At 45.4% G+C, this 57,671-nt stretch carries 31 protein-coding genes (2 of these 31 only partly in view); 30 read left to right on the top strand and 1 reads right to left on the bottom strand.

What is annotated here, in order from left to right; genetic code table 11:
* The 9 genes from SNE26_RS15685 to SNE26_RS15645 all read left to right on the top strand — a co-directional run.
* On the top strand, window positions 1-1,125 hold the 3' portion of the coding sequence (locus tag SNE26_RS15685; RefSeq protein ID WP_321554883.1) for a glycosyl hydrolase family 65 protein. Its footprint begins 423 nt before the window's first position; the window shows 1,125 of its 1,548 coding nt (coding positions 424-1,548); the start codon falls outside the window, past its left edge; its stop codon occupies window positions 1,123-1,125.
* Between the two features lie 220 nt (window positions 1,126-1,345).
* A complete protein-coding gene (locus tag SNE26_RS15680) occupies window positions 1,346-4,108 on the top strand; it encodes a hypothetical protein (RefSeq protein WP_321554882.1) in 2,763 nt (920 codons plus the stop codon).
* A gap of 5 nt (window positions 4,109-4,113) precedes the next feature.
* Window positions 4,114-6,924 (top strand): glycoside hydrolase N-terminal domain-containing protein, encoded by a 2,811-nt coding sequence (locus SNE26_RS15675; RefSeq protein ID WP_321554881.1) that lies wholly within the window; start codon window positions 4,114-4,116, stop codon window positions 6,922-6,924.
* Between the two features lie 387 nt (window positions 6,925-7,311).
* Window positions 7,312-10,848: a malectin domain-containing carbohydrate-binding protein gene (locus tag SNE26_RS15670; RefSeq protein WP_321554880.1), complete on the top strand. Its 3,537-nt coding sequence runs from the start codon at window positions 7,312-7,314 to the stop codon at window positions 10,846-10,848.
* 9 nt (window positions 10,849-10,857) lie between these two features.
* Window positions 10,858-13,620: a family 78 glycoside hydrolase catalytic domain gene (locus SNE26_RS15665; protein WP_321554879.1), complete on the top strand. Its 2,763-nt coding sequence runs from the start codon at window positions 10,858-10,860 to the stop codon at window positions 13,618-13,620.
* 315 nt (window positions 13,621-13,935) lie between these two features.
* On the top strand, window positions 13,936-15,063 hold the full coding sequence (locus SNE26_RS15660; RefSeq protein WP_321554878.1) for a glycosylase: 1,128 nt from the start codon (window positions 13,936-13,938) through the stop codon (window positions 15,061-15,063).
* Window positions 15,060-17,456: a beta-galactosidase GalB gene (galB, locus tag SNE26_RS15655; protein WP_321554877.1), complete on the top strand. Its 2,397-nt coding sequence runs from the start codon at window positions 15,060-15,062 to the stop codon at window positions 17,454-17,456. The genes SNE26_RS15660 and galB overlap by 4 nt, the downstream gene beginning before the upstream one ends.
* A 383-nt stretch (window positions 17,457-17,839) precedes the next feature.
* Window positions 17,840-19,396 carry a sodium:solute symporter gene (locus tag SNE26_RS15650; protein WP_321554876.1) on the top strand — a complete coding sequence of 519 codons (1,557 nt, stop codon included), beginning with the start codon at window positions 17,840-17,842 and terminating at the stop codon, window positions 19,394-19,396.
* Between the two features lie 12 nt (window positions 19,397-19,408).
* Entirely contained in the window at window positions 19,409-20,341 is a 933-nt protein-coding gene (locus SNE26_RS15645; protein ID WP_321554875.1) for a dihydrodipicolinate synthase family protein, read from the top strand.
* Between the two features lie 255 nt (window positions 20,342-20,596).
* Here the strand turns inward: SNE26_RS15645 and SNE26_RS15640 are convergent, their stop codons facing one another.
* Window positions 20,597-21,490, bottom strand: a complete 894-nt coding sequence (locus SNE26_RS15640; RefSeq protein ID WP_321554874.1) for an AraC family transcriptional regulator — start codon at window positions 21,488-21,490, stop codon at window positions 20,597-20,599.
* A gap of 437 nt (window positions 21,491-21,927) precedes the next feature.
* On the opposite strand from SNE26_RS15640, the gene SNE26_RS15635 reads away from it, so the two are divergent.
* From SNE26_RS15635 to SNE26_RS15535, 21 genes are all read left to right on the top strand, one after another.
* Window positions 21,928-22,593 carry a DUF3826 domain-containing protein gene (locus SNE26_RS15635; protein WP_321554873.1) on the top strand — a complete coding sequence of 222 codons (666 nt, stop codon included), beginning with the start codon at window positions 21,928-21,930 and terminating at the stop codon, window positions 22,591-22,593.
* Between the two features lie 104 nt (window positions 22,594-22,697).
* Entirely contained in the window at window positions 22,698-25,895 is a 3,198-nt protein-coding gene (locus SNE26_RS15630; RefSeq protein WP_321554872.1) for a SusC/RagA family TonB-linked outer membrane protein, read from the top strand.
* A gap of 13 nt (window positions 25,896-25,908) precedes the next feature.
* Complete coding sequence (locus tag SNE26_RS15625) at window positions 25,909-27,738, top strand: RagB/SusD family nutrient uptake outer membrane protein (RefSeq protein WP_321554871.1); 1,830 nt, start codon at window positions 25,909-25,911, stop codon at window positions 27,736-27,738.
* A 51-nt stretch (window positions 27,739-27,789) separates the two neighbouring features.
* Window positions 27,790-29,451 carry a polysaccharide lyase gene (locus tag SNE26_RS15620; RefSeq protein WP_321554870.1) on the top strand — a complete coding sequence of 554 codons (1,662 nt, stop codon included), beginning with the start codon at window positions 27,790-27,792 and terminating at the stop codon, window positions 29,449-29,451.
* A 70-nt stretch (window positions 29,452-29,521) separates the two neighbouring features.
* The gene (locus SNE26_RS15615) at window positions 29,522-32,614 is read left to right on the top strand and encodes a DUF6298 domain-containing protein (protein ID WP_321554869.1); all 3,093 of its coding nucleotides are present in this window, start codon (window positions 29,522-29,524) and stop codon (window positions 32,612-32,614) included.
* 328 nt (window positions 32,615-32,942) lie between these two features.
* Window positions 32,943-34,328, top strand: a complete 1,386-nt coding sequence (locus SNE26_RS15610) for a glycoside hydrolase family 140 protein (RefSeq protein WP_321554868.1) — start codon at window positions 32,943-32,945, stop codon at window positions 34,326-34,328.
* Window position 34,329: 1 nt separating this feature from the next.
* Window positions 34,330-35,280, top strand: coding sequence for a glycoside hydrolase family 43 protein (locus SNE26_RS15605; RefSeq protein WP_321554867.1), 951 nt, complete (start codon window positions 34,330-34,332; stop codon window positions 35,278-35,280).
* The gene (locus SNE26_RS15600) at window positions 35,273-37,108 is read left to right on the top strand and encodes a six-hairpin glycosidase (RefSeq protein WP_321554866.1); all 1,836 of its coding nucleotides are present in this window, start codon (window positions 35,273-35,275) and stop codon (window positions 37,106-37,108) included. The genes SNE26_RS15605 and SNE26_RS15600 overlap by 8 nt, the downstream gene beginning before the upstream one ends.
* Window positions 37,108-38,565 (top strand): sialate O-acetylesterase, encoded by a 1,458-nt coding sequence (locus SNE26_RS15595; protein WP_321554865.1) that lies wholly within the window; start codon window positions 37,108-37,110, stop codon window positions 38,563-38,565. The genes SNE26_RS15600 and SNE26_RS15595 overlap by 1 nt, the downstream gene beginning before the upstream one ends.
* Window positions 38,566-38,573: 8 nt before the next feature.
* Window positions 38,574-41,360, top strand: a complete 2,787-nt coding sequence (locus SNE26_RS15590) for a glycoside hydrolase family 2 TIM barrel-domain containing protein (protein ID WP_321554864.1) — start codon at window positions 38,574-38,576, stop codon at window positions 41,358-41,360.
* 3 nt (window positions 41,361-41,363) lie between these two features.
* Window positions 41,364-44,120: a family 78 glycoside hydrolase catalytic domain gene (locus SNE26_RS15585; RefSeq protein ID WP_321554863.1), complete on the top strand. Its 2,757-nt coding sequence runs from the start codon at window positions 41,364-41,366 to the stop codon at window positions 44,118-44,120.
* A gap of 12 nt (window positions 44,121-44,132) precedes the next feature.
* Window positions 44,133-44,858: a DUF3826 domain-containing protein gene (locus tag SNE26_RS15580; RefSeq protein WP_321554862.1), complete on the top strand. Its 726-nt coding sequence runs from the start codon at window positions 44,133-44,135 to the stop codon at window positions 44,856-44,858.
* 6 nt (window positions 44,859-44,864) lie between these two features.
* On the top strand, window positions 44,865-45,995 hold the full coding sequence (locus SNE26_RS15575; protein WP_321554861.1) for a sialidase family protein: 1,131 nt from the start codon (window positions 44,865-44,867) through the stop codon (window positions 45,993-45,995).
* 121 nt (window positions 45,996-46,116) lie between these two features.
* Window positions 46,117-47,517, top strand: coding sequence for an acetylxylan esterase (locus SNE26_RS15570; RefSeq protein ID WP_321554860.1), 1,401 nt, complete (start codon window positions 46,117-46,119; stop codon window positions 47,515-47,517).
* 3 nt (window positions 47,518-47,520) lie between these two features.
* Window positions 47,521-48,405: a sugar phosphate isomerase/epimerase family protein gene (locus tag SNE26_RS15565; RefSeq protein ID WP_321554859.1), complete on the top strand. Its 885-nt coding sequence runs from the start codon at window positions 47,521-47,523 to the stop codon at window positions 48,403-48,405.
* Window positions 48,406-48,414: 9 nt separating this feature from the next.
* Window positions 48,415-50,337, top strand: coding sequence for a hypothetical protein (locus tag SNE26_RS15560; protein WP_321554858.1), 1,923 nt, complete (start codon window positions 48,415-48,417; stop codon window positions 50,335-50,337).
* A complete protein-coding gene (locus SNE26_RS15555; protein WP_321554857.1) occupies window positions 50,334-51,068 on the top strand; it encodes an L-rhamnose mutarotase in 735 nt (244 codons plus the stop codon). Before SNE26_RS15560 ends, SNE26_RS15555 begins: the two co-directional genes overlap by 4 nt.
* A gap of 12 nt (window positions 51,069-51,080) precedes the next feature.
* Window positions 51,081-52,160 (top strand): Gfo/Idh/MocA family oxidoreductase, encoded by a 1,080-nt coding sequence (locus SNE26_RS15550; protein ID WP_321554856.1) that lies wholly within the window; start codon window positions 51,081-51,083, stop codon window positions 52,158-52,160.
* On the top strand, window positions 52,157-53,758 hold the full coding sequence (locus SNE26_RS15545; RefSeq protein ID WP_321554855.1) for a sodium/solute symporter: 1,602 nt from the start codon (window positions 52,157-52,159) through the stop codon (window positions 53,756-53,758). The genes SNE26_RS15550 and SNE26_RS15545 overlap by 4 nt, the downstream gene beginning before the upstream one ends.
* Before the next feature lie 2 nt (window positions 53,759-53,760).
* Complete coding sequence (locus SNE26_RS15540) at window positions 53,761-55,959, top strand: alpha-L-rhamnosidase C-terminal domain-containing protein (protein WP_321554854.1); 2,199 nt, start codon at window positions 53,761-53,763, stop codon at window positions 55,957-55,959.
* On the top strand, window positions 55,956-57,671 hold the 5' portion of the coding sequence (locus tag SNE26_RS15535) for a glycoside hydrolase family 2 TIM barrel-domain containing protein (protein ID WP_321554853.1). Its footprint extends 1,593 nt past the window's final position; only the first 1,716 of its 3,309 coding nucleotides appear in the window; it begins with the start codon at window positions 55,956-55,958; the stop codon falls past the right edge of the window. The genes SNE26_RS15540 and SNE26_RS15535 overlap by 4 nt, the downstream gene beginning before the upstream one ends.

The raw sequence follows: 57,671 nt of genomic DNA, 5'->3' as shown, positions 1-57,671 counted from the left end.
TATGTGGATCCCAAACAAAAAAAGCCCCACTTGCATGCATTCAGCAGCTGGATAGACGACGCGGTTTACAATTACTATCTTGTAAACCTGGATAAAAAATTTGTTGAACAGGCATTGCCTTTGCTCAACACGGATTATCATGTATGGGAAACGGAAAAGCAGCTACCTTCCAAATTGTTCTGGCAGTTCGATGTGCGCGATGCGATGGAAGAGAGTATCAGCGGAGGGCGCAAGATCAAAAACATCCGGCCTACCATTAACAGCTATATGTACGGCAATGCTGTTGCATTATCAAAAATGGCAGCCTTAACCGGTAATGATTCGCTGAAAACAAAATACACGCAGAAAGTTATCGGCTTGAAAAAACTGGTGCAGGATAGTTTATGGAACGATAGCGCATCTTTTTTTGAAGTGCGCAAACCCGATGGCCATTTTGCCAATGCCCGCGAGGAATTGGGTTTTATCCCCTGGTATTTTAACCTGCCCGATGATAAACCGGCTTACGCCAGGCAATGGGACCAGCTAACGGATCCTAAGGGCTTCAACGCGCCCTGGGGCATTACCACCGCTGAGCGCAGACATCCATTGTTCCGCACCCATGGTACCGGGCATGGCTGCGAGTGGGATGGGGCGGTATGGCCTTTTGCGACTACGCAAACATTAAAGGGATTGGCTAACCTGCTTACCGGTTATCAAAATAAGGGCACAATGACCTCCGGTATTTTTTATGATGAACTGCATAAATATGCCCTTTCACACATCAAACGCGGACTGCCTTATTTAGGCGAATACCAGGACGAAAAAACCGGTTACTGGCTTAAAGGCGATAACCCAAGAAGCAGTTACTATAACCACTCCGGTTTTTGCGATCTGATCATCAGCGATCTCGTTGGCCTGAAACCTCGCGAAGATAATATCCTGGAGATCTTCCCGCTTATCCCCAAAAATCAATGGAAATGGTTTGCGCTGGATAATGTGCTTTATCATGGGCATACCATAAGTGTTGTATGGGATAAAACCGGCAGCAAATATCACATGGGTAAAGGCTTTATCATTTATGCCGATGGTAAGGTGATCTCCCGAAGTGCTCAGCTAAAACACATACTGGTGAAGCTTCCCAGCTAATCCTGACTCATTTTCTCTCTTTTATTGGATTGTTGCCTTTAATGATGATAATATCGTATAGTAGATAGAGAAAATATCAGATGAAATTACAGCGTCGTACTGATATTTTTGAATACTATACAACCAATTAAGTTCAAAACCAAAGGCATGGTTTCAGAAGCTAATTCGCTTCCGATATAGAAAACCGGCTTTGGGTACGCCTGTCTAAACAAGAATGAAAATGAAGATGTTTAACCGTTGCCTGTTGCTGTTGCTTATATTAATCTCTTGTTTTCATTCAAACTTAAAGGCACAGGGAAAGTCAAAAAAAGTCACCATCGTTACCCTGCCAAATCACCATGCAAGAATAAGCTATGGTGTACAAACACTAACCCGTGCTTTACAACGCGCGGGTTATTCGGTTGTTGAACAAACTTATAAAAACACCTATCCGGCTGGGAATACGATAGTTATAGGGCTGCTTACCGATGCTCCGGTTAAAAAGCTGTTTGGCCCCGCGACTCCAACTAATCCGCCGGGAAAAGAGGGTTATATCTTAAGCGACCGGGATCTTAAAAACAAGTTGTTAATAGCCGGCGCCGATAATTCAGGCGCGCTTTACGGCTGTCTCGAACTGGCAGATCGGATAGCGCTAAGTAAAAAACTCCCTGCAAACATTAACCTGCATGATCAGCCCGAAATGGTTTTGCGGGGTGCCTGTGTTGGCGTACAGAAGCCGGCATTGCTTCCCGGCAGGGGCACTTACGAATATCCTTATACACCTCAAAACTTCCCCTGGTTTTATGATAAAGCTTTATGGATCCGTTACCTGGATTCATTGGCGAATAACCGCATGAATTCATTGTATTTGTGGAATGGACATCCGTTTGCATCCCTCGTGAAAGTAAAAGAATATCCTTACGCCGTGGAAGTTGACGATGCTACCTTTAAAAAAAATGAAGAGATCTACAGCTTTTTGGCCGATGAAGCAGACAAGCGCGGGATCTGGCTCATCCAGGGTTTTTATAATATCATTGTATCCAAACCCTTCGCCGAAAAAAATAACCTGAAAACACAGGACAGGAACCGGCATATTGTACCCATCATTGCCGATTATACCCGCAAATCCATAGCTGCATTTGTGCAAAAATACCCGCATGTTGGTTTACTGGTTACCCTCGGCGAAGCCATGGAAGGCGTTGGTCAGGATGATATCGACTGGTTTACACAAACTATTATCCCGGGGGTAAAGGATGGCTTGAAGGCTTTGGGGCGAAAGGATGAACCGCCCATAGTACTTCGGGCGCATGACAGCGACGCCCCGGCGGTAATGAAATACGCAAAGCCCTTGTATTCCAATTTGTATACTATGGCTAAATATAACGGTGAAGCACTTACCACGTATGAACCGCATGGCCCCTGGGCCGATCTGCACCGCAGATTAAGTAATATTGGAACTGTGCAGATAGAAAACGTGCACATTCTTGCTAACCTGGAACCTTTCCGCTATGGCTCTCCCGATTTTATACAAAAATGTGTGCAGGCTATGCACTCCGTTTATGGTGCAAACGCCCTGCACTTATATCCGCAGGCATCCTATTGGGACTGGCCATATACAGCCGATAATACCGGGGGCAAACGCCTGTTGCAGTTAGACAGGGACTGGATCTGGTACAAGACATGGGCACGGTATGCCTGGGATAGCAAGCGGGACAGGGCCGGCGAAATAAGCTACTGGGCAAAGCAACTGGCCGATAAATATGGATGTGATCAAACTCAGGGCGGGTCAATCTTAAAGGCTTACGAACAATCAGGCAATATCTCGCCCGAGCTATTGCGCCGTTTTGGGATCACCGATGGTAACCGCCAAACCATGACTTTAGGGATGCTGATGAGCCAGCTGGTTAATCCCGAAAAATACGGTTTGTTTTCGCTGTTGTACAATTCAGAAGGCCCGGTTGGTGAAATGATGAGCGAATACGCCGAAAGAGAGTGGAAGCACCAGCCGCACACCGGAGAAACGCCGGTTAAGGTCATCGACAGTGTAATAGTGCAGGGGAAAAAGGCGGTTGAGGCTATTGATGAAGCATCCGCGAAAATTAGTAAGGATAAAGCTGAGTTTGACCGCTTAAAAAATGATATGTATTGCTATAACGCAATGGCCAATAACTATGCTTACAAAGCAAAAGCAGCTTTATGGGTGTTACGTTATAAATATTCGGATAATGTTGCCGATCTGGAAAAAGCTTTACCTGAGCTGCAAACCAGCTTGGATTATTATAAGCAACTGGTGAAACTAACTGAAAATACCTACCTGTATGCCAACAGCATGCAGACCAAGCAGCGCAAAATTCCCGTTGGTGGTAATGATGCTAAAATGAAAACCTGGGCCGAGCTTTTGCCGGTTTATCAAAAAGAACTGGACAATTTTAAACGGAATATCGATTCGCTGAAATCGCCTCAAACGCAACAAAAGCAAAAAGAGGTTGTGGTTCTGAAAGACGCGCCCGTGAAAATTGAAAATAGTGGCGGTAGTAGTTATCAGGTCAAGGCCGGTGAAGTGGTATTTTCTGATACAGCAGCAGCTGTCAAAAATATCGCAAAAGAATTGACAGGTTTAAAAGGTGTGAAATTATCTAAAGCAGATCAGCAAAAGAACGGCACAACCATCAGCTTTAAAAATGATAAGCCGGTTAAAGTACTGGTTGGCTTTTTCAACAGTAAGTTGCCTCAATACCTGCCCGAGCCGCAACTGGAAACAGATGCCAGCGCGAACGATTACGGTCAGGCAGATATCAAGATTGCCAATGCTATTCAAATTGATGGCTTGCCTCCTGTACATATCCACACATATACCTTTAAAGCCGGTTCAAATACCCTTACCTTAGGTAAAGGTGCTGTATTGGTTTTAGGCATTGTTGATGCGGATGCCAATGTGCCGGTGTATGATGCAGGCCTAAGCAACGAAGGGAATATCAAGGATTTACGCTGGCTTTTTAACTGAAATTTATGAAAGGCAGAAAAAGTTTATGTATTGCGATATTCATGCTTGGGGTTGCACAGGCCTTTGCCCAGTCGCAGCCCTTGAAGCTTTGGTACAAACAGCCCGCCCAAAAATGGACGGATGCCTTACCCATAGGCAACGGCCGGATAGGGGGCATGATTTACGGCGGTGTTACCGATGACCATATCCAATATAACGAACAAAGCCTATGGACAGGCGGCCCGCGCGACTATAACCGTAAAGGTGCGGTGAAATATCTGGAGCCTATCCGTAAGCTCCTTGCCGAAGGTAAACAGGCCGAAGCTGAGGCCATGGCACAGCAGCATTTCATGGGCATGAAGAGTAATGAAGCTACTTATGCGGTTGATTCGGCAAAGTGGTTTTCTATGATGAGCTCGTATCATTTACCACAGGATGAACTATTTCATGATGATGCTCTCAAAACCATTAATTTACCTACAGAACAAGGCTGGGAAACCACACCTCAATTTGAAGGTTTGGATGGTGTAGTTTGGTTCATTAAGCGTTTTAACGTTCCGGCCGGTTGGAAAGGAAAAAATATAGTGATAAGTTTAGGCAGGGTACGCGATATAGACCGGACCTGGTTAAACGGAGATTTCATAGGCACAACGTCAGGTAATGGTTACAGGAAATATATTATTCCAGCAAATAAAATTCATATAGGCGAGAACAGGCTCGCAGTACAGGTGATCAACTTTTATGACAAAGGCGGGTTAACAAGTAATGCTAAAACTTTATCGGTTTACCCTGAAGGAAGCGAAAGTGACGCGATCAGTCTTGCAGGGAAATGGAAATATTGGGTGCAGGATGATAACCCACCGGCATATCCCCGCTATAATGCCGATTACCAGCCCTTTGCCGATCTGTACCTGCAATTTCCTAAACAGGAAGTAACGGACTATAAACGCGATCTTGATATAACAAATGCCACCGCTCACGTGAGTTATAAAGCTGATGGCGTTACCTACTCCCGCGAATATTTCAGCAGTGCACCCGACCAGGTGATGGCGGTTCATTTAACTGCCGATAAGTCCGGTAAAATTACGCTGAAGGCTTTATTGAGCAGTTTGCATAAAAAATATGTCACCCGTAAAATTGATGACCGAACACTCGCGCTTTCATTAAAAGTAAAAGATGGAGTTTTGCGTGGCCTAAGCTATCTGCATGTAGAGGCTACGGGCGGCGAGGTCCTGGTCGATTCAAAAAATATATCGGTTACGGGTGCTAACGAAGCTACATTTTATCTTACTGCAGCAACTAATTTTAAAAATTATCATGATGTTTCGGGTAATCCTGAGGCTATCTGTAAGGCTCAAATTGCCGCTATAACGCAGAAAAGTTATGCCGCTATTAAAGCTGCTCATATTAAAGATTATCAAAAATATTTCAATACGTTTTCTGTTGATCTGGGTCGGAGCGAAAATGCCGATCTGCCTACAGATGAGCGGATCCTGAAATTTGGCCAGTCAGCCGATCCTTCTTTTATCAGTTTGTACGTGCAGTATGGCCGTTATTTGCTGATCTCCTCATCCCGGCCGGGCAATGGTCCGGCTAATTTGCAGGGTTTGTGGAATAACCTGTTAACACCTCCATGGGGCAGTAAGTTTACCACTAATATCAACCTCGAAATGAATTACTGGCCTGCCGAGGTACTTAATTTATCGGCCTGCAGCCAGCCGTTTTTTAGCATTGTTGATGACCTTGCCAAAACCGGTCGTGAAACCGCGGTTGAGCACTATGGTGCTCCCGGCTGGGTATTGCATCATAATACGGATCTGTGGCGTGGGGCAGCACCTGTCAACGCTTCCAATCATGGCATTTGGATGAGTGGAGCAGCCTGGATATGTCATCAGTTATGGGAACATTATTTGTACACCGGCGACAAGGATTTTCTGCAAAAACGAGCTTACCCCGAAATGAAGGGAGCGGCCGGGTTCTTTGTGCACTTTTTGGTGAAAGACCCTAAAACAGGCTACCTAATCAGCACACCATCCAACTCGCCTGAGCATGGCGGCTTGGTTGCCGGGCCAACCATGGATCATCAGATCATCCGCGATCTGTTTAAAAACTGTATTGAAGCAGCCAAAGTGCTCAATATTGATAAAAGTTTTGCCGATACGCTTAAGTTGAAATACAGTCAGATAGCGCCGAATAAAATCGGCAAATCCGGCCAGCTGCAGGAATGGCTGGAAGATAAGGACGATACTACAGATACCCACAGGCATGTTTCGCACATGTGGGGCGTTTATCCCGGAACGGATATCACTTTCAAAACTCCGGAACTGTTGAACGCCGCCGAAAAATCCATGAAATATCGTGGCGATGAAGGTACCGGCTGGAGCATTGCCTGGAAGGTAAATATCTGGGCGCGAATGCGCCAGGGTGATCATGCTTATTTGATGTTGACCAAACTGCTGTCACCTGCTGATGTTACTTCCGGCAAAGAGAAAGGGGGCGTTTACCATAATTTATTTGATGCGCACCCGCCGTTCCAGATAGATGGGAATTTTGGCGGTGCGGCCGGTTTGGCCGAAATGCTGTTGCAAAGCCAGGGTGATGATATTGAGCTGTTACCTGCTTTACCATCGGCCCTGCCGCAGGGAAGTGTAAAAGGTATTTGCGCCAGAGGCGGTTTTGTATTGGATATGGATTGGCAAAACGGCAAGCTGAAAAATGTGCAGATTATTTCAAAACTTGGAAAAACATGCCGTTTAAACTATGCCGGTAAAACAATAAACATCGAAACGCAAAAAGGTAAAAGCTACCGCTTTGATGCTGATCTGAAACAATTGTAAAAAATGGGCGAAACGCAAAAATATCGCAGCGAGATCGCAGGAAAAGAACAATGCGTTTTGGGACTATGCGATTCTCCTTTTGAGCGTTACTGTGTACGCACATCTTTAGGCGTTTTGATAATCAATAAAATAAATTGTCATTTCGACGAAACTGCAGGCGGAGTTGCGCGATATGGGTTGAGGAGAAATCCTATACGAGCAGTTTTAAGCAGGGCGAATAATGCATGTCGTATAAGATTTCTCACCCTTGCCTCCTCTATATCCCTCCACAAAGGGTTCGAAATGACATTTGGTTTTCATTTTAAAAGATGTTTACAATCAGTAGATCCGGGGAAGAGGAGAGAGGTGTGTTTCCCTTTTTTTAAGCCGATCGCCTCTCTACTGCTGTTGCTCTTTTTTTCCAATAGTTACCTTTTTGCACAGCGTAATGATATTTTATTAAGTAACAACTGGAAAAGCATTGCTAATGATAACAATCCAAAAGCTAATGCTGGTTTTGAACAAGCTGGTTTTAACGATGCTAAATGGCAAACGGTAAACATACCTCACAATTGGGATACCTATGAAGGCTATCGCCGCCTTAAACATGGCAACAGGCACGGCACAGCCTGGTATCGCAAAACATTCAGGCTTGAAAACAAACAAAGTGATAAACGGTATTTCCTGTGGTTCGAAGGCGTTGGCTCTTATGCCACGGTTTGGCTTAACAATAAACAGGTTGGCTATCATGCAGGGGGCCGCACATCTTTTACAATTGATGTAACAGATGCTATTAAAGCAGGCAAACAAAACCTGTTATGTATTAAGGCAGATCATCCTTCGTTTATTAAAGATCTGCCCTGGGTTTGCGGTGCCTGCTCGGATGATCCGGGTTTTTCGGAAGGCTCACAGCCTATGGGGATTTTCAGGCCGGTTCATTTGGTGGTTACTAACGCCGTTAGGATTGAGCCTTTTGGTGTGCACATCTGGAATGATACCACTGTTCGCGAAAAATCAGCCACACTTAATCTCGAAACAGAAATTAAAAACTACAGCAGCAAGCCATCTGCAATAACCATAACAAGCAGCCTGGTTGATGCAGGCGGCAAAATTATCGCGCAAGCAAAAATAAATAAAACCCTAAAAATCGGTGAGGTTAACGTTGTAAACCAACAATTTGCCGATGTTAAAAACGTGCATCTATGGTCGTTGGAAAAACCTTACTTATATCAGGTAACAACAGAGGTTTGGGTTGATGGAAAGCTTATTGATAAAATTCAAACACCATATGGCATCCGCTGGATCAGCTGGCCCATCGGCAGGAATAATAACGACAATCGTTTTTACCTCAACGGGAAACCTGTTTTTATCAATGGCATTGCCGAATATGAGCACCTAATGGGGAAAAGCCATGCTTTTAGCAGCCAGGAAATTAAAGCACGCGTGATGCAGGTAAAAGCTGCCGGTTTTAATGCTTTCAGGGATGCGCACCAGCCTCATAACCTCGCTTATCAACAGTATTGGGATAAGCTGGGGATTTTATGGTGGCCGCAGTATTCGGCACATATTTGGTATGATTCGCCGGAGTTCAGGGTTAACTACAAAGCTTTACTGGTTGATTGGGTAAAGGAGCGTCGCAATAGTCCCTCTGTGATATTATGGGGCTTACAGAACGAAAGTAAACTGCCTGCCGATTTTGCGCGGGAATGCAGCGATATCATTCGTAAGCTTGACCCTACATCCTCATCGCAACGCAAAATAACAACCTGTAATGGCGGCGAAGGCACTGATTGGGATGTGCCCCAAAACTGGACAGGCACTTATGGCGGTAACCCGCTTACTTACGGCGAGGACCTGAAAAAGCAAATCTTAGTAGGCGAGTATGGTGCATGGCGAAGCCTGGGCCTGCACACCGAAGGGCCTTTCAATGCAAACGGCCCGCTGAGTGAAGACCGCATGACCCAGTTGATGGAAACTAAAGTGCGACTGGCAGAGTCTGTAAAAGATCAGGTCGCCGGGCATTTTCAATGGCTCTTATACTCACATGAAAATCCGGGCCGGACACAGGGAGGCGAAGGTCAGCGGGAGCTCGACAGGGTAGGTCCTGTCAATTATAAAGGCTTGTTTACGCCCTGGGGGCAACCAACCGATGCTTTTTACATGTACAGGGCCAATTATGCGCCAAAGGGGAAGGAGCCAATGGTTTACATCGTATCGCACACCTGGCCAAACCGCTGGTTGGCTCCGGGCAAAAAGGATAGTATTATTGTTTACTCTAATTGCGACGAGGTGGAGCTTTTTAACGATTTTAACCACGAATCGTTAGGTAAAAGAAAACGGCAGGGTATCGGCACGCACTTTCAATGGGATGGCGCGGATATTAAATACAATGTTTTATATGCTGTAGGATATGTAAATGGCAAACCTGTAACGCATGACGAGATCATGTTGAGTCATCTGCCTGCAGCTCCTCATCTACCAAAGGAAAATTCTAATATCCTGAAACCGGCATCCGGCTATAACTACCTGTACAGGCTCAACTGCGGCGGCCCTGATTACACCGATAGCTTCGGCAGCAAATGGACGGCCGACAGGCACCAGGACAATAAACAACAACCCGGCTCCGTATCATGGACGGATGATTTCCCCGGCATGCCCTCATTTTTTGCCAGTCAGCAACGCACTTTTGACAGAATTGATAATACTGCCGATGGTGCCTTATTCCAGACTTTCAGATATGGCTTGGATAAATTGAAATTCAATTTCCCGGTGCCGGATGGTGATTACCGTGTCGAGCTATATTTTACCGAACCCTGGTATGGCACGGGTGGCGGGATGGATTGCTCGTGCTGGCGTTTGTTTGATGTAGCAGTAAACGGTAAAACCATGATCCGCAATCTGGATATCTGGAAAGAATCGGGATATGCACAATCGCTCAAAAAAACAATTACCGCGCATGTTACAGGCGGAACACTCTCCATAACTTTTCCAAATGCAGCGGCAGGCGAAGCGATCATATCTGCTATTGCTATCAGTACTTTAAATAAAGCTACGAAGCCACAACCAGTGGGCAAAGGAATAATTGGGCAGTTGCAGGGCAATAACAAATGGGCTATAAAAAACTGGATGGACATCGGCCAAAAACAATATACGGACGCGGGTGTAACTTTCAATGATCTGCCGCCAATATTTTATGGCGCAGATTGGATAAGCACAGCTATAGGCCCCACCCAACCCTCCCCGGAAGGGAGGGCTTTAAAAGTCTCCCCTACCGGGGGAGATTTAGAGGGGGCTTGTCTATTCACTTTAAATGCCGATGCCGATGTTTATGTTGCTATGGATGTACCCGCCTTGCAACGACCAGCTTGGGTTGCTGGCTACGAAAACACTGGCTTATTTGTAAAAACGGATGCCGAAGGTGGATATCAGCTCCCTGTTTACAGGAAGCGTTTCAAAAAGGCAGATGTAGTCACGTTAGGCGTAAACAAAGGGAAATTCATGTACACCGTGGTTGTACTGCCGGTTACTTCGCTGCAACCTGCAACGGATCTTCGTAAAACCGTAAGCTATAAAGCGGAGACGGCCGAAATAAAGGGCGACGGGTTAAAGCCCGACACCTTAAACGGGAAAAAAGTAATTAAATTTAGCAGCGGGGCAGGCGGTAGCATAGCATTTGCGTTAACACCGGGTGTTGCGGATCTGTATGCTCTGCGCATCAAATATTATAACCAAAGCAACGAAACTTTTACGGCGAAAATGCAGTTACTGGCTGCCGATGGTACGGTGATGAAGGAGGAAGAACTGAGTTTTAAACCGGTTGCCAAAAATAAGTCGGGCACGGTTGCAACCAATACGGGCACAAGTATCAACGCGGGTAATTATAAGCTGGTAATCACGGGCATTAAAGCTGATGGTTTGGCTGTTTCGGGGATTGAAATGCAATAAAATATTAACATGATAAAAAGGATCTGCCTGTTGTTTTGCTTACTGCCTTTTGGCGCTTTTGCTCAAAGCCTGAAAGTGCTTAACCTGCAATGCGAGTACAAAACAAATCCGCAGGGTATCGAATCGTTAGCGCCAAAATTGGGCTGGCAGTTGCAAAACAATGCCCATGGTGTAATGCAAACTGCTTACCGCGTTTTGGTTGCCGATGATGCGGCTAAACTGGCTAATAATAATGCTGATGTATGGGATTCGGGAAAAGTACCATCCAGCGCATCGCTACAGGTTTCTTGTAATGGCAAGCCCATGCAGGCCGCCAAAAACTATTATTGGAAAGTGATGGTTTGGGATAATCACGGCAAAGCATCGGCATGGAGCAATATCGCCAGCTGGCAAATGGGATTGCTTATAAAAGCCGACTGGCATGGTGCTGAATGGATTGCCTGCGATAAACTGCCCGATTCATCGGCGATCGTTCCCTTTTATCATGGCAAAGGTCCTAAGAAATTAGGTGCAGCCAATGATGTTTTGCCTTTAATACGCAAGGCCTTTGATGTAGATGGCAAGCTGAAGAAGGCTACACTTTATATATGCGGATTGGGCCATTTTGAATTGAGCCTGAATGGTAAAAAAGTAGGCGATCATTTCCTTGATCCCGGGTGGACAAAATATGATAAACAGGCTTTGTATGTACCTTTTGATGTGACCAGTCAACTCATCGCCGGTAAAAATACCATCGGTGTAATGCTGGGCAACGGGTTTTATTACATCCCCCGGGATAAGCGTTACCGCAAGCTTACCGGCGCTTTTGGTTATCCTAAAATGATTTGCCGTTTGGTGTTGGAGTATGATAATGGCCGGGTGGATAACGTGGTGAGCGATGGTTCATGGAAAACCGCGCCTTCGCCGGTTACTTTCAGCAGCATTTATGGGGGCGAGGATTATAATGCCAATCTTGAACATGTGGGATGGAATACCAACAACTTTGATGATTCAAAATGGCGAAGTGTGGTTAAGGTAGATGGTATTCAGCAGCTTAACGCGCAAATGGCTGAGCCTTTAAAAATTATGCAGGAGCTGAAACCACAAAGCAAAAAGCAGCTCGATAACGGCGCATGGATCTATGATTTGGGTCAAAACTTTTCAGGGATCCCGCACATTAGTGTGCAAGGCAAAAAGGGAGATACCGTACGCATTATTCCTGCCGAATTGCTGAACGAGGATGGCAGTGCTAATCAAAAAGGTTCGGGCGGGCCACATTATTATAACTACATTTTAAAAGGCAATGGTGTTGAAACCTGGCATCCGCTGTTTACCTATTACGGTTTCAGGTATTTGCAGGTGCAGGGTGCTGTGCCTCAAAATGAAACGAACAGCAAGCAACTGCCGGTTATTGTTGAGATCAAAGGGCTGCACACCCGCAATGCCGCCCAAACTGTGGGCAGTTTCGCCTGCTCAAATGAACTGTTTAACAAAACTTTTAAACTGATAGACTGGGCTATGAAAAGCAATATGGCCAGTGTGTTTACCGATTGCCCTCACCGCGAAAAACTGGGCTGGCTGGAAGAAGCGCATTTGGTTGGCAGTTCATTGCATTACAATTATGATATAGTGGGCCTGGCGCGTAAGTGTATTAATGATATGCGAATTTCTCAAACCGATGATGGACTGATCCCCGAGATCTCGCCCGAGTATGTAAAGTTTGATGAGCCATTCCGCGATTCGCCCGAATGGGGGAGCAACGCGGTGATCCTGCCATGGTATGTTTACCAATGGTATGGCGATAAAGAGGTGCTTGCGCAAAATTATGATATGATCAAACGGTACTTGGCCTATCTCGATAAAAAATCACAAAACCATTTACTTTACCAGGGCCTGGGCGATTGGTATGACCTCGGCCCCAAACCACCCGGTGTTTCGCAGTTAACGCCACAGGGTATCACAGCAACTTCGCTGTACTATTATGACCTCGATATAGCCGGAAAAGTAGCAACCCTGCTTGGCAAAAGCGACGATGCTGCATCATACAAAAAGCTCGCTGCCGAAGTTAAACAGGCATACAATCAAAAATTTTTTAATGCCGAAACCAGGCAATATGGTACGGGCAGCCAGGCAGCTAATGCCATGTCGGTTTATGCCGGTTTGGTTGAGCCGCAATATAAAACAGCCGTAGTTAACAATATTGTAAAAGATATTCGTGCCCGTGGCAATGCCCTTACAGCAGGTGATATTGGTTATCGCTATCTGTTGCGTGTGCTGGATGATGAAGGACTTTCGGACGTGATCTACGATATGAACAGTCGCGCCGATGTACCGGGTTATGGTTACCAGTTGGCCCACGGTGCAACGGCTTTAACCGAATCATGGGCGGCGCTGCCGTCGGTATCTAATAACCATTTTATGTTGGGGCACCTGATGGAGTGGTTTTACAGCGGCCTGGCAGGGATCCGCCCGGCGGATGATGCCATCGCTTTTAATAAAATCGAGATCAGGCCCGAAATCGTGGGTAATGTAACCTGGGCTAAGGCCAATTACCAATCGCCTTATGGCAATATTTCGAGCAGTTGGAAAAAAGATCAGGGACAATTTAAATTGGAGGTGAGCATCCCTGCAAATACCACGGCAAGCATTTTTCTGCCTGTAAAAAGGAATGCTGCTATTATGGTAGACGGGCAAAATATTAAAGCCCGAAGCGATATCAGGTTTATCGGTTATCGCGATGGAAAAGCAGAAATCAAGACAGGATCAGGCAACTACACATTTATCGTAAAATAAAATATTATATAAAAGCTAAAGGCATAAAGCTGAAACAGGAAAATCGCTTTTAAACAGGAGGCGCCTACGGAGCCAAAACATATGTCTTGTTTTGCTATAAACATGTTACTCCTACGGAGTTATAACCATACACTTTTTTAAACTCTGTAGGAGTAACATGTTTGTAGAAATGAAAATCAAAGAGAATTGGCTCCGTAGGTGCCTCCTGTTTACTACAGATTTTAAAAGCGATTTTCCTGAAATCTAATGGATTGGTTTTCAGTTTTATAATAGCTTAATATGTGGATTTATTAATGGACTTTATATAAACAAACCATGAAACACATTTTCAGATCATTTACATTTCTTGTTTGCTTTTTTTTAATACTAAAGGCACAGGCCCAGGAAGTACCCGAAAAGGTGATGAAGGATATTTACGAGCAGGTTAAAACGCCCCACAAATATGGCCTGGTGATAGCGCCCGAAGATAATAGTCAAAAAGCTGACTGCCCCATGGTTTTTCGGCAGGGTGACAGCTGGTATATGAGTTACATCATTTTTAATGGCAGAGGTTATGAAACCTGGCTGGCTGATAGTAAGGACCTGCTGCATTGGAAAACCCGCGGCCGCATCCTCTCTTTCTCTGACGATACTACAAAATGGGACAATAATCAAAAGGCCGGTTATGTAGGCTTGCAGGACTATAAATGGGGCGGTTCCTACAAATTGCAGCAATATAACCGTAAGTATTGGCTATCGTATTTTGGTGGACAGAGCAAAGGGTATGAGAAAGGTTTGTTATCCATAAGTGTGGCTTCAACCGATAAAGATCCGGGTACCGCACACGAGTGGCAGGGGCTGGATCATCCTGTACTGTCAAGCATTGATAAAGATGTAAGCTGGTGGGATAATCACACGCAATACAAACAAACGGTAATTTGGGATAAAAAGAAGCTTACCGGTCACCCGTTCATCATGTATTACAATGCCAATGGCGACAGCGTAAACAAAAAACGCGGTGCCGAAAGGATTGGCATGGCCGTATCTGATGATATGCTGTACTGGAAGCGTTTTGGCAAAGATCCTGTATTGAACCATGGCGACGGCATTACCGGCGATCCATACATCCAGCAAATAGGTAACGTATATGTGATGTTCTATTTCGGTGCTTTCTGGAAAACCGGCGATTCGGGTGTATTTAACCGCTTTGCCTGCTCTTATGACCTGGTACACTGGACAGATTGGACAGGGGAGAAACTCATCCAATCGTCCGAGCCTTATGATAATATGTTCGCCCATAAATCGTGCGTGGTGAAGTACAAGGGTGTGGTTTATCATTTTTATTGCGCCGTAAACAAAGCCGATCAGCGCGGTATAGCGGTGGCTGTTTCAAAAGATCTGGGTAAAAGCGATCTCAACTTTGTTGCGCCGCCTGTTAAGAAAAAAGCAAATCAAAATAAATGAGGTTCCGATATCTATATACACTGTGTTTAGTGTTTTTTGCGGTCAATGCTGTATCTGCCCAAAACGTACATAAAACAGAGAGTTTTAACACTGGCTGGAAGTTTTTTTTGGGTGACGATTCGGTTGCTAACGCAGTAAAATATAATGATAGCCATTGGCGAAAGCTTGATCTGCCGCATGATTGGAGTATCGAAGGGAAATTCGACAGTAAAAACCCTACTACGCAGGCTGAAGGTGGGCTGCCTGCCGGTATCGGTTGGTATCGCAAAAGCTTTATAATCCCAACATCAGCAAAAAGCAAGAAAATCTTTATTGATTTCGACGGCGTTTTTCATAACAGCGAAGTCTGGATCAACGGACATTATTTAGGCAAGCGGCCTAATGGCTATATCTCGTTCAGGTATGATCTTACTCGTTATCTCAAATTTGGCACACAACAAAATATCATTGCCGTTAAGGTTGATAACAGCGATCAGCCTAATTCGCGCTGGTACACCGGGTCGGGCATTTACCGCAATGTTTGGTTAACCACTACCAATAAAATCCATTTGCCGCAATGGTCGTCATTTATAACTACGCCGCAGGTTGATCATCAAAAAGCAGAGATCAATATCCGTACGTTATTACCTGCTGGTGCCTCAAAAATGAAACTTAAGGTCTCGGTTTTGGATGATAAAGGGGGAGTTGTAGGTATGAGCATATCGTCTATAACGGATACAGTAATTCAGCAAAGTATCCAAATAAAAAATCCTGAGTTATGGTCGATAGGTAGGCCTTACCTGTACAAGGTAAAGCTGCAATTGATAGCTGCCGGTAAGGTGATTGATGATTATACCACCAACACTGGCATCCGTTATTTCAACTTCGATGCAGATAAAGGCTTTAGCTTAAATGGCGAGCCGATGAAGATACTCGGCGTATGCCTGCACCATGATCAGGGCGCTTTGGGTACTGCTGTTAATACACGTGCCATTGAGCGGCAATTGCAGATCTTGAAGGATATGGGCTGCAATGCCATCCGTACATCGCACAATCCGCCCGCACCCGAACTGCTCGATCTGTGCGATAAAATGGGTTTCCTGGTGATGGATGAAGCCTTTGATATGTGGAAGAAGAAAAAGAGCAAACACGATTACCATGAGGATTGGGGCGAGTGGCATGTGAAAGACCTGAAAGACCAAATTTTGCGCGACCGCAACCACCCATCCATTTTTGCCTGGAGCATTGGCAACGAGATCAGGGAACAATTTGACAGCACGGGCGTAAGCATCGGTCGCGAGCTGGTGAAAATAGTAAAGCAACTGGATAATACGCGACCAGTTACATCAGCCCTGAGCGATGCCGACCCTAAAAAGAATTTCATTTACCAATCGGGTGCGCTTGATTTGGTGGGTTTAAATTATCACCAGGAAGTATATGCTGATTTTCAGAAAAACTACCCCGGCCAAAAATTTATCGGCACCGAAAACATGTCGGCCCTGGCGACTCGGGGGCATTATGATATGCCCTCGGATAGTATCAGGCGCTGGCCTAAGGATGGCAAAACGCCCTTGAAAGACGGTAATGCTGATTTTACAGTATCAGCCTATGATAATGTATCAGCCTATTGGGGCTCTACACATGAGGAAACCTGGAAAATTATCAAAAAGCATGATTTCCTTTCGGGCCTGTTTGTGTGGACAGGCTTTGATTACATCGGCGAACCAACCCCATACCTGTGGCCTGCGCGCAGCTCGTATTTTGGCATTGTTGATCTGGCCGGTTTCCCTAAAGATGTTTATTACATGTACCAAAGCGAGTGGACTAACAAACCCGTTTTGCACCTCTTACCGCACTGGAACTGGAAACCCGGACAACTGATTGATGTTTGGGCTTATTATAACAATGCCGATGAGGTGGAAGCCTTTTTAAACGGCAAATCGATAGGCATAAGAAAGAAAACAGGCGACGACCTGCACGTGGTGTGGCGCGTTAATTACGAGCCGGGAGTATTAAAGGCCGTATCGCGCCGTAATGGCAAAGTGGTTATGACTACCCGGGTTGTTACAGCGGGAGAGCCTTATAAAATACAGTTAAAGGCAGATCGGGATAAAATTAAAGCCGATGGTAAAGACCTGTCATACATTACCGTATCTGTTTTAGATAAAAATGATGTCCCGGTGCCAAATGCCAATCAATTGGTGAAATTTAAAGTAAGCGGACAAGGGATACTGAAGGGCGTGGATAACGGTTCACAAACGGATCTGGATCCGTTTGTATCCGATCAGCGTCATTTGTTTAATGGTTTGGGGTTGGCTATTATTCAATCTAAAGCTGTTGGGGGCGAGATTACGATAACTGCCATGGCAGATGGTTTACAATCAGCCCGGTTAATTATTGAAGGTAAGCGTTGAGCGTGAAACCATGGCGCATATCGACTCACCCCGACATCGCTGCGCTCGTCACCCCTCTCTACCCAAGCGTAAAGAGGGGATTTTAATTTATTTTTCTTTCTTACCCTCTTTATCCGAAGGATAGAGAGGGCGGTCCAACGTAGCGTAGACCGGGTGAGTCAACTATACGGCTTGTCATTTTCTAGCCGCCGCTCGGCTGGAGCCGAGCGGCGGCGTTCTAACATCAATCGACTCCTGCGAGAGGCGGCGTTTTTATTCCGTTGATGCTAATATCCTACAATAGCAAGCGAAAATATTACAGTAAAGGCCAGCAGCAGTACGTTACATTTGTTATACAATTTTAAACCATAATACTAATTTTTACCGTACCACCCGATTAACGCATGAAAGTGTTGCCCGTGTTAGATTTTACCATTATAGGTATTTACCTTATAGCCATGGTGCTGGTTGGTTTTTATTTTTCGCGTAAAAATAAAAATGCCGAGCAGTTTACCGTTGCATCTGGTTTAATACCGGGCTGGGCCATCGGTTTATCCATTTATGCCACTTTTTTAAGCAGTAATACATTTTTGGGTGTGCCCGGCAAAGCTTATGGCGGCAACTGGAATGCTTTTGTATTTAGCTTCTCCATGCCATTTGCCGCCTGGGTAGCGGTTAAGTATTTTATACCATTTTACCGTAATACCGGCAACATATCGGCTTATACACACTTTGAAAAACGCTTTGGCCCCTGGGCAAGGGTTTATGCGGTTATCTGCTTTTTGCTTACGCAGATTGCCCGCATGGGTTCTGTGTTTTTTGGCATAGCACTGAGCCTTCAGGCACTTACCGGTCTCTCTATGAAGGTGATCATGATCATTATGGGGATTTCCATTATCTTGTATACGGTATCCGGCGGGATCAAAGCCGTGATCTGGACAGAGGTGGTGCAGGCCATCATCAAAACTTTAGGAGCCCTGCTCATCATTTACCTGGTGGTAAATAACATCCCCGGCGGCTTTGATAAGATCGTAGAAATTGGTAAAGCCGATCACAAATTCAGCCTGGGCAGTTTTTCATTGAACCTTACCGAACCAACATTTTGGGTGATCCTGTTTTACGGGTTCTTTATCAACCTCAACAATTTTGGGATGGATCAAAATTATATTCAGCGTTATCACGCAGCTACATCTACCAAACAAGCTGCCAAATCGGTATGGCTTTGCGTTGGTATTTATGTACCGGCTTCTTTCCTGTTTTTTGTAATTGGTTCATGCTTATACGCATACTACAGCCAGCACCCCGATTTGATCTTAAGCCTTAAACACCAGGTAGCTATTGAGCGCCTGCCTGCAACGGCCTCGGCCACCCAGGTTACAGCGTTTATGGGTAAACTTACACCTGCCGATTACGGCGACAAAATCATGCCGCATTTTATGGTTACCAAAATCCCTGCAGGCCTGGTTGGCATTATTGTGGCAGCAATTTTATCGGCAGCCATGAGCACTATCAGCTCTGGGATGAACTCCTCAGCTACCGTTTTTACCATCGATATTTACAAACGCTACTTTAAGCCGCAACTCAATGATAAAAATACGTTAAATGCTTTGCACATCGGCACCGTGCTCTTTGGGTTTGCAGGTATGGCAGCCGGGATAGCCATGATAGGGGTAAAAAGTATCCTTGATCTGTGGTGGCAGCTTTCGGGAATTTTTGCAGCGGGTATGCTTGGTTTGTTTTTGCTGGGGATTATCAGCAGGCAAACCCGTAATCATGAGGCTATCATCGCCAGTATTATCGGTGTTTTGGTAATCCTTTGGCTTACCTTTCCATCACTCATTCCTGAACAATACGCTGCCCTTCGCAGTACGCTGAACACCAACATGATCATTGTGGCAGGCACATTAGCTATTTTTTTAACAGGAATATTTTTAACCAAAACAAGGCAGTTAACAGTTTAATTTAATCATCAAATGGAACAATCAAAAAAGGGTTTTATCCCGGTAATGTTGACGCCTTTTAAAGATAACGGTGCGGTTGATTATGCAGCGCTAACCCGCTTAACCGAAATGTATTTGCATGCGGGAGCTGCCGGTGTATTTGCCAATTGCCTTTCGAGCGAAATGTTTGAACTAAGTGGCGAAGAGCGTTTGGCCATTATCAAACACGTTGTTGAAACTGTTGATAGCGCTGTTCCTGTTGTTGCTACCGGTACCTTTGGCGGGCCGATTGAAAAGCAAGCTGATTTTATAAAAAGTGTGTATGATACCGGCACTTCGGCGGTAATTGCCATTACCAGTTTGCTGGCTGATGCTGATGAGCCGGATACTATGTTAAATGACCGTGTATTTGACCTGTTCAATCATACTGAAAATATCCCTTTGGGCTTTTACGAATGCCCCGTACCATACAAAAGGCTATTGTCGCCACTGCAACTGCATCATTTTGCGGCAACCGGCAGGGTAATATATCATAAAGATACCTGCCTTAACCTGGATGTGGTAAAACAAAAACTGGAAGTAAGCAAGATCAATCCTTCGTTTGGTTTATATGATGCTTACATGGTTCACGCGGTTGAATCACTAAAAGCAGGCTCGGCGGGATTGTCATGTATTCAGGGAAATTTTTTTCCGGAGCTTATTGTTTGGTTATGTGATCATTATGCCGATGCATCGCGCCAGCATGAGGTTGCAATGGTACAGGAATTTTTAACCGAAAACATGGATGTCATGCACAATGTTTACCCGGTTATTGCAAAATATTATCTTACCAAACGCGGCCTGGAAATATCAACCACTACCCGCCGCGACGTTGGCTATTTTTCGCCGGCCATCCGCAATAAAATAGAAGATCTGTACAGCAATTATACGATACTGCAAAGCGAAATAGGTATCGGGAATTATTAGTGTTAAGTTGAAAGTAAAGGCTGTAAAAGAGATATTCATTGCCGTTGGTTTTAACCAACGGAAAAAAAACTGAAAAGTCTTGGCTTTAGCCCAATTCAACAAGCGGATTTTGGCTGAAGCCCCCTCACTGCTAATTAATTATTCCGTTGGTTAAAACCAACGGCAATGAAGGTTGTCCACCTAAAAATGGCGATCCCCAATTTTAAGCATTTTTTTACTTAAGACTTTCGACTAACAACTTAAGACTTAAACAAATCAAGCAGAAATTGCCTGCTTTTGCCCTTTGATATACCGGCGTTTATACTCAAGCGGGGTCATGCCGGTAACCCTTTTAAAGTGGCGGTAAAAATTTGAAATGTTATTATAGCCGCATTCAAAGCACAAAACCTCGGTGGGTAGCTTATCCTCAATCAAAAACCGGCAGGCATGACTGATCCTGATCTCGGTTAAAAAATCAAAATAAGTTTTCTTGGTCATGAGCTTAAAATAGCGGCAAAACGAGGTAACGCTCAAGTTGCCGATAGCTGCTATTTTTTCCAGGCTGATCTCTTGTTTGTAGTTGGCCAGCGTATAGGAACATACTTTATTAAGGCGGATGGTATCCGATTCGTTGGATTGGTGAAAGTCGCTGTGTGATAAAGTTATCGGTTCAAAATCTTCATTCTCGGCTAACACTTTCAGTATCGATAGCAGGATAATGATCCTGTCGAGGTTGGTTGCATCAACTGCCTGCCGCATCAGTTTGGCCAGTTCGGTTTTTGCTTCACCCTTAATTACCATACCGCTTTTGGCTTTTTCAAAAAGCTTGGGCAGTATGTAGGCTTCGGGTAAATTTAACAAATAACGGCCAAGGCAGTCGGGCAAAAAATGTATCACGATCACCTCAACATTCAATCCCGAATCGGGCAAAAAATATTCATCCTTGCAACGCCAGCAGTGCGGGAGGGCCTCACCAAGCAATGTAATTTCGCCCGGCGAAAAATTGCTGATATTATCACCAATAAACCTAACCCCTTCGCCCTTTATTACGTAGTGTAATTCAAGCTCGGGATGGTAATGCCAGATGCCCCGGAAGGTGGGCAAAATATCGTGCCTGATACTGAATGAATTTTGCGGTTTTACCGCAACCTTGAGAAAATGGGGCTTCATTTTGTAAAAATCAATAAAGGTTAGCAGGTCGGCGGACAATTGGATGCGTGCCTCGTCGGTTTATATTTTTAAAAGTAGCAATTTTTAATTAAACCCAATTTACAGCAATGTAATTTTCTTTTGACAAAAAATTAACTGAACAGGAAAAATAGCTTATGATAAGATTGTATAATAAATAGATAAATACAAATAGGAAACGCAAACGCTAACCATTGATATTTGTTAAAGCAACTTGTAAATCAGGCTGCGGGATACCAGGAAATATAAACCAATAAAATTAATTATACTTTTTAGCAGGCTTTTAGAACTGACAAGATTTTAACAGTTAATTGATTGTGATATGAACAATTAATTGCATAAAAAAACGGCAGGATCCTATATGCTTTTTTAAGAGCTTTTATAAAAACTGTAAAGAATTTAACCAATTGAAACAACCCATGAAGCACTTTAAATACATAGCGATATTGTTATTATCAGTTGCAGGCAGCGCGGCTTTGGCGCAAGCACCTGTGGATAACAACTATATAAAAGTTATAACCGAACGCTCTAACAAAATTGTTACAGGCGCGGGCATTACCGATTCGGTAAAATTTAAGAAGGTACGTGATATAATAGTTGCCCAGTACAGCGATTTGAATACCATTTATGATGCTCGTAAAGCAAAAGTAAATGATATTAAAACTCAGATGCCTGATAATAAGGCAGGTGCCAATGCCCAAATCGCCCTTGTAGATAGTAATGTGGTTAAGCAGGTTAAGGTTTTACATACCTCATATATCAATAAGCTGAATAAAGAATTAAGTACTGACCAGGTTGATAAGATAAAAGACGGCATGACCTACCGCATCTACCCCATCACCTACACCGCTTACCAGGATGAAATACCTACCCTTACCGGCGAACAAAAAGACAAAATTAAAGGATGGCTGCTGGAAGCCCGGGAGAATGCCATAGATGCCGAATCGGCAGAGAAAAAACATGCCTGGTTTGGCAAGTTTAAGGGCCGCATTAATAATTACCTGTCTGCACAGGGCTACGATATGAAAAAGGAGGGTGAAGAGTGGCAAAAACGGATCAAAGAGCGGCAGGCCGCTAAGCAGTAATCTGAACTACCTAATATTCCCGGTGAGGATGTGAGAAGTTTAGCCGGGAAACCAATTTATAACCAATTAATTAACCTGATTATGAAAATTAAATTATCACGTTTATGAGAAAATTTTTCCTCTTGTTTTCAGTGCTGCTTTTAATCGGCAGCGCACTTAAAGCCCAGGACCGAACCATTACCGGTACGGTGACGGATGAAAAGGGCCAAACCCTGCCAGGCGTTACCATACAGGTAAAAGGAAGCACGGCCGGTGCCATAACCAATGCCGACGGTAAGTATGCTATTAAGGGAACCAACCTTCAAACAGTTGTGATCGGGGCTAAGTTCATAGGTTACAATTACCAGGAGAAATCATTAAAGGTCGGCGAGATGAATGCCGACTTTAAACTGCTCCCTACCCAAAACAACCTGGATGAAGTTGTGGTAGTTGGTTACGGTGTTCAGAAAAAGATTCATCTTACCGGCGCTATTGCTGCAGTTGATATGAAAAATATCCAGGAAATACCAACCACTAACCTTGCGGCAGCGTTGAGAGGCCAGTTGCCAAATGTGAGTGTTGTGGGTGGCACGGCACGGCCGGGTGAAAACGCGACTATCCAGATCCGTAACCCGGTGTTTTTTGCCAAGGATGGTCAAACAAATCCTTTATATATCATCGATGATATTCAAAGAACAATAACTGATTTTAACCTGTTGGATCAAAGTGAGGTAGAAAGCATTACGGTTCTGAAAGATGCGGCTGCGGCTATCTACGGTATTTTAGGTGCAAACGGGGTTATCATTGTTAAAACAAAACGTGGCCAGGCCGGCGCTCCAAAAGTTACCTACAGTGGTTCATACGGTATCTCCGACGCGGTTGAACTGCCTAAAATGATGACAGGTTTACAACAGGCCACTTATCTTAACGATTACGAGCAAACTAAAAATAATTATACCTTATCACCAACAGGCGTAATAGGCACCGGCACTGTAAAGGACGCTGCTTATTACAGCCCTGATGAACTTGATTATTTTTCTAAAAACAGTTCTGATCACTTAAAAGAAGCCTGGAAATCGTCTTACATCACCCGTCACGCCTTATCGGTGAGCGGCGGTAATGACAAGGCTACCTATTTTGCAGGCGGTACCTATACCCAGCAAAATTCAAACTTTAAAGGAGCAAGCACAAACAAATTAACGTTCAGGGCAAGCACCGATGCACGTGTTGCTAACGGCTTAAAAGTAGGCTTATCGGTTAGTGGTGCTACCTATTACAGCAAAAGATACTACTTTAAACAAGGCTCAGAAAGTTTGGATAACGATTTTAAATCTTTATTATCTATTCCACAATTTCAGCCCATGTACTACAATGGTTTACCTGTATTGCAATCTTCAAATACAGGATCATATGAAGGAGCCAACTTTTTCGAAGTACAAAAGCTGAACAATTACACGCAGCAAAATACTACCACATTAAACATACTTGCAAACGCTGAGTATACCGTTCCTTTTATTAAAGGCTTAAAGGCGGTGGTAAGTTATAACCGCAACGTCAATAACGATTTCAGCAAGCAGTACGGTACCAAATACAACCTGTATTCATTTACCAATCTTGGCGAAAATAAGCACATTGTTGGTGGAGATGTTCAAAGCGTTATCTCAGCAAAAAATGGCGATATCGTAAGGTTTACACCGGGTTATACCAATGTTTACCAGGTGAACGGATCATTAAACTATGCCAATAAATTTGGTAAGCATGATATATCGGCCATTGTACTGTTTGAGCAAAAACATGATTCGGCCGAAAGTTTAGCCGCCTCGCGCGAAAACACGCTGATAGGTGGTTTAGACAATATGCAGTTCGCAACAGGGGGGCAGGCAACCGATCAGGCCAACGGAAAGGTTAATAAATTTGGCCGTTTAGCTTATGCTGGCCGTATCAATTATGCCTATGCCGACAAATACCTGGTTGAGTTTTCCTTACGTGCCGATGCCAACAACAACTTTGCGCCGGGCCATCAATGGGGATATTTCCCTTCAGGATCTTTGGGTTGGGTAATGTCTGAAGAAGGTTTCTTTAAAAATAACGTGAAGTTTGTTAATTTTCTGAAAGTTCGCGGTTCGGTTGGTTTATTGGGTAATGATAGCTCAAAACCTTATCTGTACCAGGAAAACTACAAGCTGGAAACAGGCAAAGGCGCAGTATTTGGCGGTAATAATGACAGGGGCAATACCTATGCGCCAAACATTGTAATTGCCAATGCCAACACCACCTGGGACAGCAATCTGAGTACTAACTTTGGTATCGATGCCCAGTTTCTGGATAGCCGCCTTTCATTAACTGCCGATGGGTATTTTTCGCACCGTTATAATATGTTATCTGCTTTAACATCATCAGTTTCTGTATTGATAGGTGCTGCACCGCCGACCGAAAATTTTGCATCTGTTAACACATTTGGTTATGAGATCTCCTTAGGCTGGAGAGATCATATCGGTAAAGATTTCACTTACAGCTTTAGCCCGTTCTTGTCATGGTTTGATGATAAATACCTTAAAGTCGATCAACCCCTGGGCAATGTCGGTACTTACCTTGATGCAAACGGTCAGCCCAGCGACCGCGGTGTATTCGGTTACCATTACCTTGGCATGATCCGCACACAAGAGCAGGCCGATGCAGTTAAAGCATCAATGGCCGCTGCCGCGGGTGTTCAGCCGGACGCTGTAAGGATTAACGGTTTGGTTCCGGCCCCGGGTATGTTGTACTACCAGGATGTTCGCGGGCCTAAGGTTAACGGCCAGTATACCGGCCCGGATGGTAAAATTGGTGAGGAAGACCAGGATTACCTGACCAATAAATCAAGCAATCACTATAGCTTAGGTTTAAATTTTGGCGGTGGTTACAAGGGTTTAAACCTTACGGTAACCATGGGCATGTCATTTGGCGGGCAGGCTTTGGTTGAAGGTGACGCAAGGGCGCTTTCAAAGGTAACAGACAACAGGCCTGCATTCTGGGCCGACCACTGGACACCAACTAATACAAACGCTGCCTATCCCGCACCATATTATTCCGATTCATATACATTGTCATCATCATTCTGGTACAGGAGTTCTTTTACATTCAGGGTAAGCAACGCTAACTTGTCATATACCTTCCCTGCTTCTGTTACCAAAAAAATGGGGATAGGAAGTATGAAAGCATTCGTTGTAGCAACAAACCCTTTCAACTTCTACAATCCGTTTGATTACAGAGATAATGCCACTTCCTATAATGTTTATCCTACACTCAAAACTGTGTCCTTTGGTTTAAATGTTGGTTTTTAATAATTGAAGCAAAATGAAGATCTATAAAATATTAATACCGGCGTTATGTTTAGCAACGGTATTCACCAGTTGTAAAAAAGTACTTAATAACGTTGATCAGGGCAATGCGGTAGCCGGCCAGATATTTAACGACTCAACCCTGGCGGTGCTTAACCTCAATTATATTTATAATTCAAATATGCCCGACTGGGGAGGCGTTACCGGTGGTGCGATAAGCAGTCCTAACAGCTTATCTGAAGAATCATATTCGGATACCAAATTTTTCAGGGGCACACTTACCGTTGATGACGTAGGCGATATAGCAACATCTGTTAATATTACCAATAACTACGGTAAGATCCGTTTTATCAACACCTTTATCCGTGATGTAAATGCCGGTACATTACCCATTGGTACAAAACGCAGATTGGTAGCACAGGCTTTATTTTTACGCGCTTTCCGTTATTTTGACCTGGTAAGGTTATATGGCGGTGTGCCCCTGGTGCTAACTCCATTGCAGGCTGTTGGCCAGGAGGCTAAAGACGCCGCCCTGTTGCCCCGTAATAAAACATCTGAATGTATAAAACAGATCTCGGCCGATTTGGATAGCGGTATTATGTACCTGCCAAAAAAATGGGCAGCCAGTGCAGATTGGGGGCGTATCACAGCCGGTGGCGCAGCTGCCTTTAAAGGCAGGGTGTTGCTAACCTACGCCAGTCCGCAGTTTGTAACTGCCGATGCAAGCGACCCGAATAATCCGGCCTCCATACCTGAGCGTTGGGAAGCTGCGTACAATGCCAATGCCCAGGCTATTAGCTTATTGCAGGCAGGCGGCTTTGGTTTAAATGCGTCATATGATAACATGTGGTTTACCGAGGTGAACAATCCCGAAGCGGTTATTGTAACAGGGTATAATAATTTTAATACTGATACAAAAAAGAACAATGGGTTTGACAATGCTACAAGGCCGTCATATTTAGGTACGGGCGGCGGAAGTAACCAGCCTACCTGGGAGTTTGTAAAAGCTTATCCGATGAAAGACGGTAAACTTCCTGCCGATTCAAAATACAGTTACACTGATCAAACCTATTATCAAAACCGCGACCCGCGCTTTGATAAAACTATTGGGTATAACGGTTGTACCTGGTATATTATCGGCAATCAGAATTATAGGTTATGGACTTATTATTATAATGCCAACCTGAGCAATACAAATTCATTTACCACAGTTGAACCTAAGGCTTCAAATACCGGCTTTTATTGCCGTAAAGCAATTGATCCAAACGTGTTGCAAAGCAACGTACAATATTCAGGTACCGATTGGATGGAAATGCGTTATTCGGAAGTGATATTAAATCAGGCCGAGTGTGCTGCCGCTACTAATCGTACTTCAGAAGCCTATGACTTCCTGGTACAGATCCGCAAACGTGCCGGCATCGAAGCAGGCTCAGACAACCTTTATGGATTAAAAGCAGGCATGAGCGGGGCAGAACTGATCAAAGCCATTTTGTTTGAGCGCGAAATTGAGTTTGCGTATGAAGGCAAACGTTTCTGGGACCTGCGCCGCCGCAAGTTATTTGCAACTACGCTTAACGGCACTATCAGAACAGGCGTACAGTGGAACATCAATTCGGCTGCAGCTCCGGAAAGCCTTACTAAATCGCCTTTTGTGGGCAGGGATGGTGTAACAGCTGATCAGGCTTATCAGTATCTTACCTTCAACAGCAAAAAACTGGATAATGGTTATACCATTAACTGGCAAAATCAATACTATTTCTTCGGCATTCCAACATCGTCAATAACCAATAACCCTAAATTACAGCAAAATGTAGGTTGGGGTGGCACGTTTGACCCATTACAATAATTGGATTACGAGCGCCGGACCATTTAACATAAGAAGATTACGAATACAAACATGAAAAAACACACAGCTTTATTTTTAGTAGCAGCGGCATTGGGTTTAGCTAAACCGGCTTTTGCCCAATACCCTGAAGTGCCGGAGAAGGTTAAAGCAGAGAGTGAAGCTTTGATGAAAGAGGCTACCCGTCGTTCAGATTCAGCATGGGCGGTTGCCCTGCCCATTATCCAGGCCGATCAGCGCCGCGGTAAAGTATACGTACCATGGGCCGCGCGCCCAACAGATTTGCCGCAGGCTAAGATCCCGGCTTTCCCGGGTGCCGAAGGTGGTGGTAAATTTACCTTTGGCGGTCGTGGCGGTAAGGTATATGTAGTTACCAGTTTGGCTGATAATGGCCCGGGTACTTTGCGCGAAGCCTGCGAAAAAGGCGGTGCACGTATCGTAGTATTTAATGTGGCAGGTATTATCCGCATCAAAACACCGATAATCGTGAGGGCTCCGTACATTACCATTGAAGGCCAAACTGCTCCGGGCGATGGTGTTTGTATCGCCGGCGAATCATTTTGGGTGAATACACATGATGTTGTGATCCGCTATATGCGTTTCCGCCGCGGTGAAACCAATGTTGGCCGCCGTGATGATGCTTTGGGTGGTAACCCGGTAGGTAACATCATTGCCGATCACGTATCAGCAAGCTGGGGACTGGACGAAAATTTTTCGATGTACCGCCACATGTTTGATCCGGGCGATGGCTCGAAAGAAGAGAAACTGGGTACTGTGAATATCACTATCCAAAACTGTATCTATTCTGAGTCGCTTGATTACTGGAATCACGCTTTCGGTTCAACAACTGGCGGCGAAAACAGCTCATTGATGCGTAACCTTTGGGCAGATAATACCGGCCGTAACCCTTCAGTTGGCTGGAATGGCGTATATAACTTTGTAAACAACGTGGTATTTAACTGGCACCACCGTTCAATGGATGGCGGCGATTATACTACCAATTACAACGTGATCAATAACTACTTTAAACCAGGTCCGGTTACGCCTAAAGACGAACCTGTTGGTCACCGCATCCTGAAACCGGAATCGGGCAGGAGCAAATTGAAGGAAAAGGTATTCGGTCGTGTTTATGCATCCGGCAATATTATGGAAGGTTATCCCGAAGTTACTAAAGATGCATGGAACGGCGGTATCCAGGTTGAAGGCCCGGGCGGTAAAGAATTACCTGATGCCGGCCAGTATAAGGATTACATGAAATCAGACGTTCCGTTCCCGATGCCTCCGATGACTATCCTATCGGCAAAAGATGCCTTTAAATTTGTTATAGCCAATGCCGGTGCAACATTACCAAAACGCGACCCGGTAGATGTGCGCATCACCGAGCAGGTACGTACAGGAAAGATCACTTATAAAAACATGGAAACCGATACTGCTTACCAGTTTAAAGTGCGTAAATTACCTAAAGACTCATATAAGCTGGGTATCATCACTGCCCCATGGCAGGTGGGGGGGTATCCCGAGTATAAAGGTACACCGTATAAAGACTCGGATAACGACGGCTTGCCGGATGATTGGGAACTGGCTCACGGCCTGAACCCTAAAGATGGCAAAGACTCGGCCCTGCCTGCAAAAAATGGCGGTGGTTATACCAATATCGAAGTATATTTAAATACAGTAGCCGCTAAAGGCGAAAAGAAACTGGCTTCGTTAAAATAATATTGACACTATAATGCGGGGATTGAGGTTTAACAGGATTTATTTTTTGGTTGGTTTAATGACTGGGGGGATGCTTTTGCATACCCCCTTATTTGCACAGGATAAAAAGAAAGTTCCTAAACCGCAGCCGCCTGTTGCTGCAGATAAAAACGGCAAATTGAACTATGTGGCAGCTCCAAACGGAGATCGCATTCCTGATTATTCCTACTGCGGATACATGGCTTCCGAAAAGCCTATCCCATTTGTGCCTGTAAAAGTTATAGTGCCTGTAAAAACAGGTGATGCCACGCTAAGGATCCAGGCCGCTTTAGATTATGTGGCTGGTTTACCCGCCGATAAGGATGGTTTTCGCGGAGCGGTATTGCTTAATAAAGGTGTATACCAGGTAAATGGTAACCTTAAAATTAAAGCTTCAGGCATTGTTTTGCGCGGAAGCGGGATGGCTGCCAATGGTACAACACTCCTTGCCACCGGAACCGACAGGGAAACTTTTATTCATGTTACCGGTAAAAGCGACCGGCAAACATCCAAAGAAATTAAAATTACCGATGCTTACGTACCGGTAAATGCCAATACCCTGCACATTGCCGATGGCGCAGGTATTAAAACAGGCGATATGGTTTTGATCCATCGCCCAAGTACACAAGTCTGGATCAGTACGATCAAAACAGACCATTTTGGTGGAGACCTTACCGCGCTTGCCTGGAAACCTGGCGAGCGTGACATTTACTGGGACCGCAAGGTAACAGTAATAGATGGCAATACCATAACCCTTGATGCGCCTTTAACAACAGCATTAGATACTACTTACGGCGGTGGTTTAATAGCCTCGTACCAATGGCCCGGAAGAATTGCGCAAGTAGGGATCGAAAATTTAAAATTACAATCAGCTTTTGATGCTGCAAATCCTAAAGATGAAGCACATCGCTGGATGGCTGTCACCATGGAAAACGTGAGCGATGCCTGGGTTCGCCAGGTAACATTTGAGCATTTTGCGGGTTCGGCGGTATTTGTTGGTACTACCGGTAACCGCGTTACGGTTGAGGATTGTAAATCGCTTGCACCTGTTTCTGAAATAGGAGGGCAGCGCCGTAACACCTTTCTGACCATGGGCGGGCAAAATCTTTTTCAGCGACTATATTCCGAGCAGGGTTTTCATGATTTTGCTACCGGGTATTGTGCGCCGGGGCCAAACGCTTTTGTGCAATGTATGTCGGTAGGTTCGCTAAGTTTCAGCGGAGGTATCGATAGCTGGGCATCCGGTGTTTTGTTTGATATCGCTAATATCGATGGGCAGCCCCTAAGTTACATGAACCGCGGACAGGATGGACAGGGTGCCGGATGGAGCGCCGCTAACAGCATGTTTTGGAATTGTACCGCAGCCCGCGTGGATTGCTACCAGCCGCCAACCGCCCAAAACTGGGCTTTTGGTACCTGGGCCCAATTTGCCGGCGATGGCTACTGGAGCACACCAAACAGCACCATTTCTCCAAGAAGTTTCTACTATACCCAACTGGCTAACCGGCTTAACAAAGATGTAACTAAACAGGCTGATATCCTGTACCCTGCTACCGAACCATCAAGCAGTCCTACGGTTGAGCAAGCCGCCGAATTAATGGCCGCTGCACGCAAACCTGCTTTTACCATGAGCGATTGGATAGATCAATCGCCCAAAAGAAATTCTATCAGTATTTCATCGGTAAACGCCAAATCTATTGATGAAATAGGATATAAACGCCCGGCGGTTGTTGCATTGGCACCTAAGATGACCGTTACCAACGGCTGGCTAACCCGTGGCAATGTCGTTTTAACAGGCCGGCATTTTGAAACGCCTTGGTGGAGCGGCACTGTGCATCCTGATTACACCGAAAAGGAAGCCAAACCCGCCATCAGTCGTTGGGTACCGGGACAAACCGGTACCGGTTTAACCGATGACCTGAATGCCGTAACCGACTGGATGCAGAAAGATAATATCATCGTTTTTGAGCATAACTATGGCTTGTGGTATGACCGCCGCCGCGATGATCATGAACGGATCCGCCGCATGGACGGCGATGTTTGGGCTCCCTTTTATGAACTCCCCTTTGCCCGTAGTGGTAAACAGTTGGCTTACGATGGTTTAAGCAAATACGATTTAACAAAATACAATACCTGGTACTGGAACCGCCTGAAACAATTTGCCGATCTGGCAGATCAGAAAGGCCTGGTGCTGGTCCATCAAAACTATTTTCAGCACAACATTATTGAGGCTGGTGCACATTATACCGATTTTCCATGGCGCACGGCAAACAATATTAACGGCACGGGTTTCCCCGAGCCTGTACCTTACGCCGGCGATAAGCGCCAGTTTATGGCCGAACAGTTTTATGACGAAACCGACCCGGCAAGGCGTAAGTTGCACATTGCCTACATCAATAAATGTATGGACAACTTCGCCGGTAATAGCGGGGTGATCCAGCAGATCGGAGCCGAGTTTACCGGTCCGCTGCATTTTATGAAGTTTTGGGTAGAGACGATTAAACAATGGGAAACCACGCATAAAAAGAAACAGATCATTGGGTTAAGCGCCACCAGGGATGTGCAGGATGCTATTCTTGCCAACCCCGCAACAGCTTCGGTTATTAATGTTATAGATATCCGCTACTGGTATTACCAGGCTAACGGAACAGCGTACGAACCCATCGGTGGTCAAAGCCTGGCGCCACGCCAGCAGGCCCGGATCTTCAAACCAAAAGCAGCATCATTTGAACAGGTTTATCGCGCGGTACATGAGTATCGTACCAAATACCCGGATAAAACAGTGCTTTATTCTGCCGATGGTTATGATCATTTTGGCTGGGCGGTATTTATAGCCGGCGGATCGTTACCTGTATTGCCTGCGGGTATCAACAAAGCTTTCCTGACTGATGCAAGTAGCATGAAACCAATTGACCTGCCCGGTTCGCCTAAAGACCAATGGGCTTTGGTTTCATCAAAAGGGTATATTGTTTACAGTAATGGCGGCGGTATCCATCTTGATTTATCGGCAGGTATCACCTACAAAGCACAATGGATAGATCCTAAAACCGGTGAGCTTTTACCTGGTACTGAAACGATAAAAGGTGCTGCCAATACAGAGATTAAAGGAAAAGGTGCTGCTATTTTGTGGTTGAGCCGTAATTGATATCGCGCACGGTCAAGCGTCCACGCTTGAGTGTTGACTTAATAGGAGCGTCTACGCTCCCATAAAACGAATGGAATGTAAGCGTGGACGCTTACTTCGGGTATAGTTCAAGCGAAGGACGCTTGAACTGGCAATATTTTAATTTAGGGAAAATGTCATTTCGATAGAGCAAAGGGGGGGGGCTGAGCGCAGGGGCGAAAGAGAAACCTTATACGCCATTCAAATTTGTAATGGATGTTGTAAAGCGGGTTGCAAAAGATTTCTCCTCACGCAACCGCACATTCCCAATTGTTCGTCGAAATGACAGCCGGTTTTTGATTTTTACTATATGATGCTTAAAAAATCTACCATACTAATTGCCATTGCCTGTTTGTTTTTTGCATTCAAAAACAACGAAGAAATGCCGCGCTTAAGCATATCCACCAACCACCGCTATTTCATGGCCGGCGATAAGCCATTTTTTTGGCTGGGCGATACCGGCTGGTTGTTATTCTCCAAATTGAAAAGAGAAGAAGCCGAACAATACCTTGATATCCGCAGTAAACAAGGCTTTAATGTGATCCAGGTGATGGTGGTGCACAGCATTAAAGAAACCAATGCCTATGGTGACTCGGCCCTGAGCAACAAAAATATTGCTCAACCTAAAACAACTCCAGGCAACACTTTCGGTAAAGGAAACGAGTACGATTATTGGGATCACATTGACTGGATCATCACCAAAGCTGCAGAAAAGGGATTATATGTAGCACTGGTACCCGTGTGGGGATCGGTTGTGAAAGAGAGCCACATTGGTGCAGAAAAAGCGAAAGCATACGCTGAATTTTTAGCCAAAAGATATCATGACCGTCCAAATGTGATCTGGATGAATGGCGGTGACATCGCCGGTTCCGATTCATTGAAAACCTGGAATGCTATTGGTAATACGCTGCATGATGTGGATGGAACACACCTCATTACCTATCATCCCCGCGGGCGTACACAATCATCAAAATGGTTCCATAATGAAAGCTGGTTAGATTTTAATTGTTTTCAGTCGGGCCATCGCACCTATGCGCAGGATACCTCAAAAAAGGATCTGAAGTATGGCGAAGACAATTGGCGCTATGTACAAACGGATTACAATCTGTCACCCGCAAAACCAACCCTTGACGCCGAGCCATCTTACGAAAAAATCCCTTACGGATTACATAACATCAAATTACCCCGCTGGACGGCTGCCGATGTAAGGCGCTATGGTTACTGGTCGGTTTTTGCAGGGGCTTGCGGATATACATACGGGGATAACGATGTAATGCAAATGCACAAGTCAACCGATAAAGGCAGCGCTTATGGTTCTAAAGGATACTGGTATAATTCAATTAATGATCCGGGAGCTAAACAGATGATCTACCTGAAAAAACTCATGCTGTCGCGCCCGTATTTGGAGCGTGTACCCGACCAATCATTAATTGCCGGTAACAATGGTACAAGATATAACAGATTGATAGCCACCCGGGGTAAAAACTATGTTTTTGTATATACCTATACCGGCAGGGAGATCAATATCAATGCTGATAAACTGGAAGGTACAAAACTGAAAGCATCGTGGTATAACCCGCGCAACGGGCAAACTACTGCTATCGGAACGTTCGCGAAAGCTAAAACAATCAAATTTAAACCACCCGGCAAAGTATCTAATGGTAACGACTGGGTACTCATTCTTGACGCTATATAAAGTGAAAAGGACTATTAAACATATCTGCTTATTGTTGGCTATTGCATTGATGTTTTCATGTAAGGCAAGTAAAAGCGTGTACCTTTTTACATCGTTTCATGAGCCTGCCAATGAAGGTTTGCGCTTTTTGTACGGCTACGATGCTTATCACTGGAATGCTATTGACCACATCTTCATTAAACCCGAAGTCGGCGATGCAAAGATCATGCGCGACCCATCCATCGCTCAGGGACCTGATGGTACATATCATTTGGTATGGACAACCGGCTGGAAAAATGATAAAGGTATCGGTTATGCCAGCTCAAAAGACCTGATCCATTGGTCGGCCGAAGAGCATATTGAGGTGATGGGCAACGAGCCTACCGCTGTAAATGCCTGGGCTCCCGAATTATTTTATGACGACGAAGCCAAAGATTTTATCATTGTTTGGGCTTCTACCGTGCCATTCAGGTTTCCGAAAGGACAGGAGGATGAAAACAATAACCACCGTCTGTATTACACCCGGACTAAAGATTTTAAAACATTCAGTCCCTCAAAGCTTTTCCTTGATCCGAGTTTCAGCGTAATTGATGCTGAGATCGTGAAGCGGGCCAAAAATGATTATGTGCTGGTGATGAAGGATAATACCCGGCCTAACCGCAATATCCTGGTAGCGTTCAGCAATAATCCGCTGGGGCCATATAGCAACTATACCCCGCGATTTACCGAGCCTTTCAGTGAAGGCCCGGGCATGACCAAAGCAGGTGATAACTGGTTGATCTATTATGATTCGTACCGGTTAAAAAGATATGGCGCTATGCGCACAACCGACTTTAAAACCTTTACAGATCTGGCCGATAGCGTAAACGTACCGGTAGGGCACAAACACGGTACCATATTTAAAGTTACCAAAAAACAGCTTGGACAGCTTTTACAGGCAGCCGGGCAAACCAAAGCAACTAAACATGAATAAGTTCATCATCATATTGTTTTTTATGTCGATGGGATGCATTGCCAGGGCACAGGATACCGTGCATTACAGCGGCAATACCATAGCTAATGTCGATTACCATCACGGGCAATTAACCCCGGTGATAGGTGTGCACAGCAAACAGATCTTCAGGGCTAACCGCGAGCACCCGGAACTGGCCGAGGGCTTCGGCTTTACTTACAATCATGCGCCCATGCTGGCTTACTGGAACAACACTTTTTATGTTGAATACCTGAGCGATAAGGTAGGTGAAAGTGTACCGCCGGGCCAAACCCTGCTCATGACTTCAAAAGATGGCGAAGTATGGTCAAAGCCTTCCGTAGTTTTCCCTCAGTATAAAATACCAGATGGCACTACTAAAGAAGGGCATCCCGGTGTGGCGAAAGACCTGTATTCGGTGATGCACCAGCGGATGGGCTTTTATACCTCCAAATCAAAACGCCTGTTGGTACTGGGTTTTTATGGCATTTGTTTAGATGGGCATGACGACCCGAATGATGGATTGGGCATTGGCCGGGTAGTGCGGGAGGTATTACCAAATGGCAAATTCGGGCCGATTTATTTTATCCACTACAACCCAAAATGGAACGAAAAGAATACCTCATATCCTTTTTATAAAAAGAGCAAAGACAAAGGTTTTGTGCAGGCCTGCGATGAGTTGATGGCCAACCCGCTGATGATGATGCAATGGGTGGAGGAAACGGATAAAAAAGACCCGCTGATCCCGCTGCATAAAGATTATAAGGCTTTTAACTTTTATCACCTGTCCGATGGCCGGGTTGTTGGTTTATGGAAATATGCGCTTACTGCTATCAGTACCGATAACGGCAAAACATGGCCAATCAATGCCAGCCGCGCCCCCCGGTTTGTAAATGCCAATGCCAAGATCTGGGGGCAGCGTACATCCGACGGTAAATATGTTACCGTGTACAACCCTTCAGAGTTCAGGTGGCCGCTGGCGTTGTCTGTTAGTAAAGACGGATTGGACTATACCAACCTGCTGCTGGTTAACGGCGAGATTTCGACCATGCGTTATGGCGGGGCCTATAAATCATATGGCCCGCAATATGTTCGCGGTATTGAAGAGGGCAATGGTATCCCCCCGGATGGGAAACTTTGGGTTACCTACAGCATGAACAAGGAGGATATCTGGGTGTCATCTATCCCGGTACCAATTACCGAAAAAGCAGATGCGCATGCCAGCGAGGTTTTTAACCAACTCCCAGTTGGTAAAGAGCTGGAGAAATGGAACACTTACAGCCCGCAATGGGCACCTGCAGGTATCGACAAAACCCCCGATGGTGAACGCGTGTTAACATTAAAAGATAGCGATCCCTTTGATTTTGCCAAAGCCGAGCGGGTTGTACCTGTTTCAAAAAAATTAATGACCGATTTTACCCTCACTGCCGGGCAAAACAACACCGGTATGCTGGATATCGAATTTCAGGATGAAAAAGGTACTGCTGCCATCAGGCTTACGCTTGATTCGGCAGGGGAGTTCCGTACCAAGGCCGGGTACCGCAACAAAAATTTCATGAAATATGAGGCCGGTATCCAATATCACGTGGTAATAAAGCTAAATACCGATACCCGCTTTTACACTGTGAATGTAAACGGCAAGGATGTGCTTACCGGCCTGTTTTTTACGCCGGTGCTGAGTGTAAACCGGGTGGTATTCCGTACCGGCGATATCAGAAGGTTCCCGGATGCCGACACGCCTACCGATCAGGATTTTGACCGGCCAAACGCCGGGGAAGCCGCTAAGCAAGCCGTTTTCTATATCAAATCATTTAAAACAAGTAATTACTAATGATACCGCGCCTGATAAAATATTGTTGGTTGACGATCTGCCTGTTAAGCCCCGGGATTGCCGGGGCCCAGGTTGTTTTGCCCAAAGTATTGGGTAACAATATGGTATTGCAGCGTAATACGCTTGTACCCGTTTGGGGTACTGCATCACCGGGTGAAAAGGTTACGGTAAAGTTCAGTAAGCAAATAAAAACAACCACGGCCGATGCATCAGGTAAATGGATGGTAAAACTTGACGCGATGCCGGCATCTGCCAAACCATCAATATTGACTATATCAGGTACCAACACTATCCAACTGCAAAATATACTGGTGGGCGAGGTGTGGCTTTGCTCGGGCCAGTCAAACATGCAATACGAGATGCGCAAGAACAGCAAGGTGAAAAAGCCGGACACCAGCACCGCAAATTCACCGGTTGATGAACTTGAACGCGCACACAACCCGCAGATCAGGATTTTCCTCGTTACGCAGAAAAATCTACTTAAGCCCGATTCAACGCATTCGGGATGGAGTGTGGCCGAAGATTCGGCTTTGAGAGCTTTTTCAGCAGCAGGATACTTCTTTGCTAAAAACTTGCAGCATGACCTGAAAGTGCCGGTGGGCATTATTTCATCGGCAGTAAGCGGCAGCAGGATTGAGCCCTGGGTATCGCAGGAAGGTTTCGATGCTATCTCATATTTCAAGGCAAACAATATTAAAATTGATGGCGATCCCGGTAAGTTTTATGCCAAAATGATTGAGCCGGTTGCGCCTTATGCACTCAAAGGTTTTTTATGGTACCAGGGCGAAAGCAATTGCTTTTTAGGCGAAACCATCAGCTATACCTACAAAATGGAGGCGCTCATCAACAACTGGCGCAAACTCTGGGGCGATAAAACACTGCCATTTTATTACGTGCAGATAGCGCCATATTATTATACCCAGGGAAAAGGCCCGGTAACCTATACGCCATTCACCGAACCCGAATTGCGCGAAGCCCAGGCCGCTGCCCTGCAAATTCCGCATACAGGTATGATCATTACTACTGATCTGAACGATGATCTTAAAAATATCCACCCGCCATTTAAATGGGAAATAGGCAGGAGGCTTGAGCTGCAGGCACTGGCCAATACCTATAAACAAAAGGTGGTTTTTTCGGGTCCGGTATACAAAAGCATGAAAATAAGCGGCGATAAGATCATCCTGGAGTTTGATCATGTAGGTGCCGGGTTGGTAAGCCATGATGGTAAACCGCTCACTGATTTCACTATTGCCGGAGCCGATGGGAATTTTGGCGCTGCCGAGGCCACAATAAAAGGAAATACGGTTGAAGTTTCAGCCCAGTCGGTTGCCAAACCTGCCGCCGCGCGCTTTGCCTGGTCGGAATCTGCACAGCCCAATTTTTATAATAAGGATGGTTTGCCTGCCGCGCCCTTCCGTACAGATAACCCACTGAAATTTACTTTAACTGCTAACTGAATATACTAATGAGATCTGCCTGCTTTAAAATATGGATTGCTTTACTTTTTGTTATCAATTGGTCGGTAACCCAGGCCCAGGAAACACAAAAGCTATTCCTGTCGGGTACAGGGAGCGATCATACCGTAAACTGGCAGTTTTTCTGCACCGCGGGTAATAACTCCGGCAAATGGACAACCATCCCGGTACCCTCAAACTGGGAATTTCAGGGCTTTGGCAAATATAATTACGGGCTTGCAAAGGATAGTTTAAGAGGCAAGGAACAGGGACTTTATAAATACGAGTTCAATATACCCGCGTCATGGCAGGGCAAGGCTATCAATATTGTTTTTGATGGCTCCATGACCGATACCGAGGTGAAGCTGAACGGCAAGTCGGCCGGGCCAATCCACCAGGGATCGTTTTATCGTTTCAAGTATGATGTAGGCGCTCTGCTTAACTACGGCAAATCAAATCTATTAGAGGTAACCGTATCCAAACATTCGGCCAATGCATCGGTAAACGCCGCCGAGCGTAAAGGTGATTTCTGGATCTTCGGCGGGATTTTCAGGCCGGTATTTTTGGAGGCTGCGCCTAAATCGCACATCAGCTATTATGCTGTTGATGCCAAAGCCAATGGTAATTTAAAAGCCCAACTGAAACTGACATCTGTAAAAAACGGCACCGTAACAGGCCAGGTGTATACTTTGGCAGGACAAAAGTTCGGTGCTCCGTTTTCTGTGAAGGTTAACGGTGGTGATACCGTTGCCAATATCAGTACGCATATTGCTTCGCCAAAATTATGGTCGCCGGAGTTTCCCAACCTGTATAATGTGGTGTTTACGCTAAGTGAAAACGGCAAGCCCATTCATACGGTAAAACAACGCATTGGCTTTCGTACGGTTGAGTTAAGGGAGCATGATGGTATTTACGTAAATAACGCAAAGATCAAATTTAAAGGGGTAAACCGTCATTCGTTTTGGCCAACCACAGGCAGGGCGCTAAATAAAAAAGTAAGCATCGGGGATGTTCAGCTCATGAAGGATATGAACATGAACGCGGTGCGTATGTCGCATTACCCGCCCGACGATCATTTCCTGGATGTATGCGACTCGTTAGGCCTTTTTGTGTTGGATGAGCTCACCGGCTGGCACCATGCCTATGACGATGTAGTCGGTTCAAAACTAACAAAAGAGCTTATCGAAAAAGATATCAATCATCCATCCATTGTGATATGGGACAATGGCAACGAGGGCGGTTTCAACTTTAACCTCGATCATTGGTTTGATGAGCTGGATCTTCAAAAACGTCCGCTGATCCATCCCTGGGGGATCTTCCGCGGAACAAATACCCAGCATTATATCAATTACGACTACGGTACTAACACGGGCATCAATGGCCATGATATATTTTTCCCGACGGAGTTTTTACACGGCTTGTACGATGGTGGCGCAGGTGCAGGGCTGGACGATTTCTGGAAACAGATGTGGCATACCCCGATTTCGGCCGGTGGTTTTATCTGGGATTTTGCCGATGAAGCTGTTGTTCGTACCGATAAAAACGGGGAGCTTGACACCGACGGCGACCACGGCCCTGACGGTATTGTAGGCCCATATCACGAAAAGGAAGGTAGCTACTATGCTATTAAAGAGATCTGGAGCCCGGTTTATCTCGAACCCCGTGAAATAACACCGGCGTTTAACGGTACCTTGCGTTTAGAGAACAGGTACTCCTATACTAATCTGAAACAATGTACCTTCAGCTATAAGCTGGATATGCTCAACGGTGCTGGTCAGGCTGCGAAAACAGGCGTTATTGCTTCGCCGGATGTTGCGCCGGGCCAATACGGAAATTTGCAATTACAATTACCTAAAGACTGGCAAAATTTCGATGTGTTGTATGTATCAGCTTTTGATGTAAACAAGCATGAACTGTTTACCTGGAGTTTCCCGGTTAATGATCATGATAAGATCACCAACCGCATCATTACCAAAACAGGCGGAAGCAAAGCTGTAATTACCGAAACGGATTCGCTGTACAAGGTAAAAACCGGCAACGGGATCGAACTGGCTTTTAACCGCAACTCGGGCATCTTGGTTAGTGTGAAAAATGTTAAGGGCGATATCCCTTTTAACAATGGCCCGGTGCTGGTTGAAGGGCAGGATCAAACAGGTTTTGAAAAGCTCACCTATCATTACGAAGGCGATAACCTGGTGGTTGAAGGAGTATTCCCACCCAAAAAATCCGAGCCTTTATTGAAGTGGACGATCTACCCATCGGGCTGGGTACAGCTTGATGTTAAATACTGGCCAATCGGCGAAGATGCCACCTTAATGGGCGTCAATTTCTCCTTCCCCGAAAAAGACATCAAAGGTGTTACCTATATGGGCGATGGCCCGTACCGGGTATGGAAAAACCGCATGAAGGGCACGTCGCTGGGGATATGGGATAAAACGTATAACAATACTATAACCGGGCAAGGCAAGGTTGTTTATCCCGAATTTAAGGGCTATTACTCCAACCTGTACTGGATGAAATTGCAAACTACCGGGCAGCCGGTAACCATTGTTTGCAACAGCCGGGACGTTTTTATGCGCCTGTTTACGCCGGCAAACCCTGCAAAGGTTTACAATACGGCCCCGGCCTTCCCGTTGGGAGATATTTCGTTTATGCATGGCATAACGCCTATCGGCACCAAATCGCAAAAGCCTGAAAAGTTGGGTCCCGGCGGGCAAAAGAACCAATATTTTAATTATGACAGGAATATAGAAGACGCGCTTTCGCTAAACCTGTATTTCGACTTTTCGGGTAAATAATCAATGAGAAGGTTGGTCGCACATATCAGTTTAGCTGCAGCGGTTATTTTAACCTGCCTGGACAATTGCTATGCGGATGCCCGTATCGGTTTGCAAAACCTGAAATGCGAAATGCTCAATAATCCTTTAGGCATCGGCACCAGTAAACCACGATTAAGCTGGCAAATCACCAGCGACGTCCGGAACACCAACCAGGTAGCCTATCAAATTTTAGTGGCCTCAACTGCCGGAAAACTAATAGCAGGGCAGGGTGATCTGTGGGATTCGCACAAAGTAAATTCGGCAGAATCCATCATGATCAATTACATGGGCAAGTCATTGGAGAGCCGCGCGGTATGTTATTGGAAAGTTAAGGTTTGGACAAATAACGGCGTAAGCACCTGGAGCAAACCTGCGATGTGGAGCGTGGGGCTTTTAAATCCGACCGACTGGAAAGCCAAATGGATAGGCTGTGACCGGGGTTTTGCATGGGATAGTGTTTCCAAGTTTTCACGCCTTTCGGCCCGGTATTATCGCCGCGGGTTTGATTTGAAATCAGGTATAAAAAGAGCAACGGTTTATATTGTTGGCTTAGGTCACTACGAATTGTATGTAAATGGGCAAATCATCGGTGATCAGGTTTTAGCCGAAGCACCTACCGACTATACCCAATCGGTTAAATACAACACTTTTGATGTTACCGGTTACCTTAAGCAAGGTGATAATGCCATCGGAACAGTATTGGGCAATGGGCGCTATTTTACCATGCGACCAAAATACAAGCCTAAAAAAATCAAGGAATTTGGATTTCCTAAAATGCTGCTGCAACTGGAGGTTGAATATGCAGACGGAACAAGGCAAATTATCCTAAGCGATAATAACTGGCATTTTACAGCCGACGGCCCCATCCGAACCAACAATGAATATGATGGCGAGGAATATGATGCTACTAAAGAATTTTCAGGATGGAACCGTCCGGGTTTTGATGATAGCCAGTGGCTTAAAGCCGAACTGGTGCCGGCGCCCGGCGGCAAGCTTGATGCGCAGATGAATGAGCCGATCAGGGTGATGGATACCATCAAACCTATCAATATAACTCAGCTCAAAAAAGACGTATGGGTCCTGGATCTGGGCCAAAATATGGCGGGCTGGCTCCAGATGCGTGTAAAAGGAAACCGGGGAGATAAAGTGACGCTTCGTTATGCCGAGACATTACAGCCCAATAATGAACTTTATGTGGCTAACCTTCGCGACGCTAAAGTGACAGATGTGTATACAATGAAAGGTGGGGTTGAAGAAATCTGGCACCCTGTATTTGTATATCACGGATTCCGGTATGTAGAGATCAGCGGTTATCCGGGGAAACCTGAATTAGCTGATTTTGAGGGACAGGTGGTTTATGATGCCTTGCCGACTATAGGCCGCTTTGAAACATCTAACGCTATCGTTAACAAGATCTATCACAATGCCTATTGGGGGGTCCTGAGCAATTACAAAGGCATGCCTGTAGATTGCCCTCAGCGTAACGAACGGATGCCCTGGCTGGGTGATAGAGCAGTAGGTTCGCTTGGTGAAAGTTTTGTTTTTGCCAATGGCAATTTCTACGCTAAATGGCTGGATGATATAGCGCAATCGCAAACGCCGGATGGTGCTATCCCTGATGTGGCGCCCGCCTACTGGAATTATTACAGCGATAACATGACCTGGCCCGGTACTTATATCCTGGTAGCTGATATGCTTTATCGCCAGTTTGCCGATAAAGCGCCAATCGAAAAACATTATGCCTCCATGAAAAAATGGATGGACTACATGCGTGTCAAATACATGAAAAACAACATCGTCACCAAAGATAAATACGGTGATTGGTGCGTACCGCCCGAATCATTGGAGCTGATCCACGCCAAAGATCCTTCATTGAATACCGATGGGCAACTGATTGCCACGGCCTATTATTATCATTTATCCGGTCTGATGGAAAAGTTTGCTGCAATGCTGCACAAACCGGCTGATGTACAGTTTTTTGCTACCATGAAACAGAATGTCTGCAAGGCATTTAATGATAAATACTTTGATAAAACTACATCGAAATACAGCAACAATACAGTTACGGCCAACCTGTTACCATTGTATTTCGGCATCACTCCGTCTGCCAATAAACAAGCGGTGTTTAAAAACATAGTGGCTAAGATCAATGAGGCACATGATCATATCAGTACAGGTGTTATCGGCACCCAATGGCTTATGCGCGGGCTTACTGAATTTGGCCGGCCCGATCTGGCCTGGAAAATAGCGTCTAACACCACGTATCCAAGCTGGGGCTACATGGCCGACAGGGGTGCTACCACCATCTGGGAGTTATGGAATGGCGATACGGCCAACCCGGCCATGAACTCCCGTAACCATATTATGCTTTTGGGAGATCTTATCGCCTGGTTTTACCAGGACATAGCCGGGATAAAAACGGTTAATGCCGGCTTTAAGCAATTGGTTATGCAACCGGCGATTATCAAAGGGCTGGATAGTGTTAACGCTTCGTACCAAACCGCATATGGCCTTGTGAAAAGTAATTATACCAATACTAAAGGCAGTTTTAACTGGCGTGTTACTATACCGTCGAACAGTTCGGCGCTGGTTTATGTGCCGGCAAAAGCTATGGATGAAGTAACCGAAAGCGGGAAGAAGGTATCAGCCATAAAAGACATTAAAGCGATAAAGATAGAGAGCGGGAGAGCGGTGCTGAGCATCGGTTCGGGTGATTATGATTTTGAAGTAAAATATTAAAGCAACATCGATATGAAAAAACTAAACATGGCGGGTGCTATGCTGATAGCCTTACTATCACTGTCAGGCACGTTGAAAGCCCAGGAGCAACAGGTGGCTAAAACAACTCTATCTCCCGAAGCACAGGCTAAAGCCGATGCCGAGGTTAATAAAAAAGCTACCGACTGGGTGGCCTCCTTGTCGCTTACCGACACAGCTAAGGCCACCCGCGTAAAAAATATAATCGCAACCCATCTTAAAGCCATCCGCGACTGGAACAACAGCCATTCTTATGAGTCAGTTCCGGCGGGCATCGATCCGGCAACAGGTAAGGTATTAAGCACTATGGACAGGCAGATCATCATTAATTCGTCCCTGCCAAAATCGGTGCATGAAAACCTGATGGCCGGATTACATGCTGATTTAACTGAAGAACAGGTTGAAGTCGTGCTTGATAAATACACCATCGGCAAAGTGGCCTTTACGCTGGCCGGTTATAAAGCGATTGTTCCGGATCTGACGCCGGTTGAAGAAGCCACAATTCTCGCTAACCTGAAGCAAGCCCGCGAACAGGCTGTCGATTTTAAAAACATCAAACAGGTATCAGCCATATTCGAAATCTACAAAACCAAAAACGAACAATACCTTAACAGCAACGGCCGTAACTGGCACAAGCTATACGGCGATTATACCAAAGCCATCATCGCTAAAAAGGCTGCTGATAAGGCAGTAAAGGATAAAGCCGTTACTCAAAAATAATTTACCATGTTAAAAAAGATGTTATTCACCAGTGCGGTAAGCTACTTATTCATGATTAATGCTTTTGCCCAAAATCCATGGCGTAAGGGGATTGTGAAAGACGAGTTTATATACGATAAAGCGCCGTACCCCGAATGTCACGCGGCAACCATTGCGGAAACACCAAGCGGCCTTGTGGCATCATGGTTTGGCGGCACCAAGGAGCGCAATCCCGATGTATGTATCTGGGTAAGCCGCTTTATTAACGGCAAATGGACAGAGGGTATCAATGTAGCTAATGGTATCCAAAATGACACCTTACGCTACGCCTGCTGGAACCCCGTATTGTACCAGGTACCCAAAGGCGAATTGCAACTTTACTACAAAATAGGCCCAAGCCCGGCAAAATGGAAAGGTTTTGTAAAAACATCTAAAGATGGCGGCATCACCTGGTCGGAGCAAAAGGCTTTGCCCGAGGGTTTTTTAGGCCCAATCAAAAACAAACCGGTATTACTTAAAAATGGTACGCTGTTAAGTCCGGTGAGTACCGAGGGAAAAGCCTGGCAGGTGCATTTTGAAGCGACTAAAGATTTCGGCAAAAACTGGACGATGATCGGCCCTATCAGCGACGGTAAAGATTTGAAGGCGATACAGCCAAGTATTTTAATTTATAAAGATGGCAGGCTACAGGCGCTTTGCCGCAGTCAGAACAGGGCTATATTAAGCACATGGTCAAAAGATGGCGGGCAAACATGGTCGCCGTTGGAGAAGACCAACCTGCCAAATAACAACTCCGGTACCGACGCGGTAACCTTGAAAGACGGCAGGCAGTTATTGGTTTATAACCATGTTTTACCACCGGGAAACCTGGCAAAGGGCGCACGTACGCCATTGAATGTGGCTGTTTCTAAAGATGGCGTTACGTGGTATGCCGCGTCAATCCTGGAGGATTCACCTATCAGCCAGTATTCTTATCCATCGGTTATTCAAACTTCGGATGGTATGGTGCATGTGGTTTACACCTGGCGCAGGCAAAAAATAAAGCATGTGGTTATTGATCCTTCAAAATTGGAATTGAAGGAAATAAAAGATGGTGTTTGGCCTAAGGTGGATGGTTATACGCCGCCAGTGGCAACTGGTGAAACTAAGGATTTGTAATTAAAAAGCGTCATTGCGAGGTACGAAGCAATCCCAAACTGTACAGGGCGGCCTTGCTAATCGGGGATTGCTTCGTACCTCGCAATGACGCTCTTAAAATTGCATCAAGAAAAATAAAACAATGAAAAAACTGATCTACATACTGATAACCTGCCTCACAGCCATGAGTTTTGCCGCCAGTGCGCAGCAAACTACTGATGCCATGTACAGGAAAACCCTGAAGGAGGTACTTGATGAGGTACAGGGCAAATACCACGTAAAGATCAAATACATCGCTGCCCAGGTTGAGGGTAAATGGGTTAATTATGCCCAATGGCGGTTCAGGCCAAACGTGGATACCACACTGGCCAACATCCTTACCCCGCTTGATCTGAAAGTAAACAAAGAAGCCCCCGGTCGGTATAAACTCAAAGAATATGAATATTTCCGCTGGTCGGTAAGCGATGGCTGGAAAGAGCTTGACAGGATAGCCGCCCAATACCATGACCGTGACAGTTGGGAACAACGTAAGGCAATATTAAAGCCGGAACTTTATAAAGCTTTGGAACTGTCGCCTCTGCCTGCTAAACCTGCCTCCAAACCTATCATTACAGCCATGCGCATCTTTGACGGCTATTCGGTTGAAAACATCGCTATTGAAATTTTACCCGGTTTATATATTAACGGTTCCTTATACAAACCGCTGAAAATAAAAGGAAAGATCCCGGTGATCTTAAGTCCCGACGGGCATTGGGAACACCAGCGTTACCGTGCCGATTGCCAGATCCGTTGCGCATCGCTGGCGCGGATGGGTGCGATGGCCTACAGCTATGACCTGTTTGCCTGGGGCGAATCCCTGCTGCAATTTAAAGATGAAGATCACCGCCGTAGCCTGGCGCAAACCATCCAGGCACTTGGCGCTATCCGGATTCTGGATTATGTGCTCTCGCTTAAGGGAACCGACCCTGAACGCGTAGGCATTAGCGGCGGTTCGGGCGGCGGGAGCCATACTGTTTTGATGACCGCCATGGATGACCGCATTAAACTAAGCGCCCCGGTGGTATCGGTGTCATCTTATTTTTACGGCGGATGCCCTTGTGAAAGTGGTATGCCCATCCACCAATGCGGCAATGGAACAGACAACGTAGAACTGGCGGCCATGGCAGCGCCCCGGCCTCAACTCCTGATTTCCGACGGGCAGGATTGGACAGCCAATATGCCTGAGCATGATTTTCCCTATCTCCAAAAAATGTATGGCTATTACAGTGCCACTGATAAAGTAGAGAATGTGCACCTGCCTAACGAAGGGCATGATTTCGGGCCCTCAAAAAGGGCTGCGCTATATGCTTTTATCGCTAAAAACTTTCACCTCGATATCAATAAAATAAAAGATAGTAAAGGCGGCTTCGATGATCAGAAAGTGACCATCGAAAAAGAACAGGCAATGTATGTATTCGGCAATAAAGGCGAAAAACTCCCGACTAATGCCATAAAGGGGTTTGATCAATTGGAAAAAGTATTTGCACAGGCAACAAAAAAATAAGTTATGAAAAACGGGTTGATATTAAGTTTATGGATAGGGTTAATGGTATGTAGCTGCTGCATTCCGGCAATTGCACAAACCTCATCAAAGCAGCGCTATAAAGTGGCGGTTGTTGATTTGATGATCCTTAAGCGCCAGAAATTAGGTGCATTTCAACTGGCCAAAGATATCGGTGCAGATGGGGTTGAGGTTGATATGGGCGGTCTCGGCGATCGTGAAACTTTTGACAACCAATTGGCCAATGATTCGATAAGAAAGATATTTCTGAATAAAGCGAAAGAATTGAACCTGGAAATCCCATCTATGGGGATGACCGGCTTTTTTGCACAATCGTTTGCCGAACGGCCGACCGCCATTAGGGCCGTTACCGACTGTATCAACACCATGAAACAAATGGGCGTTAAGGTAGGCTTTTTGCCGATGGGGATAAAAGGCGATCTGATAAAATTTCCTGAATTGCGGCCCGCTATCATTTCCCGCCTGAAAGAGGTAGGTAAAATAGCCGAAAAGGCAGGGGTAGTAATAGGGATTGAAACTGCTTTAGACGCCAAAGGCGAGTTGCAGTTATTGAAAGAGATAGGTTCGCCTGCCATTAAAAGCTATTTCAATTTTGAAAACGCCATCAGGAACGGCCGCGACCTGGATAGTGAACTTAAAATATTGGGCAAAAACAATATCGTGCAGATCCATTGTACCAATGATGATGGCGTTTGGCTGCAAAACGATCCCAAAATCAATATGGAGCGTGTAAAAGCCACTTTAGATAAAATGGGCTGGACCGGCTGGCTGGTGATTGAACGCTCGCGCGATGCCAAAGACCCGCGCAACGTAAAATGGAATTTTAGCGCGAACACCACGTACGTAAAATCAATATTCCAGGCTAATTAATAAAGACAGATGAAGAGCTGCCGCATAGTTTTTTTGATGTTCCTGTTAACTATTATTTTGACAGGCAGTGTTTTTGCGGCCGAAATTTGGGTATCGCCCCAAGGCGCTGATACCAATACCGGAACTAAGGATCAGCCATTGGCAACCGTAGGAATGGCCATCAGGAAAGCCCGTGAATTGAGGCGCTTAAATGACGCGTCGGTAAAAGGCGGCATTTATATCAAAGTAGCTGCCGGAGTTTACTATTTAAATGAACCATTATTTATCCGTCCTGAAGATTCAGGTGCCATCGATAGCCCGACTATTATTGAGGGCGAGGGTATTGGTAAAACTATTTTAAGCGGCGGTATTAAGGTAAATGGCTGGCATAAAGTAAATAATGCAATCCCCGGCTTGCCGGCAGAAGCCAAAGGTAAAGTGTGGGCTGCCGATGGCCCCGTTTTTGGTGATGAGCCTTTGCAATTCAGGCAGCTATGGGTGAACAATGAAAAGGCCATTCGCGCCCGCGATACCGATGCCCCGTTGATGAACCGCATCCTATCCTGGGATCACAAAACTCAAACTTGCGTGATCCCATGGCCGGCTTCTGCGGATACCGCTCATCTCAAGGGCATGGAGATGTTTATTCACCAGTGGTGGGCTATAGCTATTTTGCGGGTTAAAGCAGTTAAAGTGCTGGGAGATAGCGCGCGGTTATCATTTTATCAGCCCGAAAGCCGGATCCAGTCAGAGCACCCCTGGCCTGCGCCCTGGATCTCCAAAAAAACAGGCAATTCGGCATTTTATCTCATCAATGCTATCAGCTTTTTAAACAAACCCGGCGAATGGTTTCATGACCGCATCGCCAATAAAATCTATTATATCCCGCGTAAGGGTGAGGATCTGCAAACGGCTACGGTAATCATTCCTCAATTAGAAACATTAGTAAAAATGCAGGGTACCCCGGATAACCCGGTTAATTATATCAGCTTTAAAAATATCAGTTTTGAACATAGCAGCTGGCTTCGGCCATCAAAAGAAGGCTTGGTTCCGCACCAGGCAGGCATGTATATGCTGGATGCTTACAAATTAAAAATTCCCGGAACACCGGATAAAAAAGGTCTGGAAAATCAGGCTTGGGTAGGCAGGCCGAGGGCAGCCGTTGAAGTGGTTTATGCTTCAAATAGTATGTTTGATGGTTGCAGTTTTGAACACATGGCCTCAACCGGGTTGGATTTTCAGCGGGGTACGCATAATAATGTGGTTAAAGGTAGCCTGTTTAAAGATATCGGCGGCACGGCGATACTCGACGGCGTATACTCCGACGAGTCTCAGGAGGTGCACCTGCCTTATAACCCAACCGATAAAAGGGAGATCTGCACCAATGATACCATCACCAGTAATTTAATCACCGACGCTACTAATGAAGACAGGGGATGTGTAGGCATCGGCGCGGGTTATGTTAAAGGTATCAGCATAACGCATAACGAGGTTTGCGACGTAAACTATACCGGCATCAGCATGGGCTGGGGCTGGACAAAGACCGTTAACGCCATGAGTGATAACCATATCACCGCCAACAAAATTCACCACTATGCCCGCAATATGTATGATGTCGCCGCCATCTACACACTATCGGCACAACCCGGTTCGGTGATCAGTGACAACTATGTGGACAGCATTTACAAAGCACCTTATGCACATGACCCGCAGCATTGGTTTTATCTGTATACCGACGAGGGATCGTCATACATCACTATAAGAAATAACTGGTGCCCGGCCGATAAATTTCTGAAGAATGCCAATGGCCCCGGCAATGTTTGGGAAAATAACGGTCCGCAGGTTGATGCGGCCATAAAGAACGCTGCCGGGTTGGAAGCGCCCTATAAATATCTGCTTAAGTATAAATCGGTAAACCGGGACAATTGGCCTATTAATCATAAAACAGAATGAGGCAGTTGGGGAAATATTTGCTGTTTGTAGTTGCTTGCAGCGCTTTTTTTGCAGTAATAAGCGGCTGTGATTTTCCGGTTAAAAACAAAACCGGCCAAACGGATCCTGTAGCTATAACAAAGCCGCATTTGTTAATCAGGCCGGTTGTTATTGAAATTATAGCTCAGGATAAGATTAAACCTGATGCTTTGTATGATATTGACAAAAGTGTAGCGGGTGATGCTGATAACATCAAACAGTGGAAAAACCATGCAATCATTTACCTCCACATTCCAAATCCCGAAGATGCGCTTAAAGAAATAAAGAAAGCGTACCCTAACGACACGATAAAATATTACGAAAAACCTTTCTACTCATTTAACCGGGAAATGTGCGCGGATACCATTAGTGCTAAACAATGGGAAAATATAGTTATGACAGCCAATTTGGTTAACGATCCTAAGCTGCAGCAGGAATATTTAAGCTACCATGCCACGCAGTTTAAAAACTGGCCCGAGGTAGCGAAGGGTTTTTGCAACGCTAATTTTCAGCAGCTGCTCGTGTTCAAAAACGGCAGGCAGTTAATGCTGGTCATCAGCATCCCCAAAGGAGAAAATCTCGATAAATTGAACCCCAGGACTACCGAAAATAACCCAAGGGTAAATGAATGGAACCGCCTGATGAAGAAATATCAGGAGGGCATCCCCGGTACAAAGCCTGGCGAGGTTTGGGTTGAATTAAAGCATCAATAATATCATATGAAAATGAAAATAGGAATATTAGGATTAGGCGAAGGGCGCAGCACTATGTCGGCAGTATTGAAAAGCGAAAAGCTTGAGTTGAAAATGGTATGTGATATGAATATCGAAATGTGTAAACAACGCGCCGAAGAATTTAACTTTCACCATTACACCATCAATTACCAGGATATGCTCAATGATGCTGAAATAGATATCATTGCCATCTATACGCCCGATCATTTACATGCCGAACACGTTAAACAGGCTTTGCTTCATGGCAAACACGTGGTGTGCACTAAACCATTTATTGATGATTTGAGCAAAGCTGCCGAACTAATGGAACTGGTTGAGCAAAGCGGCAAAAAAGTATTTGTGGGCCAAAGCTCCCGTTTTTTTGAGCCGATGAAAAAGCAGCGTAAAGACTATGAAGCCGGTTTGATAGGGGATTTGATCACGGTAGAGGCTTATTACCATGCAGATCATCGCTGGTTTTTGGAGAAACCATGGTCGTTACAGCAGGCTTTTAAGTGGTTGTATGGCGGCTTAAGTCACCCGGTTGATTTTATCCGCTGGTATTTGCCGGAGATTGAAGAGGTGATGGGTTACGGCATGTTAAGTTCCAATGGCGCTAAAGGCGGTTTAAAGAATCCGGATACCATGCACTTTATTTTCAAGGCCAAGGATGACCGCATAGCACGGGTGAGCGGCTGTTATACCGGTCCGGTGCAGCCCGTTACGCGCGACAGTGAGATGAGCTGCATTTTACGCGGCACTGAAGGCTGCAGCCAGGGCGATTACATGGACCTACGCTATGCCATCACTGATAACACCGGCGAAGAACGGATCCTAACCTGGGAACATAAGCTGAAACATTACTTCAGGTTTGAAGGCAAAAGCCACCACGCTGGTGAGTATCAAAATTACCTCGAATACTTTGCCGATAGCATCACTGAAGGTTACACCGCCTATCCCGATATTAAGGAAGGTATAGGCACTATCGCGCTGCTGCAGGCCATGGACCGCTCATTACAAAGCGGTAAACCCGTAAAGGTTGATGAGATCCTTACCGAGTTTAATTTAACCGTAAACGAGTTAAGCGCATGATATTAGGCATGAGCAATATCGTATCGCGCCTCACGCTGCTGGATTATTCGGTGGTTGCCGTGTACCTGATTATTTTAATGGTGATCGGTTACCGCGCCAGTTTCGGCAATAAAAACAAAACGGACGAAACGCTTTTCCTCGCCAATAAATCGTTGGGCTGGGCAAGTATCGGTTTTAACATGTGGGGCACCAATGTGGGGCCGTCTATGTTGCTGGCTTTTGCCAGTATCGGTTATAGCACGGGTATTGTAGCTGTCAATTTCGATTGGTATGCCTTTGTTTTCCTGATGCTGCTGGCGCTTGTTTTTGCGCCGAAGTACATTGCTGCCAAAGTATCAACCATGCCTGAGTTTATGGGCAATCGTTATGGTGATTCAACCCGTAACATCCTGGCCTGGTACGCCCTCATCAAAATGCTGATCTCATGGCTTTCGCTTGGCCTGTTTGCAGGTGGCTTTTTGGTAAGGCAGATCCTCGGGATCCCCATGTGGCAATCGGTTATTGTACTGGTATCTTTTGCGGGTTTATTTGCCTTTACAGGCGGTTTAAAAGCTATTGCCAAGGTAAATGTCTTCCAGATGCTGCTGCTTATTGGTGTATCGCTAACGCTGACTGTTTTGGGCGTAAACAAAGCAGGCGGGCTATCAGCGGTATTTCATCAAACACCCGCAAATTACTGGAACCTCATTCACCCGGCGAGTGATGTTAAATATCCATGGTATGCTATTTTGTTAGGCTACCCGGTATCGGCTGTGGCTTTTTTCTGTACAGATCAGGCCATGGTACAATCGGTACTTGGGGCTAAAAACCTGGAGCAAGGGCAGCTTGGCGTAAACTTTATTGGCTGGCTTAAAATACTGTCGCTGCCGCTGTTCATCCTCACTGGCATTTTGTGTTTTATCCTGTATCCGCATTTAAATGACCCGGCATTAGCCTATATGACTATGGTTACTAACCTGTTCCCTCCGGGGATGAATGGGCTGGTTATTGTAGTATTGATAGCGGTATTAGTAGGTACCATAGGTTCATCATTAAACTCGCTGAGCACGGTTTTTACCATGGATATTTATGCCGAAAAAATCAACCCTAATGCTACCAATAAAGATTTGATCAGGGTTGGGCGTTATACCGTAATTGCCGGTTGCCTGTTTGCCATAGGTATGGCGCTGGCTATTGACAGTATTAAAGGCCTCAACCTGTTTGATGTGTTTCAATCGGTATTAGGCTTTATTGCGCCGCCGCTGGCTGTTGTTTTCCTGCTTACCGTTTACTGGAAACGCACCACCCGCAAAGCGGTGAATACTATCCTTTCGGCAGGTTCGGCCTTTAGTTTGGGCACGGGTGTGGTTTACTTGTGGGTGCTTCCGTCCGATAAGTATAGCTTTTGGCCGCATTACCTGATGCTGTCGTTTTTCATATTTGTTTTCCTGGCGGCATCTGCCGTTTTGATCTCGCTTCTTGATAAGTCGCCGGCTGTTTATGTTGCCGAAAAATCTGAAACAGAAACTACTTCAAAACCTACCCGGCGTGTAAAAGTAGCCTGGGCGCTGCTTACCATAGTCATGATTGCTTTATATCTCATTTTCAACGGACATTAAAAATGCATAAAATATCTACCCATATAAAACTCCCAAAGCATCATGTATTCATCATGCTGTTCATCTTCATGTTTTTTGCCGATATGGCTAAAGCTCAAAAAGCTACCTGGATCTGGTATCCCGGCGATTATGAAGTATGGCTCAGCAACAAAATGCAAAACCGCCGTACCGAGCGTGGGGCATTCTTTCCTCCATTTTGGAAACTGGACAGCCACTATGTATTGGTTGATTTTCACAAGGATTTTACGCTCGCCTCGCCCGAAACAGTTGAGCTGGCCGTTGAAGGACAATATAACGTAAAGCTCGATGGTAAAGCCTTAGCAGGTTACCCAAAAAATATCCATGTGCCGGCTGGCAGGCACAGGCTTAGTCTCAAAGTCTATAACCAGGCTGCTGCCCCCGCCATATTTGTTAAGGGGCAGCAACTGGTGTCGGATACTTCATGGCTGGTTACTTACGAGGATAAAGAATGGATTGATGAATCGGGCAAAACCTCGGATGTATCGGCTACCAAATATGTAAACGCGGGTGACTGGAATTTTGATTCGGTTGATAAGATCCCGTCTGCATTTCGTTTGCCAACAGAGGAGCATAAAGCTGAAAAAACCGAGCGAAAGGAACATTCCATTTTAGTTGATTTTGGTAAGGAAACCTTCGGATACGCAAAACTCATTGGTTTAAAAGGCAAGGGGAGTATCAAACTCTGCTATGGGGAATCGAAAGAAGAGGCACTCGCCCAATCTACCTGCGAACTCCTGGATAGTATCTACATAAATCAACCTCAAAAAGCGGATTTTACTATGGAAGGCTCGCGGGCTTTCCGTTATATCAACGTATTGTTTGATGATAATGTAAGTGCTGATGATATCTCCATGCTGTACGAATATTCATCGGTAGAGCAGCGCGGGAGCTTCAAATGTTCGGATGAATTGGTCAATAAGATCTGGGATGTCTCAGCTTATACCCTGCACCTGAATACCCGCGAGTTTTTTATCGATGGAATCAAAAGGGACAGGTGGATCTGGTCGGGCGATGCTTATCAAAGCTACCTCATGAATTATTACCTGTACTTTGATTCGCCAACAGTAACCCGAACCTTGTATGCCCTGCGCGGTAAAGACCCGGTAACCAGCCATATCAATACCATTATGGATTATACCTTTTATTGGTTCATGGGTATTTATGATTATTACCAGTACACCGGCGATAAAAGTTTCATCAAACAAATGTACCCGCGCATGCAAAGCCTGATGAGCTATTGCCTGCAGCGCCGCGATAAAAACGGACTGATGGAAGGCCTGCCCGGCGACTGGGTATTTATTGACTGGGCTGATAAGCTCAGCAAAAAAGGAGAGGTAAGCTTTGAACAATTGCTGCTTTGCCGCAGCCTGGAAACTATGGCTTTATGTGCCGATATTATGCAGGACGGCAGCGGGAAAACGCAATATGAACAGCTGTCAACCGGCTTGAAATCGAAAATATTTGATCTGTACTGGAACAAGGATAAACACGCTTTTGTACACAGCCTGGTTGAAGGTAAGCAAAGCGATAACGTAACCCGTTATACCAACATGTTCTCGATATTTTTCAATTACCTCAACCCGGATCAGCAGCAGGAAATTAAAAAATATGTATTGCTCAACAACAACATCCAAAAGATAACCACCCCATACATGCGCTTTTATGAACTGGAAGCGCTCTGTGCCATGGGCGAGCAAAGTTATGTGCTCAAGGAAATGAAGGATTACTGGGGTGGTATGCTCAATTTAGGAGCTACCTCTTTTTGGGAAGAATACAATCCTGCTAAAACCGGTACCGACCGCTATGCCATGTACGGGCGGCCTTTTGGTAAAAGCCTTTGTCATGCCTGGGGTGCCAGCCCGATATACCTGCTCGGTAAATATTATCTGGGCGTAAAACCAACAGCTCCGGGTTATCAGCAATACATTATTGAACCGAAATTGGGCGGTTTGCAATGGATGGAAGGCAGCGTACCAACTGCTAATGGCGATATCAAAGTATCATGCAGTACCAAACAGATCAAGGTAAGCGGTGATAGCGGAACGGGATTATTACGTTTTGCGAGTACATCAAAACCGGTTTGCAAGGACGGGGAAGTTACTGCCAAAGGAAACGGTATTTATGAACTCACCATCCAAAAACAAAAACAGTACACCATAAACTATAGCGCAAAAAAATGATGAAACGGCTGATAAATATCCTGCTTTTAACAGCATTTTCATCAACAGGGCTTTACGCGCAATTAGTTGATAAAACGCCTGCGCCTATCCCCAATGTGCCAGTGGTTTATGATGCTGAACCATGGGAAAACCCTTTGGTTGACGGTATCAACCGGGATGCAGCACGTGCTACAGGCTACTCATATAGCAGCATCAAAGATGCACTGGCCGGCGACAGGGAAAAATCCGGCCGGATGTTATCCTTAAATGGCTATTGGGATTTTAGCTATGCCGCTAAACCCGCCGATGCGCCCAAGGATTTTTATAAAAGCCGGGTAAGCGGCTGGAAAAAGATCATCGTACCTTCAAGTATTGAAATGCAGGGTTACGATAAGCCCATTTATAAAAGTGCCGTTTACCCTTTCCGCCCGGTTAACCCGCCGCATGTGCCGCAGGATTATAATGGTGTTGGCAGCTATCAGCGCACGTTTACTTTGCCGGCTAATTGGAAAGATCTGAACATTACCCTGCATTTTGGTGGCGTAAGTTCGGGCTTTAAGGTTTGGCTCAATGGTAAGTTTTTAGGTTATGGCGAAGACAGCTTTTTGCCCTCGGAGTTTAACATTACCCCGTACCTGCAAGCGGGTGAAAATGTAGTGTCGGTACAGGTGATCCGCTGGAGTGATGGATATTTCCTGGAAGACCAGGATCAGTGGCGTATGAGCGGCATCCACCGGGAAGTAATGGTGTTGGCTGAGCCAAAACTACGCATTGCTGATTTTCAATGGCAGGCCAAACTGGATAAACAATATAAAGATGCAGTTTTCAGTATCCGCCCAAGGATTGAAAACTTGACGGGTAAGGCTGTTCCCGGTTATAAAATTGAAGCAAGGCTTTTCGATAGCAACAATAAAGAAGTGTTGCAGAAACCATTGGAGCGGAGTGTGGAAAGTATTATCAATGAGATCTATCCACGGCTGGATAATGTAAAGTTCGGCTTGCTGGAAACCACGCTGAAGAACCCGGATAAATGGAGCGATGAAAAGCCAAACCTGTATACACTTACTTTGTCCTTAGTTGACAGTACGGGCCAAACCCTTGAAGTTAAAAGCTGTAAGGTGGGCATCCGGAGTATTGAGTTTAGCAAAACGGATAGCAAGCTGCTCATCAACGGCAAAGTAACTTACCTGTACGGCGTAAACCGTCCCGATCATGACCCGATAAAAGGAAAAGCACTATCGCGCGGGGATATCCTGAATGATGTGCGCACCATCAAACGTTTCAATTTTAATTGCATCCGTACCAGTCATTATCCTATGGATCCTTACCTGTATGATCTGTGTGATGAATACGGCATCCTGGTCATAGACGAAGCCAACCTGGAAACCCACGGCCTTGGCTCAAAGCTAAGTAACGACCCCATGTGGACAGGCGCTTACCTTGACAGGGCAACCCGTATGGTGATGCGTGATAAAAATCATCCAAGTGTGATCATCTGGAGTTTGGGGAATGAAGCCGGGCGCGGGCCAAACCATGCTGCTATGGCCGGTTGGATCCATGATTTTGATATCACCCGTCCGGTTCATTACGAGCCCGCCCAGGGCACACCGCAAGCCGAAGGTTATATCGACCCGACCGATCCGCGGTATCCTAAAACTAATGATCACTCGCATCGCCTGCAAAACCCAATCGATCAGCCTTATGTAGATATTGTGAGCCGGATGTACCCCGGT

The organism is Mucilaginibacter sp. cycad4, from assembly GCF_034263275.1.
In the GTDB taxonomy this organism is placed as follows: domain Bacteria; phylum Bacteroidota; class Bacteroidia; order Sphingobacteriales; family Sphingobacteriaceae; genus Mucilaginibacter.
Note: the sequence above shows the minus strand (reverse complement) of the source record. Positions and strands in the feature narration are given on the sequence as shown.

What these genes read in the sequence shown, in the direction of transcription:
- SNE26_RS15620 (WP_321554870.1), top strand. Translation starts at nt 27,790, where the DNA reads ATGAAAAAACACACAGCTTTATTTTTAGTAGCAGCGGCATTGGGTTTA.
- SNE26_RS15590 (WP_321554864.1), top strand. Translation starts at nt 38,574, where the DNA reads ATGAGATCTGCCTGCTTTAAAATATGGATTGCTTTACTTTTTGTTATC.
- SNE26_RS15625 (WP_321554871.1), top strand. Translation starts at nt 25,909, where the DNA reads ATGAAGATCTATAAAATATTAATACCGGCGTTATGTTTAGCAACGGTA.
- SNE26_RS15585 (WP_321554863.1), top strand. Translation starts at nt 41,364, where the DNA reads ATGAGAAGGTTGGTCGCACATATCAGTTTAGCTGCAGCGGTTATTTTA.
- galB (WP_321554877.1), top strand. Translation starts at nt 15,060, where the DNA reads ATGAGGTTCCGATATCTATATACACTGTGTTTAGTGTTTTTTGCGGTC.
- SNE26_RS15675 (WP_321554881.1), top strand. Translation starts at nt 4,114, where the DNA reads ATGAAAGGCAGAAAAAGTTTATGTATTGCGATATTCATGCTTGGGGTT.
- SNE26_RS15575 (WP_321554861.1), top strand. Translation starts at nt 44,865, where the DNA reads ATGTTAAAAAAGATGTTATTCACCAGTGCGGTAAGCTACTTATTCATG.
- SNE26_RS15595 (WP_321554865.1), top strand. Translation starts at nt 37,108, where the DNA reads ATGATACCGCGCCTGATAAAATATTGTTGGTTGACGATCTGCCTGTTA.
- SNE26_RS15650 (WP_321554876.1), top strand. Translation starts at nt 17,840, where the DNA reads ATGAAAGTGTTGCCCGTGTTAGATTTTACCATTATAGGTATTTACCTT.
- SNE26_RS15680 (WP_321554882.1), top strand. Translation starts at nt 1,346, where the DNA reads ATGAAGATGTTTAACCGTTGCCTGTTGCTGTTGCTTATATTAATCTCT.
- SNE26_RS15560 (WP_321554858.1), top strand. Translation starts at nt 48,415, where the DNA reads ATGAAGAGCTGCCGCATAGTTTTTTTGATGTTCCTGTTAACTATTATT.
- SNE26_RS15665 (WP_321554879.1), top strand. Translation starts at nt 10,858, where the DNA reads ATGATAAAAAGGATCTGCCTGTTGTTTTGCTTACTGCCTTTTGGCGCT.
- SNE26_RS15630 (WP_321554872.1), top strand. Translation starts at nt 22,698, where the DNA reads ATGAGAAAATTTTTCCTCTTGTTTTCAGTGCTGCTTTTAATCGGCAGC.
- SNE26_RS15545 (WP_321554855.1), top strand. Translation starts at nt 52,157, where the DNA reads ATGATATTAGGCATGAGCAATATCGTATCGCGCCTCACGCTGCTGGAT.
- SNE26_RS15660 (WP_321554878.1), top strand. Translation starts at nt 13,936, where the DNA reads ATGAAACACATTTTCAGATCATTTACATTTCTTGTTTGCTTTTTTTTA.
- SNE26_RS15645 (WP_321554875.1), top strand. Translation starts at nt 19,409, where the DNA reads ATGGAACAATCAAAAAAGGGTTTTATCCCGGTAATGTTGACGCCTTTT.
- SNE26_RS15570 (WP_321554860.1), top strand. Translation starts at nt 46,117, where the DNA reads ATGAAAAAACTGATCTACATACTGATAACCTGCCTCACAGCCATGAGT.
- SNE26_RS15635 (WP_321554873.1), top strand. Translation starts at nt 21,928, where the DNA reads ATGAAGCACTTTAAATACATAGCGATATTGTTATTATCAGTTGCAGGC.
- SNE26_RS15540 (WP_321554854.1), top strand. Translation starts at nt 53,761, where the DNA reads ATGCATAAAATATCTACCCATATAAAACTCCCAAAGCATCATGTATTC.
- SNE26_RS15600 (WP_321554866.1), top strand. Translation starts at nt 35,273, where the DNA reads ATGAATAAGTTCATCATCATATTGTTTTTTATGTCGATGGGATGCATT.
- SNE26_RS15640 (WP_321554874.1), bottom strand. Translation starts at nt 21,490, where the DNA reads ATGAAGCCCCATTTTCTCAAGGTTGCGGTAAAACCGCAAAATTCATTC.
- SNE26_RS15565 (WP_321554859.1), top strand. Translation starts at nt 47,521, where the DNA reads ATGAAAAACGGGTTGATATTAAGTTTATGGATAGGGTTAATGGTATGT.
- SNE26_RS15615 (WP_321554869.1), top strand. Translation starts at nt 29,522, where the DNA reads ATGCTTTTGCATACCCCCTTATTTGCACAGGATAAAAAGAAAGTTCCT.
- SNE26_RS15580 (WP_321554862.1), top strand. Translation starts at nt 44,133, where the DNA reads ATGAAAAAACTAAACATGGCGGGTGCTATGCTGATAGCCTTACTATCA.
- SNE26_RS15555 (WP_321554857.1), top strand. Translation starts at nt 50,334, where the DNA reads ATGAGGCAGTTGGGGAAATATTTGCTGTTTGTAGTTGCTTGCAGCGCT.
- SNE26_RS15610 (WP_321554868.1), top strand. Translation starts at nt 32,943, where the DNA reads ATGATGCTTAAAAAATCTACCATACTAATTGCCATTGCCTGTTTGTTT.
- SNE26_RS15550 (WP_321554856.1), top strand. Translation starts at nt 51,081, where the DNA reads ATGAAAATAGGAATATTAGGATTAGGCGAAGGGCGCAGCACTATGTCG.